Source organism: Brevibacillus choshinensis (genome assembly GCF_016811915.1).
Classification (GTDB): Bacteria; Bacillota; Bacilli; order Brevibacillales; family Brevibacillaceae; genus Brevibacillus; species Brevibacillus choshinensis_A.
In genome coordinates, this window is the sequence record NZ_CP069127.1 from 960,001 (window position 1) to 1,013,241 (window position 53,241).

69 protein-coding genes, 13 tRNA genes, 1 rRNA gene and 1 other RNA gene (2 of these 84 cut by a window edge) are annotated in these 53,241 nt (G+C 48.4%); 72 read left to right on the plus strand and 12 right to left on the minus strand.

Features of this window, described 5'->3' with window-relative positions:
* From JNE38_RS05080 to JNE38_RS05150, 15 genes are all read left to right on the plus strand, one after another.
* Positions 1 to 1,727: ribosomal RNA gene (locus JNE38_RS05080) — 23S ribosomal RNA — on the plus strand (it extends 1,200 nt beyond the left edge of the window).
* 52 nt (positions 1,728 to 1,779) lie between these two features.
* Positions 1,780 to 1,855: transfer RNA gene (locus JNE38_RS05085), tRNA-Asn, on the plus strand.
* 3 nt (positions 1,856 to 1,858) lie between these two features.
* Positions 1,859 to 1,951 (plus strand) — tRNA-Ser (locus JNE38_RS05090).
* 4 nt (positions 1,952 to 1,955) lie between these two features.
* Positions 1,956 to 2,032 (plus strand) — tRNA-Glu (locus JNE38_RS05095).
* A 103-nt stretch (positions 2,033 to 2,135) separates the two neighbouring features.
* Positions 2,136 to 2,211 (plus strand) — tRNA-Val (locus JNE38_RS05100).
* 30 nt (positions 2,212 to 2,241) lie between these two features.
* A tRNA-Met gene (locus JNE38_RS05105) sits at positions 2,242 to 2,318 on the plus strand.
* A gap of 77 nt (positions 2,319 to 2,395) precedes the next feature.
* Positions 2,396 to 2,472, plus strand: a tRNA-Asp gene (locus JNE38_RS05110).
* Positions 2,473 to 2,511: 39 nt separating this feature from the next.
* A tRNA-Phe gene (locus JNE38_RS05115) sits at positions 2,512 to 2,584 on the plus strand.
* Positions 2,585 to 2,591: 7 nt separating this feature from the next.
* Positions 2,592 to 2,665, plus strand: a tRNA-Trp gene (locus JNE38_RS05120).
* Between the two features lie 23 nt (positions 2,666 to 2,688).
* Positions 2,689 to 2,764: transfer RNA gene (locus JNE38_RS05125), tRNA-His, on the plus strand.
* A gap of 24 nt (positions 2,765 to 2,788) precedes the next feature.
* Positions 2,789 to 2,863, plus strand: a tRNA-Gln gene (locus JNE38_RS05130).
* A 7-nt stretch (positions 2,864 to 2,870) separates the two neighbouring features.
* A tRNA-Gly gene (locus JNE38_RS05135) sits at positions 2,871 to 2,946 on the plus strand.
* Positions 2,947 to 2,976: 30 nt separating this feature from the next.
* Positions 2,977 to 3,050: transfer RNA gene (locus tag JNE38_RS05140), tRNA-Cys, on the plus strand.
* 8 nt (positions 3,051 to 3,058) lie between these two features.
* Positions 3,059 to 3,140: transfer RNA gene (locus JNE38_RS05145), tRNA-Leu, on the plus strand.
* A gap of 164 nt (positions 3,141 to 3,304) precedes the next feature.
* Positions 3,305 to 4,636, plus strand: coding sequence for a purine/pyrimidine permease (locus JNE38_RS05150; protein WP_203355545.1), 1,332 nt, complete (start codon positions 3,305 to 3,307; stop codon positions 4,634 to 4,636).
* 15 nt (positions 4,637 to 4,651) lie between these two features.
* Here the strand turns inward: JNE38_RS05150 and JNE38_RS05155 are convergent, their stop codons facing one another.
* Positions 4,652 to 5,323 (minus strand): B3/B4 domain-containing protein, encoded by a 672-nt coding sequence (locus tag JNE38_RS05155; protein WP_203357423.1) that lies wholly within the window; start codon positions 5,321 to 5,323, stop codon positions 4,652 to 4,654.
* 199 nt (positions 5,324 to 5,522) lie between these two features.
* Here JNE38_RS05155 and rnhA point away from each other — a divergent pair, with 199 nt between their 5' ends.
* The 4 genes from rnhA to JNE38_RS05175 all read left to right on the plus strand — a co-directional run bounded on the left by rnhA (position 5,523) and on the right by JNE38_RS05175 (position 8,814).
* Complete coding sequence (gene rnhA, locus JNE38_RS05160) at positions 5,523 to 5,963, plus strand: ribonuclease HI (protein ID WP_203355546.1); 441 nt, start codon at positions 5,523 to 5,525, stop codon at positions 5,961 to 5,963.
* Entirely contained in the window at positions 5,960 to 7,123 is a 1,164-nt protein-coding gene (queG, locus tag JNE38_RS05165) for a tRNA epoxyqueuosine(34) reductase QueG (protein ID WP_203355547.1), read from the plus strand. Before rnhA ends, queG begins: the two co-directional genes overlap by 4 nt.
* Before the next feature lie 57 nt (positions 7,124 to 7,180).
* The gene (locus tag JNE38_RS05170) at positions 7,181 to 7,729 is read left to right on the plus strand and encodes a methylated-DNA--[protein]-cysteine S-methyltransferase (protein WP_203355548.1); all 549 of its coding nucleotides are present in this window, start codon (positions 7,181 to 7,183) and stop codon (positions 7,727 to 7,729) included.
* Between the two features lie 113 nt (positions 7,730 to 7,842).
* Positions 7,843 to 8,814, plus strand: a complete 972-nt coding sequence (locus tag JNE38_RS05175; protein WP_203355549.1) for an amidase domain-containing protein — start codon at positions 7,843 to 7,845, stop codon at positions 8,812 to 8,814.
* A gap of 18 nt (positions 8,815 to 8,832) precedes the next feature.
* On the opposite strand, the gene JNE38_RS05180 is transcribed toward JNE38_RS05175, so the two are convergent.
* Entirely contained in the window at positions 8,833 to 9,534 is a 702-nt protein-coding gene (locus tag JNE38_RS05180) for a ferric reductase-like transmembrane domain-containing protein (RefSeq protein ID WP_238933560.1), read from the minus strand.
* Between the two features lie 164 nt (positions 9,535 to 9,698).
* Between JNE38_RS05180 and trmL the strand changes: the two genes are divergently transcribed.
* The 7 genes from trmL to JNE38_RS05215 all read left to right on the plus strand — a co-directional run bounded on the left by trmL (position 9,699) and on the right by JNE38_RS05215 (position 16,409).
* Positions 9,699 to 10,169 (plus strand): tRNA (uridine(34)/cytosine(34)/5-carboxymethylaminomethyluridine(34)-2'-O)-methyltransferase TrmL, encoded by a 471-nt coding sequence (trmL, locus tag JNE38_RS05185; protein ID WP_203355550.1) that lies wholly within the window; start codon positions 9,699 to 9,701, stop codon positions 10,167 to 10,169.
* A gap of 30 nt (positions 10,170 to 10,199) precedes the next feature.
* On the plus strand, positions 10,200 to 10,925 hold the full coding sequence (locus JNE38_RS05190) for an HAD family hydrolase (protein WP_203355551.1): 726 nt from the start codon (positions 10,200 to 10,202) through the stop codon (positions 10,923 to 10,925).
* A gap of 135 nt (positions 10,926 to 11,060) precedes the next feature.
* Positions 11,061 to 11,555 carry a hypothetical protein gene (locus tag JNE38_RS05195; RefSeq protein ID WP_203355552.1) on the plus strand — a complete coding sequence of 165 codons (495 nt, stop codon included), beginning with the start codon at positions 11,061 to 11,063 and terminating at the stop codon, positions 11,553 to 11,555.
* Between the two features lie 490 nt (positions 11,556 to 12,045).
* Positions 12,046 to 13,944 (plus strand): PrkA family serine protein kinase, encoded by a 1,899-nt coding sequence (locus JNE38_RS05200; RefSeq protein ID WP_203355553.1) that lies wholly within the window; start codon positions 12,046 to 12,048, stop codon positions 13,942 to 13,944.
* Positions 13,945 to 14,025: 81 nt separating this feature from the next.
* Complete coding sequence (yhbH, locus tag JNE38_RS05205) at positions 14,026 to 15,060, plus strand: sporulation protein YhbH (protein WP_238933561.1); 1,035 nt, start codon at positions 14,026 to 14,028, stop codon at positions 15,058 to 15,060.
* Positions 15,061 to 15,260: 200 nt separating this feature from the next.
* Positions 15,261 to 15,686, plus strand: a complete 426-nt coding sequence (locus tag JNE38_RS05210; protein ID WP_203355554.1) for a hypothetical protein — start codon at positions 15,261 to 15,263, stop codon at positions 15,684 to 15,686.
* A complete protein-coding gene (locus JNE38_RS05215) occupies positions 15,687 to 16,409 on the plus strand; it encodes a hypothetical protein (RefSeq protein ID WP_203355555.1) in 723 nt (240 codons plus the stop codon).
* A gap of 36 nt (positions 16,410 to 16,445) precedes the next feature.
* On the opposite strand, the gene JNE38_RS05220 is transcribed toward JNE38_RS05215, so the two are convergent.
* Genes JNE38_RS05220 through JNE38_RS05235 form a run of 4 tightly spaced genes read right to left on the minus strand, consistent with a single transcriptional unit; the run spans position 16,446 to position 19,663 of the window.
* A complete protein-coding gene (locus JNE38_RS05220; RefSeq protein ID WP_203355556.1) occupies positions 16,446 to 18,008 on the minus strand; it encodes a recombinase family protein in 1,563 nt (520 codons plus the stop codon).
* 58 nt (positions 18,009 to 18,066) lie between these two features.
* Positions 18,067 to 18,504 carry a LexA family transcriptional regulator gene (locus JNE38_RS05225; RefSeq protein WP_203355557.1) on the minus strand — a complete coding sequence of 146 codons (438 nt, stop codon included), beginning with the start codon at positions 18,502 to 18,504 and terminating at the stop codon, positions 18,067 to 18,069.
* Positions 18,505 to 18,515: 11 nt separating this feature from the next.
* Positions 18,516 to 19,028, minus strand: coding sequence for an ImmA/IrrE family metallo-endopeptidase (locus JNE38_RS05230; protein WP_238933562.1), 513 nt, complete (start codon positions 19,026 to 19,028; stop codon positions 18,516 to 18,518).
* Between the two features lie 59 nt (positions 19,029 to 19,087).
* Positions 19,088 to 19,663: a hypothetical protein gene (locus JNE38_RS05235; protein ID WP_203355559.1), complete on the minus strand. Its 576-nt coding sequence runs from the start codon at positions 19,661 to 19,663 to the stop codon at positions 19,088 to 19,090.
* A 169-nt stretch (positions 19,664 to 19,832) separates the two neighbouring features.
* Here JNE38_RS05235 and JNE38_RS05240 point away from each other — a divergent pair, with 169 nt between their 5' ends.
* The 22 genes from JNE38_RS05240 (at position 19,833) to JNE38_RS05335 (ending at position 30,974) form a co-directional block, all read left to right on the plus strand.
* Positions 19,833 to 20,123 (plus strand): helix-turn-helix domain-containing protein, encoded by a 291-nt coding sequence (locus JNE38_RS05240; protein WP_203355560.1) that lies wholly within the window; start codon positions 19,833 to 19,835, stop codon positions 20,121 to 20,123.
* Positions 20,124 to 20,139: 16 nt separating this feature from the next.
* A complete protein-coding gene (locus JNE38_RS05245; RefSeq protein WP_203355561.1) occupies positions 20,140 to 20,427 on the plus strand; it encodes a hypothetical protein in 288 nt (95 codons plus the stop codon).
* 48 nt (positions 20,428 to 20,475) lie between these two features.
* Positions 20,476 to 20,616: a hypothetical protein gene (locus JNE38_RS05250; protein ID WP_203355562.1), complete on the plus strand. Its 141-nt coding sequence runs from the start codon at positions 20,476 to 20,478 to the stop codon at positions 20,614 to 20,616.
* 7 nt (positions 20,617 to 20,623) lie between these two features.
* A complete protein-coding gene (locus JNE38_RS30520) occupies positions 20,624 to 20,830 on the plus strand; it encodes a hypothetical protein (protein ID WP_238933563.1) in 207 nt (68 codons plus the stop codon).
* A 57-nt stretch (positions 20,831 to 20,887) separates the two neighbouring features.
* Positions 20,888 to 21,442: an XRE family transcriptional regulator gene (locus JNE38_RS05255; protein ID WP_203355563.1), complete on the plus strand. Its 555-nt coding sequence runs from the start codon at positions 20,888 to 20,890 to the stop codon at positions 21,440 to 21,442.
* A complete protein-coding gene (locus JNE38_RS05260; protein WP_203355564.1) occupies positions 21,439 to 21,816 on the plus strand; it encodes a hypothetical protein in 378 nt (125 codons plus the stop codon). The genes JNE38_RS05255 and JNE38_RS05260 overlap by 4 nt, the downstream gene beginning before the upstream one ends.
* Before the next feature lie 50 nt (positions 21,817 to 21,866).
* Positions 21,867 to 22,115: a hypothetical protein gene (locus JNE38_RS05265; protein ID WP_203355565.1), complete on the plus strand. Its 249-nt coding sequence runs from the start codon at positions 21,867 to 21,869 to the stop codon at positions 22,113 to 22,115.
* Complete coding sequence (locus JNE38_RS05270; RefSeq protein WP_203355566.1) at positions 22,096 to 22,440, plus strand: hypothetical protein; 345 nt, start codon at positions 22,096 to 22,098, stop codon at positions 22,438 to 22,440. Before JNE38_RS05265 ends, JNE38_RS05270 begins: the two co-directional genes overlap by 20 nt.
* Positions 22,440 to 22,508, plus strand: an RNA gene (locus JNE38_RS05275) — hammerhead ribozyme type II. The genes JNE38_RS05270 and JNE38_RS05275 overlap by 1 nt, the downstream gene beginning before the upstream one ends.
* Before the next feature lie 97 nt (positions 22,509 to 22,605).
* Positions 22,606 to 22,737 carry a hypothetical protein gene (locus JNE38_RS30910; RefSeq protein ID WP_275296682.1) on the plus strand — a complete coding sequence of 44 codons (132 nt, stop codon included), beginning with the start codon at positions 22,606 to 22,608 and terminating at the stop codon, positions 22,735 to 22,737.
* 103 nt (positions 22,738 to 22,840) lie between these two features.
* A complete protein-coding gene (locus JNE38_RS05280; RefSeq protein WP_203355567.1) occupies positions 22,841 to 24,361 on the plus strand; it encodes an ATP-binding protein in 1,521 nt (506 codons plus the stop codon).
* Complete coding sequence (locus tag JNE38_RS05285) at positions 24,358 to 25,275, plus strand: RecT family recombinase (RefSeq protein ID WP_203355568.1); 918 nt, start codon at positions 24,358 to 24,360, stop codon at positions 25,273 to 25,275. Before JNE38_RS05280 ends, JNE38_RS05285 begins: the two co-directional genes overlap by 4 nt.
* A gap of 15 nt (positions 25,276 to 25,290) precedes the next feature.
* The gene (locus tag JNE38_RS05290; RefSeq protein ID WP_203355569.1) at positions 25,291 to 25,455 is read left to right on the plus strand and encodes a DUF6906 family protein; all 165 of its coding nucleotides are present in this window, start codon (positions 25,291 to 25,293) and stop codon (positions 25,453 to 25,455) included.
* 12 nt (positions 25,456 to 25,467) lie between these two features.
* A complete protein-coding gene (locus tag JNE38_RS05295) occupies positions 25,468 to 25,638 on the plus strand; it encodes a hypothetical protein (protein WP_203355570.1) in 171 nt (56 codons plus the stop codon).
* 19 nt (positions 25,639 to 25,657) lie between these two features.
* Entirely contained in the window at positions 25,658 to 26,572 is a 915-nt protein-coding gene (locus tag JNE38_RS05300; protein ID WP_203355571.1) for a DnaD domain-containing protein, read from the plus strand.
* 55 nt (positions 26,573 to 26,627) lie between these two features.
* On the plus strand, positions 26,628 to 27,320 hold the full coding sequence (locus tag JNE38_RS05305; protein ID WP_203355572.1) for an ATP-binding protein: 693 nt from the start codon (positions 26,628 to 26,630) through the stop codon (positions 27,318 to 27,320).
* A 157-nt stretch (positions 27,321 to 27,477) separates the two neighbouring features.
* Positions 27,478 to 28,866, plus strand: coding sequence for a replicative DNA helicase (gene dnaB, locus JNE38_RS05310; RefSeq protein WP_203355573.1), 1,389 nt, complete (start codon positions 27,478 to 27,480; stop codon positions 28,864 to 28,866).
* A 13-nt stretch (positions 28,867 to 28,879) separates the two neighbouring features.
* Entirely contained in the window at positions 28,880 to 29,068 is a 189-nt protein-coding gene (locus tag JNE38_RS05315) for a hypothetical protein (RefSeq protein WP_203355574.1), read from the plus strand.
* Complete coding sequence (locus JNE38_RS05320) at positions 29,065 to 29,220, plus strand: hypothetical protein (RefSeq protein ID WP_203355575.1); 156 nt, start codon at positions 29,065 to 29,067, stop codon at positions 29,218 to 29,220. The genes JNE38_RS05315 and JNE38_RS05320 overlap by 4 nt, the downstream gene beginning before the upstream one ends.
* Before the next feature lie 12 nt (positions 29,221 to 29,232).
* Positions 29,233 to 29,721 (plus strand): RusA family crossover junction endodeoxyribonuclease, encoded by a 489-nt coding sequence (locus tag JNE38_RS05325; protein WP_203355576.1) that lies wholly within the window; start codon positions 29,233 to 29,235, stop codon positions 29,719 to 29,721.
* 21 nt (positions 29,722 to 29,742) lie between these two features.
* A complete protein-coding gene (locus JNE38_RS30525; RefSeq protein ID WP_238933564.1) occupies positions 29,743 to 30,792 on the plus strand; it encodes a hypothetical protein in 1,050 nt (349 codons plus the stop codon).
* Positions 30,793 to 30,824: 32 nt separating this feature from the next.
* Positions 30,825 to 30,974 carry a hypothetical protein gene (locus JNE38_RS05335; protein ID WP_203355577.1) on the plus strand — a complete coding sequence of 50 codons (150 nt, stop codon included), beginning with the start codon at positions 30,825 to 30,827 and terminating at the stop codon, positions 30,972 to 30,974.
* Between the two features lie 5 nt (positions 30,975 to 30,979).
* Here JNE38_RS05335 and JNE38_RS05340 read toward each other — a convergent pair whose 3' ends face one another.
* Positions 30,980 to 31,198, minus strand: coding sequence for a hypothetical protein (locus tag JNE38_RS05340; RefSeq protein ID WP_203355578.1), 219 nt, complete (start codon positions 31,196 to 31,198; stop codon positions 30,980 to 30,982).
* Positions 31,199 to 31,400: 202 nt separating this feature from the next.
* Positions 31,401 to 31,556: an aspartyl-phosphate phosphatase Spo0E family protein gene (locus tag JNE38_RS30915; protein ID WP_203355579.1), complete on the minus strand. Its 156-nt coding sequence runs from the start codon at positions 31,554 to 31,556 to the stop codon at positions 31,401 to 31,403.
* Positions 31,557 to 32,372: 816 nt separating this feature from the next.
* Here JNE38_RS30915 and JNE38_RS05350 point away from each other — a divergent pair.
* The 4 genes from JNE38_RS05350 to JNE38_RS05365 all read left to right on the plus strand — a co-directional run bounded on the left by JNE38_RS05350 (position 32,373) and on the right by JNE38_RS05365 (position 35,825).
* Positions 32,373 to 32,765, plus strand: a complete 393-nt coding sequence (locus tag JNE38_RS05350) for an ArpU family phage packaging/lysis transcriptional regulator (protein ID WP_122922040.1) — start codon at positions 32,373 to 32,375, stop codon at positions 32,763 to 32,765.
* Positions 32,766 to 33,389: 624 nt separating this feature from the next.
* Complete coding sequence (locus JNE38_RS05355) at positions 33,390 to 33,773, plus strand: hypothetical protein (RefSeq protein WP_203355580.1); 384 nt, start codon at positions 33,390 to 33,392, stop codon at positions 33,771 to 33,773.
* A 43-nt stretch (positions 33,774 to 33,816) separates the two neighbouring features.
* Positions 33,817 to 34,311, plus strand: a complete 495-nt coding sequence (locus JNE38_RS05360; protein ID WP_203355581.1) for a hypothetical protein — start codon at positions 33,817 to 33,819, stop codon at positions 34,309 to 34,311.
* A gap of 218 nt (positions 34,312 to 34,529) precedes the next feature.
* Positions 34,530 to 35,825, plus strand: coding sequence for a site-specific DNA-methyltransferase (locus JNE38_RS05365; RefSeq protein ID WP_203355582.1), 1,296 nt, complete (start codon positions 34,530 to 34,532; stop codon positions 35,823 to 35,825).
* Between the two features lie 11 nt (positions 35,826 to 35,836).
* Here JNE38_RS05365 and JNE38_RS05370 read toward each other — a convergent pair whose 3' ends face one another.
* Positions 35,837 to 36,001: a hypothetical protein gene (locus tag JNE38_RS05370; protein ID WP_203355583.1), complete on the minus strand. Its 165-nt coding sequence runs from the start codon at positions 35,999 to 36,001 to the stop codon at positions 35,837 to 35,839.
* A 157-nt stretch (positions 36,002 to 36,158) separates the two neighbouring features.
* Here JNE38_RS05370 and JNE38_RS05375 point away from each other — a divergent pair, with 157 nt between their 5' ends.
* Positions 36,159 to 36,392 carry a hypothetical protein gene (locus JNE38_RS05375; RefSeq protein ID WP_203355584.1) on the plus strand — a complete coding sequence of 78 codons (234 nt, stop codon included), beginning with the start codon at positions 36,159 to 36,161 and terminating at the stop codon, positions 36,390 to 36,392.
* A 6-nt stretch (positions 36,393 to 36,398) separates the two neighbouring features.
* On the opposite strand, the gene JNE38_RS05380 is transcribed toward JNE38_RS05375, so the two are convergent.
* Positions 36,399 to 36,797 carry a DUF3888 domain-containing protein gene (locus JNE38_RS05380; RefSeq protein WP_203355585.1) on the minus strand — a complete coding sequence of 133 codons (399 nt, stop codon included), beginning with the start codon at positions 36,795 to 36,797 and terminating at the stop codon, positions 36,399 to 36,401.
* Positions 36,798 to 36,970: 173 nt separating this feature from the next.
* On the minus strand, positions 36,971 to 37,669 hold the full coding sequence (locus JNE38_RS05385) for a cytochrome c biogenesis CcdA family protein (protein ID WP_203355586.1): 699 nt from the start codon (positions 37,667 to 37,669) through the stop codon (positions 36,971 to 36,973).
* Between the two features lie 196 nt (positions 37,670 to 37,865).
* Between JNE38_RS05385 and terS the strand changes: the two genes are divergently transcribed.
* The 16 genes from terS (at position 37,866) to JNE38_RS05465 (ending at position 49,029) form a co-directional block, all read left to right on the plus strand.
* A complete protein-coding gene (gene terS, locus JNE38_RS05390) occupies positions 37,866 to 38,675 on the plus strand; it encodes a phage terminase small subunit (RefSeq protein WP_203355587.1) in 810 nt (269 codons plus the stop codon).
* A complete protein-coding gene (locus JNE38_RS05395) occupies positions 38,672 to 39,994 on the plus strand; it encodes a PBSX family phage terminase large subunit (RefSeq protein ID WP_203355588.1) in 1,323 nt (440 codons plus the stop codon). Before terS ends, JNE38_RS05395 begins: the two co-directional genes overlap by 4 nt.
* Positions 39,985 to 41,427, plus strand: a complete 1,443-nt coding sequence (locus JNE38_RS05400; protein ID WP_238933565.1) for a phage portal protein — start codon at positions 39,985 to 39,987, stop codon at positions 41,425 to 41,427. Before JNE38_RS05395 ends, JNE38_RS05400 begins: the two co-directional genes overlap by 10 nt.
* Positions 41,420 to 42,247, plus strand: coding sequence for a phage minor head protein (locus tag JNE38_RS05405; protein ID WP_203355589.1), 828 nt, complete (start codon positions 41,420 to 41,422; stop codon positions 42,245 to 42,247). Before JNE38_RS05400 ends, JNE38_RS05405 begins: the two co-directional genes overlap by 8 nt.
* Before the next feature lie 20 nt (positions 42,248 to 42,267).
* The gene (locus JNE38_RS05410; RefSeq protein WP_238933566.1) at positions 42,268 to 43,497 is read left to right on the plus strand and encodes an XkdF-like putative serine protease domain-containing protein; all 1,230 of its coding nucleotides are present in this window, start codon (positions 42,268 to 42,270) and stop codon (positions 43,495 to 43,497) included.
* Positions 43,498 to 43,511: 14 nt separating this feature from the next.
* The gene (locus JNE38_RS05415) at positions 43,512 to 44,447 is read left to right on the plus strand and encodes a phage major capsid protein (protein ID WP_203355591.1); all 936 of its coding nucleotides are present in this window, start codon (positions 43,512 to 43,514) and stop codon (positions 44,445 to 44,447) included.
* Positions 44,447 to 44,686 (plus strand): hypothetical protein, encoded by a 240-nt coding sequence (locus tag JNE38_RS05420; RefSeq protein WP_203355592.1) that lies wholly within the window; start codon positions 44,447 to 44,449, stop codon positions 44,684 to 44,686. The genes JNE38_RS05415 and JNE38_RS05420 overlap by 1 nt, the downstream gene beginning before the upstream one ends.
* Positions 44,652 to 45,032: a head-tail connector protein gene (locus JNE38_RS05425; protein ID WP_203355593.1), complete on the plus strand. Its 381-nt coding sequence runs from the start codon at positions 44,652 to 44,654 to the stop codon at positions 45,030 to 45,032. The genes JNE38_RS05420 and JNE38_RS05425 overlap by 35 nt, the downstream gene beginning before the upstream one ends.
* Positions 45,029 to 45,355: a hypothetical protein gene (locus JNE38_RS05430; protein ID WP_203355594.1), complete on the plus strand. Its 327-nt coding sequence runs from the start codon at positions 45,029 to 45,031 to the stop codon at positions 45,353 to 45,355. Before JNE38_RS05425 ends, JNE38_RS05430 begins: the two co-directional genes overlap by 4 nt.
* Positions 45,355 to 45,837 (plus strand): HK97 gp10 family phage protein, encoded by a 483-nt coding sequence (locus tag JNE38_RS05435; protein ID WP_238933567.1) that lies wholly within the window; start codon positions 45,355 to 45,357, stop codon positions 45,835 to 45,837. The genes JNE38_RS05430 and JNE38_RS05435 overlap by 1 nt, the downstream gene beginning before the upstream one ends.
* Positions 45,838 to 46,299: a hypothetical protein gene (locus tag JNE38_RS05440; protein ID WP_203355595.1), complete on the plus strand. Its 462-nt coding sequence runs from the start codon at positions 45,838 to 45,840 to the stop codon at positions 46,297 to 46,299.
* Positions 46,299 to 46,490, plus strand: a complete 192-nt coding sequence (locus tag JNE38_RS05445; RefSeq protein ID WP_203355596.1) for a hypothetical protein — start codon at positions 46,299 to 46,301, stop codon at positions 46,488 to 46,490. Before JNE38_RS05440 ends, JNE38_RS05445 begins: the two co-directional genes overlap by 1 nt.
* Positions 46,491 to 46,493: 3 nt before the next feature.
* Complete coding sequence (locus tag JNE38_RS05450) at positions 46,494 to 47,834, plus strand: phage tail sheath subtilisin-like domain-containing protein (protein ID WP_203355597.1); 1,341 nt, start codon at positions 46,494 to 46,496, stop codon at positions 47,832 to 47,834.
* Between the two features lie 3 nt (positions 47,835 to 47,837).
* Positions 47,838 to 48,287, plus strand: a complete 450-nt coding sequence (locus JNE38_RS05455) for a hypothetical protein (RefSeq protein WP_203355598.1) — start codon at positions 47,838 to 47,840, stop codon at positions 48,285 to 48,287.
* Positions 48,288 to 48,298: 11 nt separating this feature from the next.
* A complete protein-coding gene (locus JNE38_RS05460) occupies positions 48,299 to 48,760 on the plus strand; it encodes a hypothetical protein (protein WP_203355599.1) in 462 nt (153 codons plus the stop codon).
* 122 nt (positions 48,761 to 48,882) lie between these two features.
* Positions 48,883 to 49,029: a hypothetical protein gene (locus JNE38_RS05465; protein ID WP_203355600.1), complete on the plus strand. Its 147-nt coding sequence runs from the start codon at positions 48,883 to 48,885 to the stop codon at positions 49,027 to 49,029.
* Here the strand turns inward: JNE38_RS05465 and JNE38_RS05470 are convergent.
* Positions 49,014 to 49,277, minus strand: a complete 264-nt coding sequence (locus JNE38_RS05470; protein WP_203355601.1) for a hypothetical protein — start codon at positions 49,275 to 49,277, stop codon at positions 49,014 to 49,016. The two genes, JNE38_RS05465 and JNE38_RS05470, sit on opposite strands and share 16 nt — an antisense overlap.
* 189 nt (positions 49,278 to 49,466) lie before the next feature.
* Between JNE38_RS05470 and JNE38_RS05475 the strand changes: the two genes are divergently transcribed.
* The 3 genes in view from JNE38_RS05475 to JNE38_RS05485 are tightly spaced (at most 48 nt apart) and all read left to right on the plus strand, a layout consistent with a single transcriptional unit that may run on beyond the window.
* Entirely contained in the window at positions 49,467 to 50,162 is a 696-nt protein-coding gene (locus JNE38_RS05475; protein WP_203355602.1) for a hypothetical protein, read from the plus strand.
* A 48-nt stretch (positions 50,163 to 50,210) separates the two neighbouring features.
* The gene (locus JNE38_RS05480) at positions 50,211 to 52,670 is read left to right on the plus strand and encodes an AAA family ATPase (protein WP_203355603.1); all 2,460 of its coding nucleotides are present in this window, start codon (positions 50,211 to 50,213) and stop codon (positions 52,668 to 52,670) included.
* Positions 52,667 to 53,241 carry the 5' portion of a hypothetical protein gene (locus JNE38_RS05485; RefSeq protein ID WP_203355604.1) on the plus strand. 22 nt of this gene lie beyond the right edge of the window, so the window shows 575 of its 597 coding nt (coding positions 1-575); it begins with the start codon at positions 52,667 to 52,669; its stop codon lies off the right edge, out of view. Before JNE38_RS05480 ends, JNE38_RS05485 begins: the two co-directional genes overlap by 4 nt.

The window sequence follows — 53,241 nt, forward strand, 5'->3', positions numbered from 1 at the left end:
AGCTATGGCAGTCCTTACGGACTGGGTAGGGGAGCGTTCCAAGCAGCAGTGAAGCCGTACTGGAAAGAGCGGTGGAGCGCTTGGAAGTGAGAATGCCGGTGTAAGTAGCGAAAAGACAAGTGAGAATCTTGTCCACCGAAAGCCTAAGGGTTCCTGGGGAAGGCTCGTCCTCCAGGGTTAGTCGGGACCTAAGCTGAGGCCGAAAGGCGTAGGCGATGGACAACAGGTTGATATTCCTGTACCACCTCTGTTCCGCTTGAGCAATGGCGTGACGCAGGAGGATAGGGTGAGCGGCCTACTGGATGGCCGTCCAAGCAGTAAGCCTGGTGTGTAGGCAAATCCGCACACCGTAAGGGCAAGCTGTGATGGCGAGGGAAATTTAAGTACCGAAGTCCCTGATTTCACACTGCCAAGAAAAGCGTCTAGCGAGGAATAAGGTGCCCGTACCGCAAACCGACACAGGTAGGCGAGGAGAGAATCCTAAGGTGCGCGGGATAACTCTTGCTAAGGAACTCGGCAAAATGGCCCCGTAACTTCGGGAGAAGGGGCGCCCCGGTAGGGTTTATAGCCCGAGGGGGCCGCAGTGAAAAGGCCCAAGCGACTGTTTAGCAAAAACACAGGTCTCTGCGAAGCCGCAAGGCGAAGTATAGGGGCTGACGCCTGCCCGGTGCTGGAAGGTTAAGGGGATGGGTTAGCGCAAGCGAAGCTTTGAACCGAAGCCCCAGTAAACGGCGGCCGTAACTATAACGGTCCTAAGGTAGCGAAATTCCTTGTCGGGTAAGTTCCGACCCGCACGAAAGGCGTAACGACTTGGGCGCTGTCTCGGCAAGAGACCCGGTGAAATCATAATACCTGTGAAGATGCAGGTTACCCGCGACAAGACGGAAAGACCCCATGGAGCTTTACTGTAGCCTGGTATTGGAACTTTGTGCATCATGTACAGGATAGGTGGGAAGCTGAGAAGCAGGGGCGCCAGCCTCTGTGGAGCTGTCGGTGGGATACCACCCTTGATGTACGGAGTTTCTAACTCGTCGCCCTTATCGGGCGAGAGGACCATGCCAGGTGGGCAGTTTGACTGGGGCGGTCGCCTCCCAAAAGGTAACGGAGGCGCCCAAAGGTTCCCTCAGAATGGTCGGAAATCATTCGTAGAGTGTAAAGGCAGAAGGGAGCTTGACTGCGAGACCTACAAGTCGAGCAGGGACGAAAGTCGGGCTTAGTGATCCGGTGGTTCCGCATGGAAGGGCCATCGCTCAACGGATAAAAGCTACCCTGGGGATAACAGGCTTATCTCCCCCAAGAGTCCACATCGACGGGGAGGTTTGGCACCTCGATGTCGGCTCATCGCATCCTGGGGCTGAAGTAGGTCCCAAGGGTTGGGCTGTTCGCCCATTAAAGCGGTACGCGAGCTGGGTTCAGAACGTCGTGAGACAGTTCGGTCCCTATCTGTCGCGGGCGTAGGAAGTTTGAGGAGAGCTGTCCTTAGTACGAGAGGACCGGGATGGACGCACCGCTGGTGCACCAGTTGTCACGCCAGTGGCACAGCTGGGTAGCTATGTGCGGACGGGATAAGCGCTGAAAGCATCTAAGCGTGAAGCCCCCTCCAAGATGAGACTTCCCACAGCGCAAGCTGGTAAGACCCCTCATAGACGATGAGGTTGATAGGTTCGGTGTGGAAGCGTGGTAACACGTGGAGCTGACGAATACTAATCGGTCGAGGACTTATCCACACATTCTTTAGCAAACATGCGTATTCAGTTTTGAAGGAATGACCTTCAATGTTCCTCGGTAGCTCAGTTGGTAGAGCAATCGGCTGTTAACCGATCGGTCGGCGGTTCGAGTCCGTCCCGAGGAGCCATATGGATGGATGTCCGAGCGGCCGAAGGAGCACGATTGGAAATCGTGTAGGCGGGGTCGACCCGTCTCGTGGGTTCAAATCCCACTCCATCCGCCATCTTGGCCCGTTGGTGAAGCGGTTTAACACAGCAGCCTTTCACGCTGTCATACAGGGGTTCGAATCCCCTACGGGTCACCATAAAATACCCCACAAAGTGTAGAGGATGCTTTGTAGCAACACCGAGTACTTTGCGGGGACCCCAACAAAAAGTTTGGGGCCCGACATTTTGTCGGGGAACTCTGGAGGCTTAGCTCAGCTGGGAGAGCATCTGCCTTACAAGCAGAGGGTCGGCGGTTCGATCCCGTCAGCCTCCACCACTTATTACTACTGACCGAAAAGGTCCCTGTCGCGGGATGGAGCAGCTCGGTAGCTCGTCGGGCTCATAACCCGAAGGTCGCAGGTTCAAATCCTGCTCCCGCAACCAAATTATTCACTTGAACTACGTCGAATGTACATCTTGCTCAAGTGAGATGGGAGTATCCGTAGGATGCAACCAAATATGGAGCTGTGGTGAAGTTGGAGTTCACGCCGGTCTGTCACACCGGAGGTCGCGGGTTCGAGTCCCGTCAGCTCCGCCATTTTCCAACTAGGAAGATAGCGAAAAGAATTTCTTGTCTGGCTCGGTAGCTCAGTCGGTAGAGCAGAGGACTGAAAATCCTCGTGTCGGCGGTTCGATTCCGTCCCGAGCCACTTTTATAGGGGCATAGTTTAACGGTAGAACGAAGGTCTCCAAAACCTTTGGTGTGGGTTCGATTCCTACTGCCCCTGCCACTTTTCAAATAAGCAATAACATGGCGGTCGTGGCGAAGGGGTTAACGCACCGGATTGTGGCTCCGGCACTCGTGGGTTCAAGTCCCATCGATCGCCCCATTCCTTAAGTTGGGGATTACTTATTGGGGTATAGCCAAGCGGTAAGGCAACGGACTTTGACTCCGTCATTCCTAGGTTCAAATCCTAGTACCCCAGCCATTTATACGCGGACGTAGCTCAATTGGTAGAGCGTCGCCTTGCCAAGGCGAAGGTCGAGGGTTCGAGACCCTTCGTCCGCTCCATAAGCTTCATTAAAGAAAGCTTACCAACATGGAGGCATAGCCAAGGGGTAAGGCACGGGTCTGCAAAACCCTTATCCCCGGTTCAAATCCGGGTGCCTCCTCCATATTACTTGCCGGTGTGGCGGAATGGCAGACGCGCGCGACTCAAAATCGTGAGGGAAACCGTGGGGGTTCAAGTCCCTTCACCGGCACCATACTTAACAAACAACCCTGAATGTCAAGAACCCTTGATGATCGGGGTTTTTTTCTGCTTTGTGTGAATTGATAAAACGGAATTCGACAGTAGAATAGCGCGGGCTTTTCGGGCATAGTGAATAGGTGGGCAGCTATTGTCAGTAACAAAAACGAGGTGGTTTTGATGAAGTACGGTTTGAATGACAAACCGCCAGTGGGCACAACCATTTTGTCTGCCCTCCAATGGATGATCGTCGCAGTATCGAGCAGTGTGGCAGTCCCCTTGATGATCGGCGATGTCTACGGCCTTGCGCCGGATGAAATCGGCAACCTGATGCAGCAGACCATGTTTTTTATCGGGTTGGCGTCTCTCTTGCAGGTATGGATCGGTCACCGATATCCGATGCTGGAAGGGCCAGCAGGGCTCTGGTGGGGGATCTTCATTATTTTGGCGCAGATCGGATCGAGTGTGGGCCTAGCACCTCGTGAGATTGGGCAATCCTTTCAGATCGGACTCGCTATGGCTGGGGTTTTGTTCTTGATCTTTGGCTTGATGGGATGGATCGGGAAGCTGCAGCGATGGTTCACGCCTCTCGTCTCAGGGACGTATATGATCCTGCTGGCTGTCTCGTTGTGCAGCAACATTTTGGCGGGGATGCTGGGGATCGGATTTCAACATTCCAAGGAAGTGATCCCGCAGGTGGCGATTGTCTCTGTGGCAATCGTTGCGTTAGTGATCATAGTGATGCGGACAAAACGCTTTTCCAGCTTCGCGGTTTTGTTTGGAATGGTAGCTGGATGGGTGCTGTACGCCCTCATGGGTTGGACGGAGCCAGTCCGTCCTGCTGAACAGGTGATTGCGTGGCCGTCGCTCTTTTTCTGGGGAAATCCCCGCTGGGATTGGGGAGTGATTCTGACGAGCATGCTGACGGGCTTCGTGCTGTTGACGAATCTGGTAACGAGCATGGTCGTCATGGGAAAAGCCACGGATACGGAACCGACCGATGAGCAGTATAACCGCGGAGGCATCTTTACAGGGGTGTCCCATCTTTTGTCCGGGCTTGGGGGAGTAGTCGGGATGATTCCCCTTTCGCTTGCAGCTGCGGTCATCCAGACGACGCGTATGGCTTCTCGATTGCCCTTTATGCTGGCCATGGTCGGCATCATGGTCATCGGCTTGCTGCCGTATGTGGCACACTTCCTGGCGGCTCTGCCGACTCCGGTTGCTTATGCAGCCATGTTCATCTCCTACACGCAGCTGCTCGGATTCGGTCTGAAGGATTACGTGAATGTGAAAATGAACGATCGGACGATTACGGTTGGAGGAAGCTCTTTGCTGGTGGGGATTGGCGTGATGTTTGTGCCATCGTCTGCGTGGCAGCACTTGCCTGCACTCGTCAGCTTCTTGTTCGGTAACGGCCTCTTGCTAGGGGTTATTGTTTGCCTGGTGCTGGAGCATGTCGTTTTCCGGGAGCGAGGAGACGATCAAAAGAAAGAAGACGGCCACGCTGCTTGACGGGCCGTCTTTCTTTTATACAGAGAGAATATAAGAGCGGGTCAAATCCCCGCCATTGATATCCGTAAACATCCGGCCTACTGAACCCAGGATCTCTTCCTTCTTTTGCTGGCCTACCTGCTCGTGGAAAAAGATCACTTGCATCAGGTTGCGGCTGTTTTCGGTGACACAGGAGCGTTTGGAGTCCACGATCGGGCTGCCAAAAGCCCCCTTTTCATCCGAGAGAAGCAGCTTGTCTTCCATGTTGACCTCGCGACCGTTCAATCCCTCGTATACGTCTTCACTGCGGCCGATTCGCAAGGCCACATCTCCGACCAATTGATCTTGGTCATAAATCCCAAAAGGAAGAGCGTGGAGGACGGAGAAGAAATTATTGATGTCAACAGCGCTATTGATCCAGAAAAAGGCATTTCCTTGCAAAAGTCTGCGAAGCAGCGCCTCGGATGAGGGACGGTAGCGCGAAGGATCGGTGCCGACTTGTTTGAAAGCGGCTCGCCACCCGCGAATGCCTTCAATATCAGTCAAGCGTGCAGGATCATGCTCGAGACGGAGGCTTTCCACAAAGTAATTGATGCGGCCTTGAAGCATTTTGGGAGAGTCGCTGACGGAAGCACCGCTGTAGTGGAGAATGCCCAGAGAAAGTTGAGGGAGGCGTTCGGATACAGAAGCGTCCAGCTGTACTTTCATCATGTGTCACTCCTTTTCAAACCTATTTTTGGTAGTATACCAAAATTTTTTTGTGGAAGCGACAAAGCTTCGATACAATAGAAAAAGCAGCATCGGGCAACTCTCTTCCGAAGAGGATTCTTCAATTGCGAATAAAAAACAAGTGCACGGCATTTTTCCAGGATAGAAATGAAAAGCACAGAGGAGGAATTCTCTCGAGATGACGATACGTGAAGTGGAAATTTATACGGATGGTGCCTGCTCAGGCAACCCGGGTCCGGGTGGTTGGGGAGCTGTCCTGATGTACGGGCAGCACATCAAAGAAATGTCTGGTGCGGAATTAAATACTACGAACAACCGGATGGAGCTTCAGGCGGCCATCGAGGCTCTCTCGGTGTTAAAAGAGCCTTGCCAAGTTACCTTGTACAGCGACAGCGCCTATCTGGTCAATTGCTTCCAGCAGGGCTGGTACAAGGGCTGGCTGAAAAACGGCTGGAAGAATAGCAAGGGACAGCCTGTGGAGAATCAGGATTTGTGGAAAGAACTGCTTCGTTTGATGGACATTCATAAAGTACAGTACGTGAAGGTAAAAGGACACGCCGACAACAAGTGGAACAACCGCTGCGATGAGTTGGCGACTGGAGCGATCAAACAGCTGTGAACGAGGTGCAGTACTGGGAACAAACGAAGCAGTCTATCATTGCCTATGCCAAGCAGATTGGGATCGACAAGATTGGATTTGCCAGCGCCGATCCCTTTCTGGAACTAAAGGAACGACTGGTTGAACATCGGGATAGGGGATACGAGTCCGGCTTTGAGGAGCCAGATTTGGATAAGCGTACGCAGCCAGGCTTGCTCGTCGAGGGGGCACGCTCCCTGATTTCAATCGCGCTTGCCTACCCTTCCAAGCTGGAGCAGCCGCCAAAGTCTGAGCCAGGAGCCTACCGAGGGATTCTTTGTCGAGCTGCATGGGGGACAGATTACCACCACGTCCTACGTGACAAGCTGGACAAGTTGACTGGTTTCATCACTGAGCTGGAGCCAGGGGCGCAGATCGAATCCATGGTGGATACGGGGGCTCTCTCGGATCGGGCTGTCGCTGAGCGTGCTGGATTAGGCTTTGTAGGGAAGAATTGCGCGCTGATTACGGATGAATTCGGCTCCTGGGTGTACCTGGGGGAGCTGGTGACAAACCTGCCCCTGCCGGCTGATCAGCCTGTTGAAGAAGGATGCGGAGATTGCAACATTTGTGTAGATGCCTGTCCGACCGGAGCGTTGGTGCAAGGGGGACAGCTAAATGCACAGAGATGCATCGCGTATTTGACACAAGTAAAGGATTTCATACCGGATGAATTCCGTGCCAAGATTGGCAACCGGCTTTACGGGTGCGATACGTGCCAGACGGTTTGCCCGAAAAATAAGGGAATAAACATGACGCATCACAGCGCGTTTCAGCCGGATCCCGAAATCGCTAAACCACTCCTGTTGCCGCTGCTCGACATGAGCAACAAGGAGTTCAAAGAAAAATTCGGGCTCTCCTCTTCGTCCTGGAGGGGGAAAAAGCCGATTCAGCGCAATGCGATCCTGGCCCTGGCTCATTTCAAGGATAAGTCGGCTGTCCCGCAGCTTATTCGTCTCTTAGAGAGCGATCCGCGCCCTGTGATTCGGGGAACGGCAGCGTGGGCATTGGGCAAGATCGGCGGCGGAGAAGCGCATGAAGCATTGGACAAAGCGAAAGAGCGTGAATCGGTAGCTGAGGTCTTGGCCGAGGTCGAAAAAGGATTAAAATGGATAAGGGAGCAGACTGCCAGCGGCCAATGAGCTGGCGTCATTGAGTCGTGAAACAGAACAAGGAAAACGGGTAGGGAGGAACGTTGGATGGCAAATGTACTGGGGTATACCACCATGGACTCACCAATTGGACCGTTGTTGCTTGCTTCTACCGAAGAAGGATTGTGCTACATCCAGTTTGAAGACGAACAAAATGGGCTGGGGCCCTTGCAGCGCTGGTGCAAACAAACGTTTCTCGGTGTCTCTCCCGAGCGTGATGACGCCAGAAATGAAGCAGTAAAAGCCCAGCTGCTGGAGTACTTCGAAGGGAAACGACAAACATTTGATTTGCCTTACGTGTTGCATGGGACGCCATTTCAGAAGTCAGTATGGAATGCGCTGGCCGATATCCCCTATGGCGAGACTCGCTCCTATAAAGATATTGCCATAGCAATAGGGGCATCCAAGGCGGTCCGGGCGATTGGAGGAGCGAATAACCGCAATCCGATTCCCATCGTCATTCCCTGCCACCGCGTCATCGGTTCCAATGGGGCCCTCGTAGGCTACGGAGGAGGATTGCCGATCAAGGAGCATTTATTGGTACTTGAAGGTGTTCCGCTGCAAATTCAGACTTCCTTTGATACAGCTATCCGTTAGAATCGGATAGCTTTTTCTTTTCTTCTGAACGAATGGCATATGACATATTCTTCAATGAGAAGATGACAGGAGAAGTCGGATGCTAACAGGGGAATTGAGGGGAGGGGCGGAGAATGGACTGGCGTGATTTTGTCCGGAGCTACTTCGATGCTGTCCATAAATCTTGGTTGGATGGAAATGAGCAGCGGTTGTTGCCCTATTATTCTGATCCCGTGCAGGGGACAGAGAGCGAAAGGGAGCGTCTGCAGAGGGGACATCGACTGCTGACAGAGCGAGGGGGAGAGATATACTCCTCACGGGGAAGAGTGGTTCCCCTGTGTTGGATGGAAACGGAGCAGGCGCTGGATATCCTGCTCTCGTGGCACGGGACTCGCCGATACGGAATGGGTGCTCAGGAATGGACGGAAGCTAGCAGGCGCATACATCGGCTTCGCCTGAATAAAGAGATGGACTCGTGGAAGATTGCCGCCCATGAGGAGTGGGAGGGAGATCGCAAACAACCGTTTGATGCCCAGCAGAACGCCGAAGACGCCATGTCGTCGATGGTGGATAACGCCATCTCCCAGCCCATGCTTGTCGTGCACGGGGCGGGAGGCTACAATGCCGAAAATGCAGTGGCCTATGCCGAGCGTTACTGGAATTCTCCCAATCCTGCCTATCCGCACTTTAACGATGATTGCACCAATTTTATTTCGCAATGCTTGTATGCCGGGGGTATCCCCATGCTATTTTCCAAGGAAAAGGGGAAAGGCTGGTGGATTCGGACCGGGAAAGGCAGCGAATGGAGCTACAGCTGGTCGGTGGCACACGCCTTGTACCTGATGCTGAAGTCCGGGGCATCTCCTATGCGGGCCGTGACGAAAACCTCTCCGGACCAGCTGGTTCCAGGTGACATCATATGCTATGACTTCGATGGGGATGGGCGCTTTCAGCACAATACGATCGTGGTGGCCAAGGACGCCAACGACATGCCGCTCGTCAACGCACATACCACCGACAGCAGCATGCGATACTGGGCGTATGAGGACTCCACAGCCTATACGCCGAATATGCGGTATGCGTTCTTTCACATACGCGGGGTGTAGGGACAAAGGCTGCTCCGCTCACCGCTTCCGTCTGAAGACGTTATGCAAAAAACCTACCCCTCGGGCGATCCAGACAATGGCTGCAAACCACAGAAAGTCGGCAAAGGAATGCGGCTCCCCTTTGATGGACTGAATATAAATCAGCGCATGGAAGATAACAAGAAGAAACAGCAGGGGATTCCCTAGATGAAGTCGTTTCCAGCTGGAGCCGCCAAGCCGTTTTTTTACGATCTGAAAGGATGTTAGGAATAGCGTGAGCAAAATGGCTGCAGCGCATAGCCCTAAATAGTTGGCTACGCCTGTACGCGACCAGTTGGGGATGAGCGATTCTTCATGCGGGAAAGAAAGGAAAAAGAGGCCAAGCCAGCCCTCTGCTTTCGGTGCATGGGAATCGTCGATGATCATCAGGCGAGGCTCCCCCTGAAAAAGGACGAGCACGAGAGCGACATGCAGCAGTCCGCACAAGCCGGCTATGATCCCGACATCCCCGCGGGCAGACAGCAAGGGGGCTTTCCACGATGGGGGAAGCCACACGCTCATGGGCCCGAGCAACAGAGTGACTCCAATCAGGAGGAACGACAAATAACCGAGAATCATGCTCCACCCTTCCAAGGGAGCGAATCCGGCGAAATCTTGCCGGAGCCAGTATGCCAAAAGAGTGAGCGGCAGCAGACAAACACCATACGTCGCCAAACGAAACCCATTGCTTTTGATTCTCACGATAGATACTCACGCCTCTCCTGCACCGGAAACGGTGTTTTTCTTTTAGATGCAGGAGGGGGGCATTCTGTTACAGCAGCTGGCATGTGGTCATGGCTATGGTGATTTAGGTATAATAGAGCTTGGCTTTGCATTAAGTCCGGAACATGAGGAGATTTGCCGATATGCCGTTGCACATTGTACTGCATGAGCCGCTCATTCCTGCCAACACGGGGAACATTGCCCGTTCCTGCGCAGCGACAGGGGCTCACCTGCATTTGATTCATCCGTTAGGTTTTTCGACAGACGATCGTTACTTAAAACGCGCGGGGCTGGATTACTGGCACGCGGTGAACATTCATTACCACGACAGCTTTGAAGCTTTTGCGGCGTCGCAGGGTCCCGATGCGGGGACATTCTATTTCGTGGAGACTTGGGGAGAGACGCTCTACTCTGATGTTTCCTTTCGGGATGGAGACTACATCATTCTGGGAAAAGAGACGACCGGCTTGCCGCCGGAGCTGACGGACCGGTATCGCGAGCAGACGATTCGGATTCCGATGAGCGGAGCTACGCGTTCCGTGAATTTGTCCAACTGCGCTGCTATTGTGTTGTTTGAAGGCCTGCGCCAGTTAGGTTTTCCCAGGCTCAAATAGCGCCGACCAATGAAAAGGGAGAGATCGCAAATGACCGTAAGTACCATCTTGTTTGACCTCGACGGCACGCTTCTGGAAATGAAGACAGATCCTTTTGTCAAAGATTATTTGAAGGAAGTGGGCCGTCACGTCGGCGATCAGTTCGATACACAAAAGATGCTTACGATGATCTGGGAAGCGACAAAAGCCATGATCGTCAATCAGGAGCCAGAGAAAACGAACGAGCAGGTTTTCATTGAATACTTCACCACGCACAGCGGATGGAAGCGTGAAGAGGTCTGGCCGCTGTTTGATTCCTTTTACCGTGACGTGTTTCCTACGTTGTCCCATTTGACCTATCCATCTCCATGGGCAAAAAAAATCGTGGAGGCGGCGAAACAGCAAGGATTCCGGATCGCGGTAGCGACAAACCCTGTCTTCCCGCGAGATGCCATTTACCACCGTCTCGCCTGGATCGGGATGACCGCCGATGAGTTTGAACTGGTTACCGTTTACGAGGATATGCACTCCACCAAGCCAAATCCGAGCTATTTTGCGGAAATCTGTGAAAAACTCGGGGTGGAGCCAACCGAATGCGCCATGGTCGGCAATCATATGCAAGAGGATATGGTCGCATCCAAGCTGGGAATGAAGACGTTCCTCGTCACCAACTGGCTGGAGGATCGGGGAGAGCCCCAATATCCGGTGGATCAGCGGGGATCTCTGGAGGAATTGCATCAGGCGATCTCAGCAGGCACTGGCGTGTTTGCGCGCTAAGATGGAAGGCAGGCAAGTCTTTTTGGACGAGCCTGCTTTTTAATAGGTGACGCACATTCCCACACTTTTCCCAAAATCATGCGGTAGGCTAGTCTTGAGCCAATCAGATTGGCATTGTGGAAAGGGGAACGGAGCATGAAAAAAGTAGTTTCTTCCTTATTAATGGCAAGTTTATTGTTTGGTGGAATATCAGTCGTCAGTGCGGAAGGCGAGACGAGCCACGCAACCAAGGTGAATAAAGTAGAAAAGGCTCAGCAGCGCCTGGAAAACCAACAAGCAAAGGCTGAAAAGCTGGGCATCGATGTGACGGGCAAAACGGCGGAGCAGATCAAAGAAGAAATCTCGGCGAAGCATGCGGAAATGAAAGCGCAAAAGGCAGCAAAGCGCAGTGAAAAGGCTGTCAAATGGGGAGTAGATCTGGCTGGCAAAACCAATCAGGAAGGAAAGGCAGCCATCCAAGCGGCAAAGGCTGAAAAAAAAGAAGAAAAACTGGCGAAATGGACGCAGAAGGCAGCCAAGTACCAAATGGACACCGTTGGAAAAACAGCCAAGCAGCTGAAGGAAGAAATCAAGGCGAGCAAAGCGGAGAAGAAAGCGGATAAAAAAGCCGCGAAAAAGAATAACGAATAAACAATCGCAAAAAAGCAGGTTGCCCGATCAAGGCAGCCTGCTTTTTTCCTGGAAGCGCTAAGCAGGCATGCTCGCAAATCGCTTCTGTAAGCACTTACAGATTCCAAGTTTTGTCTTCATTGTATCCAGCGGTAAGAATGAAGAACAGAAAAGCGGCAAAGACCACAGCTACGATAACCGCACCCATGTTGAATTGCTCCTTTCGTAAACAAACTACTCTCATTATAGCGTAGCCTGCCCACTTTGCAAACGAATTAACGGCCACTGCCAATGAATTTGACAACTTTCACCAGTCCTCCATAATTTTTTGTGGCAAGATTGCTGAAACTTGTGCAGACGTCTCGCATACACATATGTAAAGGCTTTACGAGCCTGCTCAGTACCGAAGAAAACGGGTTCCACGCGAATGCGTGACCGCAGGCAGACATATACATGAGAGTACATTGTCGTTGGGGAAGAGAGAGGGGCTTATGAGGGAGGAGTGTCGAGCATGGACATTTTAAAACGTATATCCGAGCACCGGGCCCGAGAAGAGAACCTGATGTGGAGAGGCACGTTCGCTGAATATTTGGAACTGGTTCGCAAAAATCCGCAAATCGCCCAAACGGCTCATTCACGGGTCTATAACATGATCAAGAGTGCTGGTGTGGAAGAGAATGAGGATGGTACTCGCTCTTATCAATTTTTCAGCCGTGAAATTTTTGGCTTGGACCGTTCTGTCGAGCGATTGGTAGAAGAATATTTCCACTCTGCTGCCCGCCGTCTGGATGTTCGCAAACGGATTCTGCTGCTGATGGGCCCAGTCAGCGGCGGTAAATCGACGTTGGTGACCATGCTGAAGCGGGGATTGGAGGAATATTCTCGTACCGAAGCGGGAGCCATCTACGCGTTGGAAGGCTGCCCGATGCAAGAAGAGCCGCTGCATCTCATCCCGCATGAATTGCGGCCTGAGGTGGAGGAAGAGCTCGGAATCAAGATCGAAGGCGAACTGACGCCGTATAACCGGATGAGGCTGGAAAATGAGTACGGAGGCTGCATCGAGGATTTCCCTGTATGCCGGATACTGTTCTCTGAAGCCAACCGCGTAGGGATCGGTACATTCAGCCCCTCTGACCCGAAATCACAGGATATCGCCGATTTGACAGGAAGCATCGACTTCTCGACGATCACCAAATACGGATCTGAGTCTGACCCGCGCGCCTATCGCTTCGATGGGGAACTCAACAAGGCCAACCGTGGTCTGATGGAGTTCCAGGAAATGCTGAAATGCGATGAAAAATTCCTCTGGCATCTGCTGTCACTCACGCAGGAAGGAAACTTCAAGGCAGGACGATTTGCGCTCATTTCTGCCGATGAGCTGATTGTCGCCCATACGAATGAATCGGAGTACAAGGCGTTTATCGCCAATAAGAAAAACGAAGCCTTGCAATCCCGGATCATCGTCATGCCGATGCCGTACAACCTGCGAGTAAGCGACGAGGAAAAAATCTACTCCAAGCTGATCAAGCAATCCGATCTGGGCCATGTGCACATTGCGCCGCATGCGCTGCGGTCGGCGGCCATTTTCTCCATCCTCACCCGCTTGAAGGAATCCAAGAAGCAAGGCGCCGATCTGCTGAAGAAAATGCGTCTCTACGATGGAGAATCTGTCGAGGGCTTCAAGGGTGCCGATCTGGAGGAGCTGCGAAACGAGCATGCGGATGAAGGCATGGCGGGAATCGACCCTCGGTACGTCATCAACCGCATTTCCAGTGCATTGATACGCCGCGACACGGAGTGCATCAATGCCTTGGATATTCTGCGCGCCCTTAAGGAAGGCTTCGACCAGCATCCTTCCATCACCAAAGAACAGCGTGAGCGGTATATGAACTTCATTTCCAGCGCACGCAAGGAATACGACGAGCTCGCGAAAAAAGAAGTGCAAAAAGCGTTTGTCTACAGCTACGAGGAGTCGGCGAAGACACTCATGGACAATTACCTGGATAACGTCGAAGCGTATTGCAACATGAACAAAATACGTGACCCCGTTACCGGTGAGGAAATGGATCCAGATGAGCGCCTGATGCGTTCCATTGAGGAGCAGATCGGAATTTCGGAAAATGCCAAGCGAGCATTCCGGGAAGAGATCCTCATCCGCATCTCGGCATATGCGCGCAAAGGCAAGCGTTTTGACTACAGCACGCACGACCGTCTGCGGGAAGCGATCGAGAAAAAGCTGTTCGCAGATCTCAAAGACGTCGTGAAAATCACCACCTCCAACAAGACTCCGGATGAGCATCAGCTGAAAAAGATCAATGAAGTGACGAAGCGTCTCATCGAAGAGCATCACTACTGCCCAGTGTGCGCCAACGAGCTTTTGCGCTATGTCGGCAGCCTGTTGAACCGTTAACGAAGAGCGATAGGCAAGCCACGACATGATCTTGCACGTCATATTCGGCGCAGAGTGCGCCAGTTGCTAGGAGGAGACGGCATGGAAGATGCACCATCGTTCATTGTCTCCCGGGAAGACTGGTCGCTGCACCGCAAAGGGTACCAGGACCAAAATCGACACCAGGAAAAAGTGAAAGAAGCGATCAAAAAGAACCTGCCCGATCTCGTCAGCGAAGAAAACATCATCATGTCGAACGGTCGGGAAGTTATCAAGATCCCTATTCGCTCCCTGGATGAGTATCGGTTGCGTTTCAACTTCCAAAAAGGGAAGCATGGCGGTCAAGGGAAAGGCAACAGCAAGGTAGGCGATGTCGTCGCCAAGGACGGAGATCCGGCGCAGGGGCCAGGAAAAGGTCAAGGCGCCGGGGATCAGCCCGGCGTGGACTATTACGAGGCGGAGATCAGCGTGGAAGAGCTGCAGGAGATGCTGTTCGCAGAGCTGGAGCTGCCCAACTTGCAACGAAAAGAGGAAGACCAGATCGTGATCGAAGAAACGCGTTTCAACGATGTCCGCAAAAAAGGGTTGATGGGCAACATCGACAAGAAACGGACGCTGATTGCCGCCATCCGCCGCAACGGGCTGGCAGGCTACAGCGATCTGGAGCTGGGCATCACCGATGAAGATCTGCGGTTCAAAACGTGGGAGGAAATCATCAAGCCCCACTCGAACGCTGTCATCATCGCCATGATGGACACCTCGGGATCGATGGGAGTGTTTGAAAAGTACATTGCCCGCAGCTTTTTCTTCTGGATGGTCCGCTTCCTGCGCACGAAGTATGAGAAGGTCGAGATTGTTTTTATCGCCCACCATACCGATGCCAAGGAAGTGACGGAGGATACCTTTTTCTCCAAAGGGGAGAGCGGGGGAACCATATGTTCCTCCGCCTACAAAAAGGCGCTGGAGATCATCGACAGCCGCTACCCGACGTCGCAGTACAACATTTATCCGTTCCACTTTTCCGACGGCGACAACCTCACCTCAGACAACGAGCGCTGCGTCAAGCTGGTGAAGGAGCTCATGGATCGCTGCAACATGTTTGGCTACGGGGAAGTCAATCAGTATACATCTTTATGATACATACAAACAGTTCCTTTAAGGAGCTGTTTTTGTTTCTCTATAGAAATCTCTGGGAACCAATTCCGAGTCATACAGGGAAAAGGCAATAATGATTAAAAATCAATCGTTTTTTAGAAATTGTAATATATTCCTATGATTTACCGTAAGAACTGATATAATATAATTTTGAATATATCCAAAAAAGGAAGAAGTTAGATATGGGAGATATTATTACATCATGCTTGGTAGTTGTTTTAGCATTCATATTAAAGTTAGTTATTGATAGGACTTCTGACCATGAAAATGTAGGAATTGCACTATTGGAGTTTCCAGTTGATTTGTTGTTTGCTAATTTTGCATTTTTGAGTACTTATATAGCACTTGCTAACAAAGCTTCCTTAGCAAAGCTTTCCAGTGGTGAGATTAAGGAACTTCCCTTTTTGGCAACAATGCAGGGCGGCGTCGCCTTATTAGTTGTTTACATTATTCTGATCGTTATTGTAATAATTTGTTGGAGGCGTTCTGAGAGATTGTTATTGCAAAAAAAAATAGTCCGAAGCTTTTTATTAACATTGTTTAGCTATTTTTTAACTATTACAGGAGTTGTCAAACTCATTCAGATGATAAGTGAGGTTAATAATTAAATGAGTGATACGTACCAATTAATAATTAGTGTTGCAATATTGTTGGCTACATTCTCAGCAGTATTCTATGTTTATATTAATATGATTAGGTTAAAAAATACTTATAATGAAGAACGAAAAATGATTGAAATAAATTCTCTAAGAGAACATCTTGAAGCAAAAATCTCAAAATTAAACAACAGAATGACAACTGACGTTGATGGATTTAAGGATATGAATCATTTAGTGATTGCCCCGGAAAATAATAATGTGGATTATACGAAAAGGCAGAAGAAAGCAGAACTGAGCAATTTTTTAAGGAGTTTCGGAATTAATGAAGATGACATGGTAATAAATCCTAATAGCGTCTTTGTTTTAACCCCATTTCATAAAGATATGAGAGCAACATACGATATAATTAAAGGTGTTTGTTATGCTTCAAATCTTACTTGCAGCAGGGGAGACGAAGAATTAGTATCAGGTGAGATTTTACCGCATATTGTAAAGAAGATAGTTAATTCTCGTATTATTATAGCTAATATTAGCGGACGAAATCCAAATGTCTTTTATGAATTAGGGATAGCACATGCATTAGATAAACCAACAATTCTTATCTCTAAATCTCTTTCAGAAGTTCCTTTTGATCTCCAATCAAAATCTATTATTTTATACGACAACGAAGCAGAATTAACGAATATGCTTCAATCAGCGCTTATTAAGGTAATAGTTAATTCCCAAGAGTGATCTAGGGGCAGGTGTTTGAAAAAATGAGGCTCCCGCCTAAATCGGGAACCTCGGGATGACCTCAATTTCAAACTGATCTTTTTTCGTCCATTCTTTCTTTCGGATGAACATCACCTTCTCAATAATCGACTTGAGAAGGTGATTTTTTTGTTCCAAATCATCCATATTATAATAGTTCTCCAAAACAGCACGGACTTTTGGAACGATCGTTTGTTGGTGCTTTCTTCTGTGCAGCTCTTCGTCGATCTCTTTTTGAAGACGAGAGGTGGAGGCTTCAGCTTCCTTGATCTTATCCGAGATACTTTTATGTCGCTGGAGAAACACTTCCTCACTGTATACCTTTTTCTCCAGCATCTCGAATGCTGTTTCCCTCATAGAATTCAGCTCGGAAAGCTCTTTGTTGAGATGAGCAATCTGTTTCTGCCTGATGACGACTATATCTTCTTGCTCAGATGTCAACGACGCGGCTACCTCTTGTTCAGACAGGGGAGATTTCCAAGCAAGTATCTCGAGGGCCTGTAGAATACGATGTTCTACTAGGGGCAATAATACACCTTTCTGAACTCCTTGGCACCTGGGATTAATGCAACGCAGCTGGGGGTTGGGTCTATCTGCACTCCGGGTCATATATAAGGCCCTCTCACATACTCCACACTTGATGATACCTGCTAAGGGGTTGCTCAAACCCACTCCTTCTTTGGTGGGGGCTCTCCATCTGTCACGAAGAGCTGTGTTGGCTTCATCAAATTGTTCTTGGGTAATTAGAGCTTCATGAGCATCTTCATGTCTGATCCACAACTCAGGAGGAACCTTTTTCTTTACCCGTTTACCATTCCGTTTCATGTGTTTCTCTTTGCCCCAAATGATATGGCCTAAATAAACCTCGTTTTTGATAATGTGCGATATGGTAGATTGCTCCCACAAGTCGCCCTCTGGTGGTTTTATGCCTAGGGAGTCCAAGTGTTTTACAACAGCTTGGCGTCCATGACCACCTGCAATCATTTCAAATATCTTTTGAATAATAGGGGCTTCATCCGGATGCAGAATTAGCTTGAGGTTTTCATCGCGGGAATACCCATAGGGAGGCTTTCGAGTAATGGATTTCCCATCCTTGGCAGAACGTCTTCTCCCACCCTGTAGGCGTTTATTGATCTGTTTCAATTCTTCACGAGCGATGATTGATTTGACCCCAAAGAGCAGTTCGGCTCCTTCTGCGTTACAGTCGATAACTTCTGATGGTGTAATAATCAGAGTTTCGGAGAACTTGAATGCTCTGAAAATAGTCCCAGCATCGATCATATCTCCACGACCTAGTCGATCCAGGTCCATTACTACGACGCCTTCGACCATTCCTTCTTCAATCTGCCGTAGCATCTCCTGGGCTTCTGGGCGCTCCGAGAGGTACTCTCCAGATACGACTTCCTCAAAGATACCAATGACATTATGTCCCTCACGTCGGATCAGCTCCAGCAGCTCGCGACGATGCTTCGCTAATGTATCAAATGGAGAGCTGCTCTCCAGTGCTTTGCGTTCCTCTTCAACGTCTTTCCTACTCTTACGTAAGTATATGAATACGTCCAAGTGCGTAGGGCGGCTCATGGAATCACCTCCCCACGATTATATCAATCTGCAAAGACGAAGGGTGTTGGAATTTGGCTTATACATATTCTTCCTCAAAATCGTAACGGCGGATCAGCTTCACATCTTCTGTCGCTTTTATGAAACCAGATACTACCCCAATGATTCGGATGTTCTCTGATGGCAAAGTGATCGGAGGATATACATCATCACATGTTGTGAATGTTGACTCAACAGGATTAACGTCTGCTGCGATGCGAATTAAGAACTGCCCATCTCGACGTACCATTACCGGCTTTCCGAATATTGGTTCTGCTGAAAAATCAGATATCAGGAGATAATCACCTTTCTCGATTCCCCAACCAGCAAGACCATCGTCGTCTATTTGAAGCCCAAAGCGAGCTTGATGATATGGCGCTACTTCGATGTACGGCTTAAGGGAAATTTCTTCGTCCTCCAAAGGGAGATCAAAAAAGAATTCAGTGTAAGCTTCTCCAATGATGTGAACCTGTTTCATATTGTTTCCTCCTAGATGTAATGTGAATATCCTTTTGCATACATTCTGCTGACAAATCGATCGAAGCGTTTTTTTGCAACATTTTCTGGAACCATAAACACTTGGGAGATGTACTTAGGCGCTTCGTAGAAACTCACTTTGTACGCTAAGCGCTCAAACATATAAAAGGGCATTAAAAGATGTTCAACAAAATGGTTTATTTGTGACTCTTGCCATTCAATCATCAATTCACAGGAGTTCGGCTGTACCCCTACATGAAGCACCAGATGACCAAATTCATGAGCAATTCGTAAGCGTCTTGAAACTGGGTCTAAGCTGCTATCGATACAGATTAAATACCAACCCTGCTTGAAAGGATGTGTATGAGTACGACTGCGTCCGACGATCAGTTGTACCTCAATTCGATAAGACTTGCAGAGATTGAGTAAATCTATTTCTTCCGGGTTTTCGATCCCGTGATATCTCAGCAGCATATAAACCTGTTCCTCTAACCATGTTTGTGGTTTCCAAAGCTCTTTTAACATGTGCATCCTCCCAACGAAAACGAAAACATATGTTCGGTATTATGGTCTAAGAAAAAGCCCTAATCTTTCTGGGCTTTTTTGATTTGGTTTGTAATTTCAAGCAACGATGGTGTCTGAGTTGTTTTAACGTTATTCTCTCGCATTTTCTTTTTTATTTCAAAGAAATATCTGCGCAGTTCTTTTTTTTCATCTTCAGGAGCATCGAGATATCCATCCAAGAAAAAGTAATCATCAGGATCGTCAAGTTTTTCATTAAACAGGGTTACGAAATTATTTTCCTCAACTTTCGATTGATATTGAGTTATCAACTCGTTAGGATCAGCAGATTCCTTGAGCTCTGCAATATCATGCAGCTTTTTCAATAACTCTTCATCAATTGGAACTAAAACTTCCTTTATCTCTGGAGGAGCTTTTTCAACGTATGCGGCCCAAAGTAATTGGTTTATATCTCCACCAGTAATCTCAGCCAATGCACGATTTAGTTCATCGGATGCAGGTTGTGATTTTCCATTCTGCAACCGACTGAGATGCTCCCGAGTAGCTGATAATCCCTTTTTTACTAATAGTTCTGAGATTTCTTCAAGAGTATATCTCGATTTTTTTATGTAGCTTTTCAGAAGATCAGCGTAATTCAAGGGACACACCTCCTTAGGTGAAATTATTTCACAATGACATTTAAATATCAATAAGGCTAAATTGCAAAATTTACATCAATAATAGTTGACTACCTAAAGTCTATGTGATAATTTTAGATCACAAAACAATAACATAAATTGATCAACTAGAAAGGCGGTGAGTCCTTGTATGGGTAAGCGTTACTCTGAATTGCTTTCACTTGCGGTTTCTGAGAGTGGTCTGAAACTTAATAAGATCGCTGAAATGATAGGTGAAATTACAGGAAAAAGTCCAACTAATGAATATCTAAGCAGGCTTCAAAACGGAAAAACTGCGCCTGCTGGAGACAAATTGAATGAAGCAATATCAAAAGTTCTTGGAATTGATCCTATTGAGTTAAAAGCGGCTGCTTATCGTGAAAAAATTCCTGCCGAGGTACTTGCGAAGCTACAATCACACCCAAAAGCCAGTAGCGCGTGAAAGGAGCTGATCCAAAATGAACAAGGTTGTCCCACTTCACCAACCGCATACCCATAGAACAAGGGGTGATGTGGGTATGGAACACGATCGAGATCCTTTGAAACGCCCAACATTTGAAACGCAAGTTGGAAACACAACTATCAAGATTCGCTCGGCACTTCCGTTTATGACACCTGACGAGCAGGAGCGCTGGTGGATTGAAAACGACTCCTTGCCGGAGGTTCAGAGATTTAAGAAAGCTCGGATCGCCGCACTGATCAACGTGGCAAAAGCTGAAGCATCGCGAGAAAACGATTCTGCGTAGCACCGGGGAACCGGTGTCACACTGGACAAGCACTTGAGGAGGATACCAATGAACTACTCGGACATCAAAGGGTTACTTGAAACAAACGATGCCAAAGAAGCTAATCAGCTACTTCAAGATGGGTGGTCGCTTTTCGACATCGAGAAGAGCGCCAACGGTCGCTATAAGTTCCTGCTTGTAAAGCAGTAAGAAGGAGATGACTACCCTGGATAAACTCGATCAATTAGTAAAACGAATTGGTTGGTATGCCAAGAAAGTCAACCAATCAGCAAAATGGTCTCGTGATAAACGAGCTCGGCGTCAACCCATCCTGTTGGCATATAAAGTTCGGCTGCACGAACTGATTAATAAAGAAAAAATGCCCTCGGCTCATACCGTGGCCGAGGGAGAGTCTGGAAGATGAGCACATTTATATTGTAATACGGCAACCAAATACTCCCAGTAAAGGAGAGACGAACGCATGAGCCCTAATCAGTACGGTCAACAATTGGGCCAGGCGCTTATGGAAGCAGGCATAACACAACTGAGTTTCAGCTTCGATGCACATGTAAGTCCTGAGTCTGTTAGTGCATATAAAAACGGAAGGGCAGTAGCTCCACCCGATGTTAAATCCAAATCAATTTTAATTACTGACAACCCATTCTTGGCGATGGCAGCTGCAGATGAATCAACAGCAGGAACTAGCCCAGGGATTATGGATGGGGACAGGATCGAAGTAAACCGCCATACGGTGTTAGATCGAACAGAACACGAAATGCTTGAACTCCTGAAGGTAATCCAAAGAGCTGAGGAAAGAATAATCTCCGCGCCACCACGATCATTAACGCCACAAGAAAGACAAGAGATTGAGACGTTGATTCAGGAAACATTGGATGTCGTTACAGCCAGCACTAATCTTGCAGCCATACTTTGCCGCGAGTACAAGGTGTCTTGGATTAAGCAGTGGGCCATACACAAGTCCAAGTGGATGAGAAACGGCCTAATGAAAATGATGAAAGAGGTGTCTGGGAAATGACTGCATACCAGGGGCCAGAAACTTTGGAAATACTCTCGGATGCTGATAGGGACACGATCCATACTGCCCTGGTTGAGGCAGCCAGGAGGGATGCTCTTACACCAATCGATTTATTGAAGGATAAACGGTGGATACTCGCTGCGAAGGTTAAACGCCAACAGCCAGTAGATGAAGAGGAATTAGGATGGGTGATCAAGTCATTGCGTGAGAGAGCTGACAGGTCAGAGCGCAGAGGAATGGCACTGAATCCTATATATGACAGGGCAATTGCTGACAAGGTAGCAGAAATCAAACAAGCCCGCGAGTACGTAATGATCAACAGTATTTCATCTCGTTACAAAGAAAAAACCGCCTGCAGCGAACAGACGGCTTAGAAAATATCTCAACGGAAGAATACCACAACTAAATACGGGAGGGCAAGAGAATGGCAAAACCTGATGTAATCAGCGATGAATTCATTGGCGGTCGGTTCGATCGTTTTGCAACATTTCTTTCTGATGGAACATTGAGAATCACGGAGGTAAAGGATCCAAAACCTGAACAGCAATGGGAGCTTACCCAAATCACCTTGCAAAACTGGGATGAAATCATGAGGCTTCGCGATTTTCTAAACAAATTGTCACCAGTCCAGCCGGGGAAGGAGAGCATTCAACATGAACGTGCAAGCGCATGAATGGTCGGATGCCTTTCTAAACGATCGGGCGCGAGAGCTTGCCGAGCGGATTGTAAGGGAGTACGAGGAAGACCCATATGGTTATGTGGAGGATGGCTTCATTGATCTTCGTGAAGAAATAACTTTTGAACGTTTGACCGAAGAACTCGCAGAAAAGTTTGAAATAGAAGATGATCAGGCACTCAAAGAAGAGCTATGGAAACGAATTGATCACGAGATTTTTGAAGAAGCAAAGGAAACGATTCAGGAGACCATTCAAGATCACGCGGCTTTTCAACGGAACGTACTTGGATACCACGGATTCTCACAACGGGATTTTTATTGAGTCGAAACTGGGGCACAATGCCTCAGTCTGCCGGATCTGACCGCCCGGCACTGATGAGACAGGTCAAATATGCGGGGTCACAACGGGCGTAGGCAAGGAACTGCAACGGCTGCCGTAGAGGTTGGGACGGCGGCGACCTCGCGACTAAGAAAGGGGGGAACGGATATGGCAGAGGTAAAACACGGCGGCTGCGGCGCCTGCCAAAGCAAAGAGCAAGAGATACTTACCAGCGTTGTCAATCGACCAGGGCAAATGTCTGGAATTGCTCTTTGCGACAAATGCTTACCAAAAAAGTAAAAGACCCAGCGCGGCAACGCTGAGCCTTCGGTCTTGATGCACGATTGGGAATCAAATTAATCGTAGCGGATAGACCCCCAAAAAACAAGTGGGAGGTATTTGCTTGAAAGTAACGATCGAAAGACTGGTCATTAACGAATTCAAAGGCCACCGTCGTTTAGAAATCACTGGCAGCAACCTGGTCAAAATCGACGGTGACAACGGGAAAGGAAAGTCAACGATCGCGGATTCGATTTCCTGGCTGTTTTACGGAACGGACGCGATGGGCAAGACGCTTGACCCTCTGCCCACCACATACTTGGGAGCTGAAACGTACATAGAGGCTCTTATCCACCTCGATCAAAAGCCAGTTTTGTTCCGGAGAACTTTGTCTGGGGGCAAAACATCCTATCACCTGAACGAAGATCCTATCAAGGCGAAACAGTTCGATGAACACGTAAAAAACATCGTACCAAGAGAACTATTCCTGTCTCAATTCAACCCAATGTTCTTTACAGCGCAACATTGGCAAGAACAGCGAAAGCAACTTACTCAATATGTTCAAGAGCCAACAAACGGCGAAGTACTGGACAAGCTGTCTTCTGTAGAAAAAGAGATGCTTGAGGCGGAACTGAAGCAACGAGAACTGGACAAGATTGAGGAGAAAGCCCGCGAGACGGTTAAGAAATCCGAGGCAGAAGGTACGGCCTTACGCTCACGCATCCGTACCCTGCAGGAGCAAGGGGAAGCCGATAAGGCGACGATTGAATCCTGCCCCATCGCTTTCAATCAGATCGACGATCGGATAGCTGAGATCCGGGAGGAACTCACCCAGATGACATCATCGGGCATCAAAGAGCGGAGGGCAGCCCTTAAACGGGAGATTGAAAGAAGGATGAACGACGGTCGCCGCCTCAAAAGCGAGGCTGACCATTTGGCTGTGCAGCCTGCTCCCGATACATGCCCAACCTGCAAACAAGGTCTCCCACACTCTCATATTGAGAACGTGATGACAGCTCAACAGATAAAGATTAATGAGAAGAAATCTGCGATGCAGAACTTGAAAATGGAAATTCAAAAGTTGAATGCCGAGCTGGATTTGTTACTCGAAGGCGAAGCAGTTTTTGATCCCAAGCCACTACTGGATGAAATGGCGATGCTCGAGAGAGTAAAGGCTGCTGCCTCTAGGATTGCTGAAATGAATGAGAAGGTGAGTGCAGCAGAGGCTGACCTTACACAGCAAACAAAAGCATTTGGACGAGCTAATTACATGATCAGCTGCGTAAAGAACTTCCGTGCGAAGCGTGCGGAGCTCATGGTGGAGAAAATCAGCGCCTTGTTCACAACCGTAACTGTACGCCTGTTTGATTATGTGGCCTCAAAGGATAATTACAACCCTGCTTTTGAAATTGAGCGAAACGGTGTCCCATTCAGACTGCTTTCTCTTTCTGAAAAGATGAAAGCCGGTCTGGAGGTTGCAACAGCACTTATGAAGTTGTCTGGCAGCCACTATCCGGTGTTCATCGATAACGCAGAGAGCATCGTAGAGCTCCCGCAGGTTCCGTCACAGGTATTCATTTCTCGCGTTGTCCCTGGTCCTTTAAAAATTGAATCTGATGGTAAACAGGAGGCGAAGGCTTCATGACCCAAAACGCAATCGCGCAGGTGGCCACAAATAATGTGGTCCCTGCCTTCACCAAAGAAGAGCGCGATACACTAGTCAATACCATTGCGCGTGGTGCGACACCGCACGAGTTGTCCCTATTCATCAACATGTGCCAGTCGGCGCAGCTGAATCCGTTTTTGAATCAGATTTACTTCATCAAGTATGGAGACAAGGCAAACATCCAGATCAGTGTGGAGGGCATCCAAGCGATCGCAAGGCGCCGTGAGGATTTTGCTGGCTTCACAGCCGAGGTCGTGAAAGAGAATGACCATTTCCAAGCTGATGTGATTAAGGCCGAGGTTGAACATAAGGTCAATGGATTTACCCGCGGGAAGACAGTTGGTGCATACTGCATTGCCCACCGCAAAAATTTCCCTTCTGTGCTAGTTCTGGTAGGCAAAGAAGAAACGAAGGCGATGGAGACCGGTAACAACAAGCACATGTGGGCCAACTACTACGATGACATGATCCGCAAGCACGCGATTAAACGGGCGCTAAAACTTCAGTTTGGCATAGAGATCGGTGAGGACGAACAACCAAGCGAGCCTACTACAAGCATCCCTACCTATAAGCCCGATCAATCCAAGCCAGTGATTGATGTCGAGATGGCAACACCGAGAACTATCGAGGTTGATGAAGGCAAACATATCGACCCAGAGGTTGAGATGAAAAACGCGTGGGAAGAAGTTCGACGATTGAGTGAAGCAAATGGTTTCTCCGAAGATGACCTGAAAGCCTACATCAAAGAAAAGACCGGGAAAACAGCTCGTCAGTTGAAGCTTCCCGAGGTCATTGGCCTTCGCAAAGTCATGGAGCTAGAGTCTCAAGATCGACAAGAGCCAATTGTGGGACAAGTATCAGTAGGTGAATTCGATTTGTTCGACCAGCCGTAGGGAGAGTGAAAGCGGATGAAGACAAGGGGATTGCAGCTGAAAGAAAAGCTCTTCCTGAAGAAGCTACTGCCCAAGATCCAGCCCGACAATTGGTTGATCCGAAAGAAGCTGCCTACAGAATGGCATCTCGAACATAAAGTCACTGGAACGAAAAAGGTCGTGCCTCTCCGGTCGGGATAGGTGGTGGCCCATATGAAAGATGAAATATACGAGCTGCGTTTCATGCGCTGGAAGGTCTCTAAAACCTTCTTGCGCGACGGCCAGTATTGGGCACTGCTTAAGTGTGTGAGCAAGCGAAAGCAACCGCCCTGGGAGGTTCCATTGAGTTTTTTGGAAATGGTTCAGAATCGCAAAATTTCATAAAGAAAGGGGGAAATACGGCATGAGAAGACCAGAAGTATTGGAACGGATACGACCCATTGGTGGAATCCCAAAAGTCGGGCAGCTTGGATTCATTATGATGCAAGTGCTGGAATTGCGCTTTCTCGAAATGAATCAGCAGTGGACTTTCGATATGACCAATGACGAGTTGATGTTTCTGACCGGGATCAAGCACAGAGATACGTTGAACGAAACTCGTAATAGATTAGTTCAATTCGGGATACTAAAAAGCTATAAAACTCAGAAAGGAAAAGCCGGAGGAATCTACTGCCTAAACGAGTTTTACTTTCCAAAGTTGTCGGAAGACCACGCATACGAAACCGACAAGTTAGCCGACAACTCGGAAAAGAACGCATACGAAACCGACGAGTTAACCGACAGGTTTCCCGACAGGTTTCCCGACAAGTTCACCGACAGGTTAGCCGACAACCGAGTTTCTTCTATGACGGAAAGAAAGATAGATAGACAGATAGATAGACAGATAGAAAATGACGCGCCTGATACTTGGAATCAAATTTGTGATTTATGGCAATCCATGTTCCGAGTGATGTCGGCGATGGATCGTGAACGCCTCTCTAGCTATCAAGACGATGACGGTATGGCTCCAGAAGTTATTCTCGCTGCCGTGGAGCATGCAAAACAAGATGCGACGGACAGCCCCAAAAACTATCTCTGGAAGACCTTGAATAGTTGGGCTGATGCGAATATCAAAACGGTTCGAGATTTGATCGTCCATGAGAGAGAGCGGACACAGAAGAAGGTCATTCCCCTTCACGGAGTAGAGAACGGAGGTGTGATGAGTGGAGGCAATCAACAGCGCCCTTCAAGAATGGCAGCAGGTACTCGACAAGTTCAAGCACCACCAAGTGCAGCAGACTTCCTCCGCAAGCGTGACCAAGCCAAAGCAAACGTATGAGTGCGCTAAGTGCAAGGATCAAGAGGGATACCTGGTAACGATCGAAGGCCAACCCATGTACGAGCAGTGCGAGTGTCGGGATAAGAAAAGGATCCAAAAGATTCTCCAGTCGTCCAACATAACTGCAGATTTCCAACGAAAGACCTTCGGGAACTTCCTGGATTGGTCCGGAGATCAGCGCCACCAGGAGCTGCATCAGAAGGCGTACACATACGCAAAAGATTTTGAAGAGATCCGGCACAGGGAGGAAGGACACTCACTTGGATTAGTCGGGGCGTCGGGTTCTGGTAAATCGCATGTAGCCTTTGCGGTCGCCAATAACCTCATGGTGAAGAAGGGCATACGGGTCTTGTACTTCAATTTCGTCAACGGCTTCAAGGAAATGTTCAGTCGATACGATGCCGGTTCAGCCGACGTCCAACGCATTCGGGAGGGGCTTCAGTCGGTAGAGGTTTTGCTGATCGATGACATCTTGAAGGGGAAGCCTGACGAGAAGAAAGGGTATCCCGAAATTTCGAAGGCGGTCTACGACGAGATGTATGGTCTCATAGAGTACCGGCATTTCAACCACAAACCGACCATCTGGACTTCGGAATACTATTACGAGCTGATCCCCGCGCTGGGGGAAGCCACGGCAAGTCGACTTTTTGAAATGAGTAAGGGGAATCTCGGAAAAGCCCTATATACCCCCGAAGAAATGACCGCAGGGGAGATCGGGAAGCTGAACTACCGTTTGCGTGGGCTGTGACATACACGAACATCCCCGGCGTAAATCGGACCGCCTCAGACCGACAGAACGGGCCATTTGAGAAGCCTTTAGGGGTTGGGGGGATAAGGAATAGGGTCGAAGTAATAAAACGCTATACGGGCCATTCAGAAGGACGTATGAGATCGAGGGTGAGACTTTGTTCGAGGAGAGACTACCACCACAAAACATAGATGCTGAGCAGTCTGTGCTCGGTGCCATCTTTCTCGCCAAGGATGCACTTGAAACGGCAAGCGAGATATTGCAACCAGATGATTTTTATAAGACCGCGCACCAACGTATCTTTGCTGCCATGGTTGATCTCTACGACAAAGGAGAGCCAGTCGACCTCGTAACCGTGACGGCAGAGTTACAGGACAGAAAGCTATTGGACGAAGTGGGCGGCGTTACATACCTGACAGAGCTATCAAGTGCCGTGCCAACAGCTGCAAACATCGAATACTACTCAAAGATTGTCCTGGAGAAAAGTGGGCTGCGAAGAATCATTCAGGCAGCTACAAAGATAGCAACGGACGGGTATGATGCGGAGTCATCACAGGAGCTCATTGCAACAGCCGAACAGCGCTTTTCAGAACTAAACGAGCGTGGGAATGGCGGCAATGACTTTACCCCGATTAGAGATGTCCTGGTCGAAACCTACGACAAGATTTATCAGCTTAGTACCCAACAGACTGACATCACAGGCGTTCCATCCGGATACCGGGATCTGGACCGATTAACAGGGGGCTTCCAAAAATCCGACCTTATCATTCTGGCTGCTCGTCCCTCCGTAGGGAAGACAGCATTCTCACTGAATGTGGCACAGAACGTTGCACATGCTGGGGAGACAGTGGCTGTTTTCTCACTTGAGATGGCTGCAAGCCAATTGGTCCAACGGATGCTATGTGCGGAAGGGATGATCGATGCACAAAAGCTGCGAGTTGGAGGTTTGGAGGAAGAGGATTGGGAGAAGCTCACGAAAGCGATTGGGCTATTGGGGAATGCACCGATTTACATCGACGATACTCCCGGCATCACGATTCATGAAATTCGAGCAAAATGCAGGAAATTGAAAAAGCAGAAGGGTCTTGGCCTGATCTTGATTGACTACCTGCAGCTGATCCAATCCAAGTCCAAAGCCAATCGTCAGGAACAGGTGTCTGAGATATCCAAAGCGTTAAAGAATTTGGCTCGAGAACTTCAGGTTCCCGTGATCGCACTGTCACAGCTGAGCCGTGGTGTAGAGCAGCGCCAGGATAAACGTCCGATGTTATCGGACATTCGCGAGTCGGGTTCCATCGAGCAGGACGCGGACATTGTTGCTTTCTTGTATCGCGATGATTACTACAACAAGGAATCCGAACAGAAAAACATCGTGGAAGTCAATATTGCGAAGCAACGGAACGGCCCCACCGGTACAGTCGAGCTGGCTTTTTTGAAGGAGTACAACAAGTTCGTGAACCTTGCAATGCAGCCTGAAATGAGATTTGAAACGAACCAAGCTGTGCCGCCGCAAGAGGACGATGATGAATTGCCTTGGAGCTCATAAGGGGTGGACCCAAGTGACAGGTGAAATACCCGTTAAAGTACCAATCCCGGCGCGATTGTTAGAGATAGCTGATCAAGCCGAACGAGCAGCTGCTATGAAAGCGTGGTGGGCCGCCTACGCAGCCAGATACCCGGATTACAAGGCAGACCGTAAAGATAGCCAGTTTGTATACATGGTGAAACGAGAGGGAGAGAAGAAATGAAATTACTCAGACAAGCAGTAATGGACAAGCTGCAGAAACAATTTGGAGTCCAGCAGGTCGGCGGGAAGCCCTTGAATGACGTCTCCACCACCGAAATGCACGACCTGTTAGGTCGACTTGAGATGGAACAGCGGTCAGGGCGATCAGCATAGGAAGTGAGCAGCATGGTTAAGCCTCGAATGGTCATCCCTCTGCTGATGGAAAAGAGACGCCGAAACAAAACGACAAAGCAGATGGAGAATATCTGGGTCGTCCCTACTTGGAATCACCTCTACACGATCGTTCAGAATCGCCCAACTCTCGGGAAATGGGGACAACAGTACAAAGATAGGGTTGCAGAAGTTGCTGTTGATTGGGCAATGGATAACGATTGGATGCTGATTGACGATAGGAAAGTCATTCTGCGTACCTGGATATTTTGGAATGACGGTAAAGACAAGGATTGCCATAACACCGACAAAGCCTGGGCGGATGCACTGGAAGGCATTCTCTATGAAAACGATAGCCAGGCATTGATTCAATATCAGGATTTTCAGATTGACCGGGTAAACCCGCGAATCGAAATAGAGCCGATTGTTGGCGGTCTGATTAAGAAGGACAAGCCAACACGAACAAACAAACCATCTAAAAATCAGATGGTACTCGACATTTAAAACTAAGGGAGAGTGTGGAAGATGAGCTACATGGAATTTAAACCGCTGGTGAAGAAAGTAAACCTGAAACCAAAGGGTATCGTGGAGATTGTTTTGGAAACGAGTATTAGCGACCTGCAGGGCAAGATTGATCCGCTGAGCAGCATGATCGATCGCAGAGCGGAAGCGACCCTGGATTCGCTGGTTGTTAACTATAACGTTGCGATTAACACCCAAACCAATAAGCCAGTGATTGGATACAAGGTGGATGACACTGGAATTGTTCATGAAGTGAAACCAGAGGGTGAACAGCTTGAAGCGGAATTGGGTCTGCCGAAAGAGAAGATCCCGACAAAAGAGGAACAAGAAGAGGCAGAACGTACCGTCATCGATGATTTCATCCGCGAGGGATTGGCTCCGCGATTCGATGATTTGCCCTATGACTTCCAAAGCATCATTTCTCGGAAGCTGGCGGGTGAGACCTACATGAAAATTGCTTCTGAACTTGAAATGTCGAGCGGTAAGATCGTGGATCTTGTTGACCAGTACCGGAGCCGCGTCGCTCCGATGGCTCTGAAATGGGACGAGTGGAGAAAGGGCAAGGATAAGCCAAAGGCAGCCAAGGACAACGAAGAGAAACCGGTCGCACAAGAAGACGTACCAGCTACGGACAATGATCAGGAACCGGCAGCATCTGCTGAAAAGGGTGAGTCTGATAGCGACGAATTTGCCATCTTTGATGACGCGAGCGAGGAGGAAGACGATTCCCTGCCTGTATTTGGAGAAACGTCGGATGAATCTGGAGATATGGACAGTGGTGAGAACGGGTTGGTGACCCCAGAGGCAGAAGGCACCATCGATAAGGATGCAGTAGAAAACTTCATTCTGAGCGGACTAGCTCCAGTGTTCGAGGATATCACATATGACTTCCCCGCATTGCTCTCCCGCCGTCGTAGCGGAGAGACTTGGATCAAAATTGCTGCATCCATCAATATCTCTTCCACCAAGCTGCAAGCAGCGTGGTCGAAATACAAGAAGCTCGTAGCGGAACATATGGCGAAGCAAAACGGGGAGGAGCCGGGGGCAGCGTAATGCTGTTCCTCTCCCCAAGAGAGGTGGATCATATGACTGCCGTAAAACCGAAACCAGGCCATCCCTGGAAACGTGGATTTATCACCAGAAAGGTCAATGAACACATCAAACAGTCGATCATTAATCCGAAAGTAAACAATTGGAAGGTTGGCGGTGCAGTGCCGCCGTGGAATGCGAGGTAGGAAGCTTAATCGGGATAACGTTGACCGTGGTCGCCTAGTAGCTCGCGTACATGGTTGTAGACCCTGACAGGTAGATCAGGGAAGACCAAGGCAACTTCACCTTCAGCCAGCTGCAGTCGTTCGGTTGGCTGTTCGATTGCATACGGAATCTCCATCGCAGTAAGAGCTTCCTTCAGGTAGCTAATCTCTGACCAAGCGACAGAGTAGTAGAACGATTTATCCAATGTACCCAACTCCTTTGTGGTCATTATGCCACGAGGAGTTGGGACAAAAAAAGACTAGGATGACGATGAATTATGTACTCTGCAGGTGTGAACGGAGCAGTCATTCTTATTTGGGCCATTGTCATAATTGGGGTTGCAGCTACAGTGGGGCTAGGAGTTCTTGTCTATCATTGGGTTGCTTAAGAAAACGGTAATTGAGGATCTAAGTCAATCTATAGTAACGATTAAGCAAGGTATCTAGCTGTTGGCTTAATGAGATCACAATAGAATCCGTCAAATTATAATCTTTTGCCATAGTGTTAAGTTCAGCTCGTATGATCTCAATTTGTTCGATTAATAGTTCTTTTTCGGTATTCATCACTTGACCTCATCTACTCCAAATTAACCCAAATTATAACATTTATAGGTAATTTGGCATAGGTCGTTAGGGGGTGATACGTTAATTTGAATTCCAAAAGCTCATTAATTTTAAATCGTAAGTATTTCCAAATCAGAAAAGACCACAGATGATCAACATCTATGGTCAGGAAGACTGCCAATTGTATATTCACGTACTACCCTTGACATTTTTATATCTGTTTATGTGACAGTCATCGGTAGTAAGGGTACCACAAAATTACTGGGATTGATTGAGGAAAGTTATGTATCAACTATTCTAAACACAAAGGTCATTTGGTTCAGTTGTTCAACCACTAAAAGGGAACTGCTTAAAGGCAAGATATAGAACAAAGAAGCCAAGCAAAAACAAAACTACAAGAAATAACAATATGTAAACGATTATCTTTTCCATGGTAATCACCATTTTCGCAGCAGGTATCAATACTAGCTTACATTAGAACACAGGATGAAAAAACATCAGAGTACCAAATAATATTGGTACCCAATCACTAGCTTTTCTAAACTTATTAATTCGTGTAGCCAATGATTAGCATAACCGCTGACAAAATTGCACAAACAACCCAAGTGTAAAAAGCAATCCTTGATTTTGTTACAGCCCACCTCAGGAGGGCGATAAACCCGATAATGATTACAGTTATGAGAAGGAAAATCGGAACCAACAAGATCCACATAATTTTTCCACCTTTCTCAAAAAAGAAAGCCCCCAGCCGGGAGCCCAAACGTTTTCTTCGCCAAGAAAATTATACCACGGGCTTTCCGCGAGGGGGAATGAAAGATGAGCGCACAGGTACAAGAGCAAATGTCATTTCTGCAACCAGTTAATGAGACAGAAGTCAGAAAGGCAGTTGTGAAGGAACTGAAAGAATACAAAGCCCTCCGTGTTGCTGTACAAAACAAACAGGAACTAAAAGAGAAGGGCATTGGTCAACTGTTTCCACGGCTCCAGCAAACAGAGACGATAAACGAGCTGAAGGCTAAACAGATTGAACGGGCATTACAATACTCTTTGGATGAGATAGAGCGTCGGATCATCGAAGAGAAATATTTAAGCACATCCAGGGTAAAAGACATCACAGTGTATATAGAGCTCAATCTTACGAAAGACCAGTATTACGAGAGAAAAAAAGACGCGATCGCACAAATCGCCAGGGCACTCGGTATGATCTGAGTGCCTTTTTTATGCAAAAAACCGTCGACAAAATCCCGACAAAATACGGGATAAAACCCGGACAAAATCAAGGATATTTTGCTGGACGTTTTTACCAACGCGAATCGGTAATCTTGAGTCAAGAGCAAGCCACACAAGCTCTTGGGAGATACCGTCTATCCCTTATCAATGGCGTACCTGAGCGACTCTATGGATGATGACGAATGTTGCCTTACGAGAGGGGGGCATTCTGAGTCTGAACGCGCTAGTCTTGCGACGATCGTAGCAGGGAACAAAGCAAATTTCTTTTCATTGCTATGTACTGCATGCGGTTTTCAAGCTTGGGAACCCCTCTCGGAGTTTAAGAAAATCGCGAATTTCTCTGTTGAGATATACCGGACAGGGGATTAAATGCGAGACCTACGGCTCCGACCCCTCGCCCCTTGTCCCTTGTCCAGTACCTCTCATGATTGAATACGCCGATCCTGACAAATGAGTGCAGAATTGACCGGCTGCGCTACCTCCTATAACCTGTGACCGCAGTAGGTATAAGGATTGGCTCGCGGCGGAGGCCCCTGCCGAAGGAAGTGGGGATAGACAATCTCCCTCTAAGTGATACAAAATAAAGCAATAGGGGGGATATTTTTGCAATTCGATAAAGAAACGATTACGTTATTAGGTGTCATCACTGCTGCAATTATCGCTCTGATTGGACAAATTGTAGTTGCAATCATCACGAAAACCAACGAACGCAAAAAAGCACTCTATAGTATCGTATTTGAATGTGCGTATAAGGAATGGGAATACCAAAATAATCGGATGATTGAAACTGCAAAACAAAAAGGCGGCGGAACAATAACAGAGTATCCGTACATGGACTATTTGTTATTCTATAAGCTGTTCATCAAATTAGTGGATAAGAAAAAAGTAAGTGAAAAGGATATTCGTGCTTTCTTTCTAGAGCAAAAGAATATCTCCAAAATTCTAGAAGAAGAACGAATAAGACATGGAATGATTAACCATAGATAAGCACCCAAGCGGTGCTTTTTTTCATGGAGGTGGGTGATATGTAGTGCGGCAGTTCGTTGACACCGGGACGGGTGAGGTGTTCTACGAGGAACAAATTCTCCGACGCCCCGATGAAATCGTGAAGGTATTTCGGCCAGCAGGCCGCAGCGTCAAATTCGTGAAAATCAAAGCCAGCCAAAAGGCAAAGCGACGGCTCAGGAAGCTGTCACTCGCTGAGGCTGGTTTTTTGTTGAAAATAGCGCCGTATGCCAGTGAGGGAACAAACCTACTGGAAGGTGATAACGAACGAGGACAGAAGGGCATACCGCTTACGGTTAAAGAACTTGCCCGGATCGCAAATTGCTCCTATCTAACAGCACGCAAGATCGTGAATACATTCATTGAGCTGCATGTCTTACGCCGTACCGATATGGAAGGGCGGTCAGCATTGGCGATCAATCCCCTGTACTCGCTCAACGGCAAGTCAGCAGAAGCAGCCCTCCTGCAGCTTTTCAGGAGGGAGATATCGGAGGCAGGGGAGGATCCGAATTCGGATTAGGGGGTCGCCAGAAGGTAACAACCTCCAAAACCTTGAGCCTCTAAGCGTTATAGCCATTATTGGTAGTGATACAAAACGTATACTTTTCCACCTAAATAGTAGTCGTTTTGTAACACTAAAAAAAGTGCCGACAGCCCCACAGTAGCAAGCACTACACCGATTTTGGGGATGGCAATATTCTTTATTCTTACTTTATTGCCACGAAGGAGCTGAACAGCATGGATATACGGAAAATACCCGTCTCAATGATCAAGGCTGCTGAGTATAATCCACGGATTGATTTGCAACCTGGTGATCCCGAATACGAAAAGCTGAAAAGGTCCCTGGAAGAGTTTGGTTACGTTGAGCCTCTTGTTTGGAATGAGCGTACCGGAAACCTCGTTGGTGGACATCAGCGGTTCAAAATCCTCACCTACGAACAGCATGCTGCAGAGGTTGAGGTCTCAGTCGTTAATCTGGATGACACCCGAGAAAAAGCGCTCAATCTGGCGCTGAACAAAATCAGTGGGGCTTGGGATGAAGAGAAGCTGGCCCAGGTACTGGCTGATCTGCAGGAAAGTGACCTGGACATCTCACTTTCTGGTTTTGACGATGAGGAAGTCACGGAACTGCTCAGTGAATACATGGACATTCAAGTGGAGGATCCAGTCGTTGATGATGATTTCGACGTGCAGCGGGCGTTGGATGAGATCCGCGAGCCTGAGACCAAACAGGGAGATATCTGGCGTCTTGGGAAGCATCTGCTGATGTGTGGTGATTCAACCAGTCAGCAGGACGTGAAATTGCTCATGGACGGGGATAAGGCTTCACTGGTTGTCACTGACCCTCCGTATAACGTGGCATTCAAAAGCGAATCTGCGGAACTGGCTGCTGACGGCAGGGAGAGCATCATGAATGATGACATGCCCATGGAGCAATTCGAGGAGTTTCTTGGGCATGTATTCCGGAACTATTCGACCCACATGGATAATAAAGCAGCTATTTATGTTTTCCATCCATCCAGCTATCAACGTGAGTTTGAAACCAAAATGAACGAAGCAGGCATTGTGGTCCGTACCCAATGTGTCTGGGTAAAGAATGCAGCCACTTTCGGGTTTGCTCAGTACAAATACAAGCACGAGCCTGTCTTTTATGCGCATTTGAAAGGACAAGCCCCTGCATGGTATGGCGATCGCAAACAAACGACTGTCTGGCGATCAGGGCTTCCTGACGAGGAGCAAGTACCCGAAACAGTCTGGGAGGTCTCGCGTGGTGACGTCAGCAAGTATGTTCACCCAACCCAGAAACCTCTTGAGCTACTGGCGATCCCGATCGGTAACAGTAGCCAAAAGGACGATATCGTTGTGGATCTTTTCGGCGGCAGTGGCTCCACACTCATGACCTGCGAGCAGATGAGACGCAGTTGCAGAACCATGGAGCTGGATCCAAAATTCTGTGATGTGATCAAAAGGCGCTTTAAACACATGACAGGCATCGAGCCGCTTCTGGTCAACACTCAACCAGAAGCAGTCTAATACATTTAATTCTATGTATTTTGCTTTTTCAACTCTTCAAGAATTTCTTTTTGGAGTTTTTGAATTTCGTAGGCTCTATTTGATTCATCAATACCGTGTTTTACAGCAGTTTTAATGACTAAATATGCAATAAACGCAGCAAAAGCATAAATACCTATTCCGATTAATATGCCCATGGATATCTTTCCTCTCCTTATAAGATATAGGAGGACGCGCTAACGTCCCCCCAAGCATCCGGGTCACCCCGGCTGAGATAGCGAAACCTGCGGCCGCAGTTGTCATCATCACTCGCTATCTCGTTTTCCATTTTACAGGAAAGCCGAGGGTGTCACAATGAAAAACACAAACGGTTGTTCCCTATCCGGTACAGATGATCTGCTCCTTCAGCACGAAGTTGGTATCATGGAGGGCATCCTTGAGTCCAAGGAGCAGTACCGTAAAGTCGTAAAAGCAGCCATAGGTAAATGGGTGAAGGACTTCCAGTCTGGCCACATTGAAATCAAAACGGTTGATGACCTGAAGAAGCTGATCGAGCTGGACATAGAGCTGCAGAAGGACGAAATTTGATAGTACCTATACAGGGTGCCTACAATTCACATGATCATCAGGAGACAACTCTCTTACCGTTACATCTTTCAAATACCATCCTCCAGCATCGTTTTTTATCTTTACCGTAAATAGGTGTTTAGGCGGATTGTGTGGTCCTTCAAAGGTTTCAAACTGTAACGACACTTCGAATAGATAACTTCCTGGCTGTTGTTTTTCTATCTGCAGAATTTTGACGCACCAGTATTGCTTGAGGGTACCAAAATGTTTTGTAATCGCTTCTTGAATTTGTGGGGAAAGAGATGCAATTAAAGCGTCTTCGAGCAGCATGTGTTGGTGTACGAGCTGAGGTGAGGTTGCGTCGATCTCCACGGGGATGGCAAGAACGCCACCTAACAGGCATATGCACAAGATAATCCATTTCACAAGAATCACCCTCCATTTGGTCATTCTCTCCATTGAATTTACAAAACACCCCTAATGCGTGGTACGAAAACAATCCTTTAATTCCTTGCCGATTTGGGGTGGTATGGGGACCAGCCTATTAAATAAGCAGGAGGAATTTAGAGCGTCTTAAATAGGCGCTACTTCAAAAATGCCTACAGCCAGCTAGTTTGAGGAAGAAATTGGAGCAGTAAGGTTAATTTATCGAAGTAAAGCAAAATGGCAAACAGACAAATAATGATTCCGCCAATTTTCATGAAAGTGCTGGCGTATTTAGTGATCCAGCTTATTTTGCCTACAAAAAATGTCATGATAAAAAACGGTATGGAAAAACCAAAGGTGTAAGTAACGGTATAAAGAAAAGCGTCGGATGGATTGGATATTCCTAATACGATGATGCTTGATAACAGTGGACCTACACAAGGAGTCCAAGCAGCAGCATAAGTAACTCCAACCACCATGGATCCAAGATAGCCGATTGGCCGATTTTTCAAGTTTACACTCCATGTTTTCTGTAACCAGTCAAATTTGAAGAAATTTAACATAGTAAGACCGATGACGAACAGAAGTATTCCGCCTAGCTGACGAATTAACTCTTTGTTGCTAGAAAAGAGCTCACCTATAAAAGACGTTGATAAACCTAATGCTACAAAAATAGAGGAGAAACCAAGCATAAAAAAAAGAGTATGTAGGAGGGGCTTGCTTTGAAATATAACTTTTCCCTTCTTAACCTCGTCTACAGTTATTCCTGTTATGTAAGACAAAAACGATGGATATAAAGGGAGTGAACATGGGGAAAAAAACGAAAGTAACCCTGCGAGAAATGAGATGCTGACAGATGGATCTGAGCTCATATGTCCCTCCGTAATCCATAATTTAACACCTATTATAAAGTAATGCCCCGAAAAGAGAACTTTCGGGGCATTTTTCTTACACATTTTAGTTTTGACTCACTGTTCCTTAATACATCCAGGTAATAGTGTTTCCGTCTGATTCATAAACCGAGTCTTTGGGAAACGAACACAAATAACCGGGGGTGGGTGATATGTAATGGCACGAGCAAGAAGTCCAAATCGCGAACTTGCTGAAAAGATGTACCTGGAGACCGGCGGGACCATTCTGCTCAAGCAGATTGCCGAGCAGCTCGGGGTTAGTGATTCACAAGTCCGAAAGTGGAAAAACCAGGACAAATGGGATACCAAGCTCAATAGTAACGTTACCAATGGCAAAAGTAACGTTACCAAAAAGACAGGAGCACCAAAAGGCAACAAAAACGCTGCTGGGCACGGTGCTCCGAAGGGGAACAAGAACGCTGTGGGGAATGCTGGTGGCGGGGCACCCAGACGGAATACCAACGCTGTCAGGACAGGAGAGTATCAAACCATCTGGATGGACGCGCTGTCTCCTGAGCAGCAGGACGTGGTTGCGCGGGTCAATCTTGAGCCTTTGGAGCAAGTGAATCAGTCGATCACGCTCTACGCTTGGCGTGAAAGGGAGATCATGCTTAAAATTGCCGCGCTCGAAAGCGGATTGACCGAGAAGCAACGACGGGTGCTGCAAAAGAGACAGGCCATTAAGGAAGCGGTACCTGTTCACGACGACAAGACCGGCCAGACAAAGACGATCTCTGTTTCCCGCGAGGAGCTGGTCATTGCAGAGCTGGAGGAAACAGAGTACAGGGCAATTGATGACATTCTTCACCTGCAGGATGCCCTCACACGAGTGACAGACAAGAAACTCCGGGCAGTCGAGATGAAGCATAAGCTGATGAGTGGTATCAACCCTGAGACGGTCAACATTCAGCATTACCTGGAGGCGTTGGGCACAGTTGCTGAGGAAGCTTGGGGCGATGAAGAATGAAAAAGGGCGGAGCAAAATTTCAGTTCAAGCCTTTTTCCCTCAAGCAAAAGAAGCTGTTGACCTGGTGGACGAATAAGAGTCCTTTTCAGGATTACGATATGGTGATTGCGGATGGTTCTATCCGGTCTGGAAAGACCATCTCTATGATCGATAGCTTCCTCATGTGGTCCCTTTCGGCGTTCCAGAACCAAACCTTCATCATCGCTGGGAAATCAATGGGGGCGCTTAAGCGGAACGTTCTTCAACCGATGTTCCAGATCCTGAATGCAAAGGGCATTCCGTATTTCTATCACAGGTCGGAGCATTACATTTCCATCGGCTCCAACGTGTATTACTGTTTCGGGGCCAGTAACGAAGTGAGTCAGGACGTCTTGCAGGGTTTGACGGCAGCCGGAGCATATGCGGACGAGGTCGCGCTGTTCCCGCAGTCTTTTGTTGACCAAATGGTTGGTCGCTGCTCCGTAGATGGGTCAAAAATCTTCATGAACTGTAACCCGGCTGGTCCCTACCACTGGTTCAAGTTGGAGTACATCGACAAGGCGGAGGAGAAGAAGATTCTGCGCCTTCACTTTACGATGGACGACAACTTGACGCTGTCGCAAAAAATCAAAGAGCGCTTCAAGCGCATGTTTAGTGGCGTTTTCTATAAACGCTTCATTCTCGGCCTTTGGGTAATGGCCGCTGGCATCGTATATGACATGTTTGACGAAGAGGTCCATGTCATTGATGAGCTACCGGAATCGTTCGACCGTCTGATTGTCGGCGGCGACTACGGTATGAATAATCCGACAGCATTCCTGCTGATCGGGCAAAAAGGGAATGACTTTTACGTCATCCGGGAGTATTACTATGGAGCTGGTCAGAAGAAGGGTCAGAGTGAAGAAGAGGTCCAGGCAAGACAAAAGACAGTGGCCCAGTACGTGGATGAATTTATTCGGTTCCTTGGAAGCGATAAGCCGCAGTACATATTTCTTGATCCATCTGCAGCTGCGCTTATCATTGAATTGAAAAAACGTGGGCTCACGAATATCAAAGGGGCAAGCAACGACCGGATTGACGGCATTCAATTAGTCCAGCAACTACTTGGCGGGCATGAAGGCCGTCTTTTTGTGCATCGGTCCTGTGTCAATCTGATTCGTGAGTTCTTCTCCTATCTCTGGGATCCAAAAGCACAGGCAAGGGGAGAGGATGACGTGATCAAAGAAAACGACCACGCACTGGATGCACTGCGATATGCCTTGTTTACAATCTGGCACCTGATACGCAAAGCAGCTGCACGCGAAGAAAGACGACGTGATGGGAGAGGCGGATGGATCTGATGTCGAACGCAACAGGTTGGTATCCCATTGGAAAGTCACAAGGGACAGGTGGGAGCAAACAGCTAGTTACTGATCAATTCGAGCAAGACTATGACGAACACAAGCTGATACGACCAACGTTAGACCCTTTGGCTTGTGTTCAGGTGGTTAAACAAAGCAATATTATCCCTCAGTGTGTGGAGGCATATAAAACAAACGTAACTGGCTTTGGTTATACGTTGGAATACATGCCGGGCGAGAGCGATAAAACTGCAAAGGTAGAGTGGGACATTGCGGATCGTTTTATGCAGACGGCCAATCTGGAGGAGTCTATCGAGCAATTGCTGGGGCAACTGATTGAAGACCTTGAACACTGCGGAAACGCCTATGTTGAAGTGGCTTGGGGCGGTGGTCTGCCAGCTGTTTATCGAATTCCCCCTGAATACATGCGTTGTACAGCGCCACTCGAACTAGTCGATATGAAGTATAAGAGACTGGTACAGGGCAGGATAGAAGAGTTTACACAGAGCAAGTGGGTCAGAAGGTACGCCCAAAAGCGAGGAACGAATATTACGTGGTTCCGTGAATTCGGGGCGCCTGGCGAAGGGAATGAAGTCATACACCTACAGCTTGGAAATGGGACATACGGAGAGCCTCGATGGTCCGGTAACTCGCCTGGGATTGTGGGATCAAGGAAGGCCGAGGAGCTCAACTTCGATTACTTTGACAACGGTCGAATGCTGGCAATGATTTTGACAGTGATGAATGGTGAATTAGCGCCACAGTCGATCGAAGCTCTAAAGGGAGCGAAGGGAAAGAAGTCACAGGGAGGCATCCTCTATCTCGAAGTGCAGGGATACGACAAAGGGATGCTTGGTGATGAAAAGGAAAAGACGAGCATCAAGTTGGACAAGCTGAATGACTTGCTCCAGCAGGATGCTCTTTTTATTGAGTACAACCGGGAAAAACGAAAAGAAACCCGTTCAGCATTCCGGGTCCCGCCAATCCTCACTGGCGAGTCAGACGACTACAATCGAGCTACCAGTGATAATGCCCGCAGGATTGTAGAGGAACAGGTATTCCAGCCGTATCGAAAGTGGATCATGGATGAGATCTTCAACAAACGACTGCTGCCTGCTATCTCTGTGTACCGAGTAAAGGCAATCCTCCGTAGTCCCAAAATCAGTGACCCAGACGAGCGGAAGGCCATGCTTGATTATCTGGCTGACCGAGGCATTCTAATTGTCCGCGACTTGATTCCGATTGCCGAGGAAGTGCTTGGGACAGTCATTGACGAGAGCCGTTATCCTGATGGCTATCTGGATACACCAATTATACAGCTGATGCCATCCCAGGCTTCACTCGGTCAGTCGACGGATACGGAGCCGGAAGAGAAACTCGCAGCCATCGCCAAGCGGCTACTTCGTGAAACGAGGGAACGCCAGCATGTGTGATCGATGCCTGCATCTGATTGCCAAAGCGGACGACGATGACTTTCTCGATAGCTTGGATTTGACGCATGCGGAGCGTCAGCTGCTAGAGAAGCTGTATAAGGAAGGCGAGGAGTCGATTGCAGACCTTCTGGAACTACAGGGCAAGGCGCTTGATGAAGCCATTCAGGAAATGAGCGATGAGTTGGCCGCTGATCCTGATGAGCTCTGGAAAGTCATCGTCCAGATTCAAGGTGGCGATTATTTTCAAGAGAAGTTCGAGCAGGCTGTCTACGACGCGTTCATGCCCTTGTTCCATGTCGCAGGAGAGTCCGAAGCCATCGGAATTAATGCAGACGTAACGTGGGAGCAGGAAAACAAAGCAGCGGCCGATTTTGCTAAGAGGCTAAAGCAGCTGGTGCCTGCTATGAATGAAACGTCTGCTGACCACATGCTTCGATCTTTCCACCGTGCCATTGAAGTAGGGAAGACACCTGCCGAACGAGCAACACTTGTGAAAGAAGTAAGCAAGCAGGCAGCGTCTGGGGAAGAGGGGCCATTCACTATGACCAGAGCCGTTACCATCTCCCGGACCTTATCCACGGCGGCTGCCAATGGCGGGAAGCTGGAGGGTTGGAAGCAGTCTGGCCTCGTGAAGAAGAAACGCTGGCGAGCAGCCAACAACAAGCGCACGAGGAAGGACCACAAAGATGCAAACGGCCAAGAAGTTGACATTGATAAGCCGTTTAAGGTAGGAGGTGAAAAGTTGATGCATCCAGGCGATCCCGCAGGAAGCGCAAAACAAATCGTGCAATGTCGTTGTTCTATGCAGGCTGTTTTCTAAAGCGAAAGGAGGTGAAGAAATTGGGTAAGAAGTACGCACTGAAAGACGCAAGGATCACACATATTTCCCTCGTCGATAAGGGCGCCAACGGAAAACCATTTGCCATCATCAAAGAAGAAGGCAAGGAGGCACTGCAAAAGGATATCCGAATTGCTAAAGCAGACAAAGCCAAGCAAATCGTTTACGGCCTTGTGTACGAGCCAGATGAAACGGACGCCCACGGCGATACCATGACTGCAGACGAAATCGAGAAGGCTGCCCACGGTTTCATGGAGCGCCAAAACACATACAACATCGATAAGCAGCATGATCTGGATGCCGACAAGGGGTATGTGGTGGAATCGTACATCGCTCCAGTCGACATGGATCTGGGCGATCAGGAGATTAAAAAGGGCTCCTGGGTAGCTGGCGTTAAGGTCACCGATGACGATACTTGGGAACAAATAGAAAAAGGCGAGATTACCGGCTTCTCCATGTGGGGAGTGGGGAAACGCGAGAAGATTGAGGAAGCCTCTTCAGAAGCCGACGATGAAACGGTGGAGAAGGGGCTTTTGCATACGATCGCCAAGGCACTGACTCGTATCGTCAAAGGTGACGTAAAAGACAAGTACGAGCGCAACAAGAAGAACAGCGACTTCTGGAACGCTTGGAGTGCCTTTGAATCCACGATCAAACGATATAACTGGCAAACGGATCGTTACGAATTCGAAAGCGATCCCGAAAAAGCGAAAGAAGCTATTCAGGAGTTTGCAGACATCTTGCAGGACGTTCTTGGTGCCAAGGACATCGCTAAGGCGCTCGGAAAACCCCCTGAGCAGATAGCCAAGGCAGGCAAAAAGATTTCAGCTGCTCGCCTCGACAAATTGAAACAAGCCCATACCACCATTGCAGACCTTCTGGCTGAGGTGGAAGACAAGGAGGAAGATGACGTGAAAGCAGAGGACATCCAAAAAGCAGTAGAAGCGGCCATGTCGCCTATTACTAAACAATTGACCACCCTTCAATCTGAAGTAGCAGACCTGAAAAAGGCAGACGGAGGAGAGGCTCACGATGACCAACAAACGGATCCAGCAAGCGCCACGTTGACAGACGCTCTTGCAAAAGCACTAGAACCCATTACCAAGCAGATGGAGACGCTGGGACAAGAAGTGCAGCTGATCAAAAATGCGCGTGGCTCTAGCCAGCAGCCGCCAGCTGGTGACCCGATTCAAAAAAATGAGGACGACAGTTCTTTTGATGGACTGTTGTAAGGAGGAATAAGGACATGAGAACAAACGGACAAATCATTAGCAAAGCAGCGACGACAACTGCGAGCGACTCTTCGGCTCTTAACTTCAAACAAGTCGAAAAGTTCATGGACATGGCGTATGATTCTACAGGTTTCCTTAAAGGAATCCGTCACGAAACCCGTACGTCCGCGCAAGGCACAATCGATAAGATAGGTGTAACGGGACGAAACTTGCGTTCGAAAATGGAGGATACAGAAGCAACCAACACAAAGAAACCAACATTTCCACAAGTTCCTTACTCGGTTACTCCTGTTGTGCTGCCATTTGAAATTACAGAGGAATTCATTCGCCAAACCCAGCGTGTTCGCGGGCAAAATGCTGAGGAGGTTATCCTTCGCCATATGACATTGAACTATGGCGATAACATGCAGGATCTGGGCTTTAACGGTGACATTGCTACGTTGAATACTGATCCGGATTATGACTTCTTGAAGATCAATGACGGATGGTTGAAGCTGGCTCAGACAACAGGCAACTACATCGATTGGGCAACCATTACTGCTGCTGAGAAAACAGGTATCCTTTTTGAGCTGGAACGTGCTATCCCGACTCGTCAACGCACAGGTGGAACGTTCAAATACTTCATGCATCCGAACACGTATTCCAAACGACTCCAGAAGCTGGCCGAAATGGATAACTCGGCTTCTGTACAGCTGCAGATTACTGGCGGAGTGAAGAAGATTAACTCCTATGATGTGGAAGAGGTCGCACACATGCCTGAAGGAGCAATCTTGTTCACGTACCAGCCGAACTTTGTCATGGTACACACTTATGCCATGCAGATCCGGAAGACTACGGAAGGTAAAGAAGCGATTTACGCTGACAAACGCTTCTACGCAATCCACTCCGACTTTGACCCGATCTTCGAGGAACCGGCAGCGGTAGCCTACGTTGAAGGGGTTGAGTTTTAATGATCGTTAGATTCACGGGGGAAAATGCTTCTCTGCAAGCCTTTGGGTATCGTTTTGAGAAGGAGAAACCTGTTGAAGTGAAAGACGACAAAGTGCTGAAGAAGCTGAAAGAGCGCGGCGACTTCGAGGTAGTCGAGGAGAAAGCCGCCTCCCGTAAAAAAGGCGAGGGCACGATCACCACTAAACCAGAAGAGGGTGCAACCGATGCTGACGCCGGAGAAAGTAAAGCAGCAGAGTAGTACGCGGGCCGTTCAGGATATGACTCCTGAGCGGCTTTCCTATCTCATAAGCGAGGCCAAGATTCGGATTGAACTATTCACTTCTCGCCAGTTTGTGGAGGACGATAGTCGTCTTGAAGTGGCACACTTCCGTCTGGTTGAGGCAATGGCTTTGACAGACAATGACGAGACGCTCGGAGCGGAGGCGCGCGGCATAACTACCGAATCCGATCAGGGATACTCATGGTCCGTTGAAAGGGCGAGCGTCACCACAGGCAGTGCACTGGTGGATTCCCTGCTGCGGCAGTGGATGGCTTTCACAGCAGAGGCGAGTGACGGCGGTAACGTCAAGGCGATACTCCTATGAACCACCGCATGAATGATCTGATCGTTCTGAAACGGACGGAAACGGGGCAAGATGGGCGAAATAGAATCAACCCTGTGGAATTACCCCCCCGAACCGTAAGGGGCTGTATACGCGGCGTGGAATCGGCGTGGCAACGCCCGGCGAATGCTGACCCGGTGACGTGGGAGTACAAAGCCACACTCGGTTTTCTACTAAGGGAGGATGTCCGAAAGGATGACGTTTTGGAAATGCCGGGGCATGGTGAGTTTGTGGTCGTTAACGTTACGCCTGGCCGCCGCCTCTTATCCGTGATCGCCCTTCAGGAGAAACGAGGTGCCGAGTAGTGGACTTCCGTGAATTCCAAAAGCGGATGGAAAAACTCAACCGGAACATGCCCCAGGCACTCGAGCGCATCTTGTATCTGCTTGGGGAAGAGTTGATGAATCATGTCATCGAGGAACTCGGCAGCCAAGACCTGATTGATACCGGTACGCTCTGGAACTCGTTCTCTCAAGGAGATCCCAACAACGTCTGGGAGTTCGATGCCGACCGCAATTCCCTTACGCTTGAGGTCGGTTCTAATCTGACCTATGCCGAGTATCTGAATGAGGGATACACGATCGACAAGCCCTATTTTGTTCCCGGCTATTGGAACGGAGTAGGGAAGTTCATATACGACCGAGAGGCAAAAGGCGGCTTCATGGTTCGCCCGCGTAGCTTCATTGGCCGCAAGTATTTCGATATCGCCTTGAAAGATTTCCAAGGCGGCATGCAGGCCCTGCTGGAGAAATTGCTGCAGGCTGAGCTTGAAAGGATGGTGAGGTAAATGAATCGGGAATTATCCTGCTTGATTGATCTGATAAACGAGGCGTACCCGGATCTCGCCATCCTGGACAGCTTGGACGTATGGTTATCCGGGAATTTTAAGCCGCCTCTTGCTTTCATCCAAACCCAAGATGTAACCGAAAGAGGCAACACTCTGTCGTCGTACAAAATCATCTCCGACGCTGGAATCGTGTTGCATCATTGCAAAAAGAAGATCGGCGGCCAAGAAGTATATGAGCCGATAACCACTGAGCCATTGCGGCAGCTACTCCGGAGAGAAAAGTACAGCTTCCGCGGAAAAACAGATGGGCTGTTTATCAACATCGACAACACGACGCTGCGGGTCCGGTCGGATAAGAAAGATCGTACGGAAATCACCTTCCGGTTTGAATATCTGGTTGCCATACCAAAGGCTCCGGTAGAGAAGATCAACACATTTGAGTTTGAAGAGGAGTGGTCCTAGTGGCACGCAAAGACCCACAAGTAGATCCCGCTGATCTGAAACGGACCAGAAGGGATTGGATCGAGAGCGCAGCTTACTTGAAAGCCGAGAGGTTTGAAGTGGCAGGCGCTCTTTTTGATTGCAAAGAAAACGAATTGGTAGCCGAGAGCGAGGTTAAAAAGCGGCTGGCCAACTATAAAGGCGGTGTATAACGTATGTCCATTAATCGCGAACGTCCTGGCGTGACCGTTGAGCTGATCGCGAAAGCGCAGGAACGTGTTGAACCAAAGAGCGGTGTGGTACTCGTCCCGTATCAGTCTGAATGGGGAAGTCCGAACACAGCTATAAAAATGGCTGGATACGAAGAGCGTTATAAAGAGACGCTCGCACTCGTTGACACCGTCGAGCTGGCTGCTGCAGGCGGAGCTACTGTCCTCGGCTACCGTGTCACCAATGGGAACGAGGTTAGCGCCAAGTATGTGCAGGCAAATGCGATCGAGATTGCAGCCCTTTATCCGGGTACATACGGGAATAATCTCCGTGTGACGATCGCAGCATCCTCGGCAGAGCCCGGTAAAAAGGAGCTGCAGGTTAAAGACGAAACGGGAGTCCTTGAAAAGTTCTCGTTTGCAGATGCTGACGAGCTGGTGAAGAAGACGGTGCTGTCCAACTATGTGCGTGCCAAGAAGTTGGGAACTGATGCAGTGACCGACGCTACTGATGCTCAGTTTACTGGCGGCATGACCGGAACTGCGCCCCTGACGTCAGCCGATTTTACGAAAATCTTCAATGCTGTTTCGGGATCGGACTTTGACACGCTGTACCTGCCTTCTGATGACGCAGCAGTCCAAGCAGCCGCGAAGCAATTCATCGCGGATCGCCGCACGCTGTCGAAGAAATTGAGCACGCTGGTCATTGGCGGGAAAGAAGCCGACGACCTGGATATGACGAAGCATACGGAGCGTTCTGTCTCCATGAACGCACGCTATGTCGTGAATAGCGCGATCGCAGGCGAACACAACAACGGCAAGACCTACAACAGTGTGCAGTGGGCCGCTTGGGTGGCGGGCATGATTGCAGCAACGCCAGCTGATCAATCCCTGACGGCGATCGTGGTCCCACTAAAAAGGGCAGCAAAGGACTGGGGGCATACCGAGATCCTGAACGCGCTCAGTACCGGTACGCTGATTGCTACTCGCGACGGTGATGTGTACATCATCGAGAGTGCCGTCAACACCCTGTCTACGATCGGGCCGAATGAGCGGGAGGACTACGGAAAAATCCGCGTCAGCATGACCATTGACCAAATCATGAACGACTTGATGGCAGCAGGGAAGAAATACAAAGGCAAGCTAGACAACAACGATCTTGGGGGAGCTGTCTTTGTCGGTGCGGTAAAAGCATACCTGATTGTCCGGGAGCAACAAGGAGCCATTGATACCGGATGGACCTTTACCGACAAGAAAAACGGGGTAGGCGACCGCCGGGGCTTCCTTCTTTCGGCCAAGCCATTGGATGCCATTGAGAACTTTGATGTGGATTGGGAGGTGCTATAGACCATGGCGCAACGTGACTTACTCCTAAAGAATGCCCAAGCCTATAACGAAGACGGGGACCCGTTTCAAGGGTTGATGGAAGGCAAGGCCGTACAAAAATTTACGTACCTCGAGGTTCCCCGGCTGCAAAAGGGGACACGAAAGGTGATCGATGAGACGTACATCGAAGTCACCCTGACCATGTCATCTATTGATGCGGATCTGAAATACTTTGCGCTCGAGCAACTGGTAAGAGGAAAGACTCCGATCATCCCCTTCATCATTTGCGAGGCCGTTGATAAAGAAACGGGGAATGTAGAGCGGCTGCGTATCTCGGAAATTTCCTTGGATCCGGAAGAGCTGACCCTGTGGGAAGCCAAAGCGGAAGGGAACGACCGGGCAACGTATGTCATTACCGGCCGCAGTAATTTGGAACCAGACTTCTTGGAAAAACTGCCTGAATACGACGAATAGGGGGAACGAACATGAGTAAACTGGAGAAATACCTTACGAAAGCACAGGAGCCGGTGCAACGTCAGACTGGCTCTGTAACCATCGATGGGGACGCGTGGAAAGTACGAGAATTGACTTTCTCCGAAAGTCGTCAGGCATTCAAGCTGGCTGAGGATGGGAATGGGAGATTTGACACATTCCGCTACAACGACATCCGGATTGTGAAGTCGACGGAACACGACTTTCCTTGGAATAACATTGAGCTGCTGAAGGCGTACAAGGCGAAAGACAAGTACGATTTGCCTGTGAAGTTATTTGAGCATAACCAAGCAGGCTACCAGGCACTGCTGGACAAGGTGAATGAAGTGAATGCCAAGGTGAAAACAGAGCAGGAGGTCGTAGAGGACCTAAAAAACTCATCCGAACCGACGGAGAATCCAGTCACCTCTGTCGGGCATTCCTCAACGGACGAGGACGCCCAGCAGACCTCGTAGAGTACGAGGTGGACTTATATATGCAGAAGTTGTTTATCATGGCGTGCCAAGCTGTGGAAGCAGAGGAGATGGAGAAGGCAAAAGGGTAGCCTTCTCCTAACTTTATAAGGAGGATTAATACTGTGGAACCGAAGTTCGTCTTTAACTACAGCCTTATCGAGTTTCCAGACTGGCTACTTCCCTTCAAGGATGAAATGGGAGAAAAAATGGCCGAAGCTTGCGGCAAAATTCATGCTGAGTACCTACAAAAAGCTCAGAAATCATCATAAAATACTGATTTTGGTAGACCGCATTTGCTGCACGCTTCGGTATTTATTTGATGAAACCCACCTGGGAAACCGACTGATGCTGCCTCAGGGCATGAAAGAACTAGAGAAGCAATCGTATCTGTGCGGTTGTTTGGGTCTTGGATACCTGAAGAAGTTCCGGCTATTTTCCAACCAGCATTGAGTAATTCTGATTGAAGTTGGGCTTTTTGCTCATCACTTAATTTTCTGATATGAAGTGTATGGTCCATTTGGCTCACCTACTTCCAATTGTTACCATTCAACACAGAGGAAGGAGAATCCTATCGGAGAAGGATGCCTTCTCCCTTTTCCCGAGCGAGTGAAGGTTGGGGAAGAGTCGAATCTTGTCGTTTGTTCCCGATTTGTTTGCACTGACTCAAAAAGTGAGGTGAGGTAGAATGTAGGCGGGAGGGGAAACAATGCCGAAATTTTTATATTGGACGTTAAATGTAGGACTAATATTGTTAATAATTACAGCGATTATAGGGGTTTTTAAACCAAGTTTGATGAATAGGCCAGGACAAAAACCCAAGTCTCGAACATCAATGATCATAAGCACAATTGTTTTAATCGCCATTTACACCGGGCTATCTGGAGCATATTCAGGTAGAGAGGAGTCTGTAAATACAGTACCAGCACCTGTTATTTCGGAGGCTGAAAAAGCGAGATTTAACGAATATGCCCATGATATAAAAGGAGGGCCATTCGTAAAGAGCGCCGAGATAATCGGAAATGAAGCCAAAGTTATATACTTTTCTGATACAGAATTTGAAGATTACAAGAATGCCAACCCCAAGAGTGTTGTAACGAAAGAAGAAATGCTTGGGTATTGGACATCAGGAGATGCCATAAATAAAAATCTAATGAGTGAACCAGTAAGGCTTTTGAGGGAATTCCCGGATTTGTCAAAAGTAAGTATGGGATTAGCCCTTCAAGGAAAAACGTACTCGGTGGAAATGACTCGCAAAACAGTAACAGACTATTTTGGAATCGATCTGAACGAGTTGAATGCTGATAGAAGCTTTGAACTTTGGAGCAAAAAGTTTGTTGATCCGTTTGTATATACGAAGGAAGAACGTCAAAAGTTTGCTAGCAAGTTTATAAAAGTTCAATGAATCTCGGCGCCCTTTATGGGTGCCATTTATTTTTTAAGGGGGGAAATTATGGGTGCAGTTGTTGGTATCACTGCTTATTTACAGGCAAAGAATCAATTAACGCCCGAGATTCAAAAGGTCGTCAATTTCTCTAAAAAAGCAAGAAAAGAGATGCTCCAACTTGATGATGCGACACAAGAAATGATCAAGGAAATGCGCAAGATTAAACAAACTGCTGAGCAGGCTGAACAAGGATTCAAACGTGAGATGGATCAAATGCAACGAGAAGTTAAAGAGTTAAAGCGTCAGTTAGGTGTTCTAGGTTCGACAAGAGCCAAACCAAAGGTGGATATTGATGAACGGGCCCGTCGTGAAATCGAAGCTATCAGACAAGAAGTAAAAGCACTGGATGGTACGAAAGCAAAAGTTCAGATTGAGGCTGCTGAAGCTGGCGGTGGCTCTTTCATGACAGGTGGAGTAGTTGGTGGAATTGTAGCTTATGGTGGGGCAGGTTATATAGATCAGTTATCAAATGAGACACAAGCAAATGCAAGGAGGTCTCTTCTGGGTAATACTCCTGAAGAAATGCTCCAATTCCAGAAGGAATCCCAGAATCTTTCCTTAATGAATCCGAATGTCGATCGCACTCACATTAAGGATTTAATGACGCAAGCAATTCGATTCGATGAGCAAAATGGTGTTGAATTCACTAAACAATCACTTCAACTCAATGCCATTAGACCAGATCTTGGCGGCGTTGAAGAATACCAGAAAACAATGTTTGCGATGCGCCAGGCTTGGAAGGAAGTTACTGATGTCGGGCGCTTTGGCGATACTCTAGCCGAAATTACAAGTACCACTACAGATATACGAGGTGAGGCCCTAGACTCAATCGTGGAATATTCAAGCCAAATGACAAAGTTTTTAGATACTCCTGAAAAACTAGGCGCTCTCGTAAAGGAAATGAACGGATTATGGTCGATAGATAAAGGTTTTGATGCTTTAAAGGAATCAACTCTAAAGCTTTATAATCAAGGAGATTTGACAAATGTACTCAAGACTGCCTATGAGACGCAAGGGTTAAATTCTGAAGATGCACAAAAACAAGCTACTGAAGAAGCCATGAAAATCACTAATCTCATCAACACTGGAACAACAGGTGAAAAGCAGTTTGCAGTAGGGGCACTAATGCAACAGTTGGGGAACGTAAAAGATGATAAAGTTCTTCAAAATTTACTTAATGAGCTAGGTGGTGGTCCAGGAGAAGACTTAGGAAGAGATATGTATGAAAAAATGATTAAAGCGGCAGGACGTATAGGAATGACGGACAGCAGTGAATTCAACTACCAAGGTAAATTGGATCAATCATATAAGACATATAATGATAACGATCCATTACGAGGATTCTTTGAAGCAAAAACAATGCTTTCGAATGAGTTAATAGGGTTGGGTACTGTCATAGCTCAAGAATTAGGACCCGGGATTAGAGGGCTGGGTAATGCAGTCAAGGTAACGAAAGAAGCATTTGATGTATTACCTGCATGGCTCGCAGTTCCTGCGTTAGTTACATCAATCGGTCTAGCAACGATTGGACTGTGGAAGTTCAAGGTTGCATTAGCAGCCGCTGAAGCTGCAGCGGTAAGAAGAAAACTTGGCGGTGACGTCTCTGATATCGACCTCCCAGACGGGCCAGACAAGAAGCGTAAAGGAGGCAAGGGTGGAAAGCGCAAGTGGTGGAACCCGTTGAGTTGGGGCGGCGACAAAGAGGCGCCACCAAAAAAGAACTGGTTAACATCTAAAGAAGCTGCTGATATGGCTTTTGGGAAGAACTCAGCAGTGGATGTGCCTGCTAAAGCCGGATGGCTGGACAAGCTTAAGAGCCTCGGTGGAGTATTGCCAAAAGGTGACGCTATTTTCCCTGGAGTGAAAAGCGCATGGGAAGGAGCAAAGTCGTTAGGGGGTAGTCTTTTCCGTAAACTCCCTATCATAGGTGCAGCAATTGGAGCAGGACAAATCCTAACAGCTGATGACAAGCTCGACATGGCTGGAAGAGTAGGATCTGAAGCCCTTGGGGGATGGGGAGGCGCGGCGGCGGGTGCTGCTATTGGATCAATAGTTCCAGGTGTTGGCACTGCTATTGGCGGCATTGTTGGTGGAATTGCCGGAGCATTCGGTGGTGGAGCGATGTTTGATAAGGTGAAGTCTTGGTGGAACGATGCGCCCGCCACGCCGCCGGACATTCATAGACCCATTCCTCCAGAGATAAGGGATCAAATAAGACCGACGGCTCCCGTGCTTGGTCCACCCATTCCTGTGGTGCCACCTGTCAAAGCACAAGAGGAGAAACCGAGGTCAGTATCTCTCACAATCCCACAATTATCGATCCCATTATACGCAGACGGTGTGCTGCAAGATGTCCCGACGATGTTACGTCTGCTCGATAATCCCTCTGTGAGCCAAAAGGTAAAGGACATCATCGAAAAGGCACTAATTGACGCTATGGAGACACGCGGGGGTGTCGCAACATGATTCGATTGCAAGGACAATACCGCCTTACCTTTCCAGTAACGCCCGGTGAAATTGAAATCAAAGGGTATGGGAATGACATTGAAAGCACGACGTCCATTACACTGATCACGGGAAACCGGATTTCCGGACGGCGTCCCAAGTCTATTTCCTTCGAATTTTTCCTGCCGGGAGATTTGGATTCTCCACTTATTGAGGTACAAGGATATCAAGGTCCACGTCCGTGGCTGGCCGGGCTGGATCGACTGACAGGATCGGAGGCACTGCTTACAATTGATGAATTGGACCTCGCTTGGAATGTGATTATCGGATCTTGTGATGGTCGTTTCAGGGGGACGAACGTGGACTGGCATGGGAGTATCGAACTCCCTTTGTTTGTCAAAGAGGAATACGTGTCTTGGAGCAATCAAACTCAGGTACTGAGTCCTGCCAGTGTGATTGCCAAGCCGAAGGCGGCTAGGCCCAATACGAGCGGAAAGAAGGCCAAAAAAAGTAGCTCGAACTCTCTGGTAAGTCCTGCGTTCCAAACCATCCAACAGCAGCGGGAACGGATTGATCGGAAACTAGCGAGTGT

Excerpts from the sequence above, each read along its gene's own strand:
- rnhA (WP_203355546.1), top strand. The coding sequence starts at position 5,523 with ATGACGATACGTGAAGTGGAAATTTATACGGATGGTGCCTGCTCAGGC.
- JNE38_RS05305 (WP_203355572.1), top strand. The coding sequence starts at position 26,628 with ATGTACGAGCAGTGCGAGTGTCGGGATAAGAAAAGGATCCAAAAGATT.
- JNE38_RS05300 (WP_203355571.1), top strand. The coding sequence starts at position 25,658 with ATGAGAAGACCAGAAGTATTGGAACGGATACGACCCATTGGTGGAATC.
- JNE38_RS05350 (WP_122922040.1), top strand. The coding sequence starts at position 32,373 with ATGAGCGCACAGGTACAAGAGCAAATGTCATTTCTGCAACCAGTTAAT.
- JNE38_RS05250 (WP_203355562.1), top strand. The coding sequence starts at position 20,476 with ATGAACTACTCGGACATCAAAGGGTTACTTGAAACAAACGATGCCAAA.
- JNE38_RS05255 (WP_203355563.1), top strand. The coding sequence starts at position 20,888 with ATGAGCCCTAATCAGTACGGTCAACAATTGGGCCAGGCGCTTATGGAA.
- JNE38_RS05295 (WP_203355570.1), top strand. The coding sequence starts at position 25,468 with ATGAAAGATGAAATATACGAGCTGCGTTTCATGCGCTGGAAGGTCTCT.
- JNE38_RS30910 (WP_275296682.1), top strand. The coding sequence starts at position 22,606 with ATGGCAGAGGTAAAACACGGCGGCTGCGGCGCCTGCCAAAGCAAAGAG.
- JNE38_RS05460 (WP_203355599.1), top strand. The coding sequence starts at position 48,299 with ATGAGTAAACTGGAGAAATACCTTACGAAAGCACAGGAGCCGGTGCAA.
- JNE38_RS05365 (WP_203355582.1), top strand. The coding sequence starts at position 34,530 with ATGGATATACGGAAAATACCCGTCTCAATGATCAAGGCTGCTGAGTAT.
- terS (WP_203355587.1), top strand. The coding sequence starts at position 37,866 with ATGGCACGAGCAAGAAGTCCAAATCGCGAACTTGCTGAAAAGATGTAC.
- JNE38_RS05195 (WP_203355552.1), top strand. The coding sequence starts at position 11,061 with ATGAAAAAAGTAGTTTCTTCCTTATTAATGGCAAGTTTATTGTTTGGT.
- JNE38_RS05480 (WP_203355603.1), top strand. The coding sequence starts at position 50,211 with ATGGGTGCAGTTGTTGGTATCACTGCTTATTTACAGGCAAAGAATCAA.
- JNE38_RS05200 (WP_203355553.1), top strand. The coding sequence starts at position 12,046 with ATGGACATTTTAAAACGTATATCCGAGCACCGGGCCCGAGAAGAGAAC.
- JNE38_RS05475 (WP_203355602.1), top strand. The coding sequence starts at position 49,467 with ATGCCGAAATTTTTATATTGGACGTTAAATGTAGGACTAATATTGTTA.
- JNE38_RS30520 (WP_238933563.1), top strand. The coding sequence starts at position 20,624 with ATGACTACCCTGGATAAACTCGATCAATTAGTAAAACGAATTGGTTGG.
- JNE38_RS05175 (WP_203355549.1), top strand. The coding sequence starts at position 7,843 with ATGGACTGGCGTGATTTTGTCCGGAGCTACTTCGATGCTGTCCATAAA.
- JNE38_RS05335 (WP_203355577.1), top strand. The coding sequence starts at position 30,825 with ATGACTGCCGTAAAACCGAAACCAGGCCATCCCTGGAAACGTGGATTT.
- JNE38_RS05220 (WP_203355556.1), bottom strand. The coding sequence starts at position 18,008 with ATGAGCCGCCCTACGCACTTGGACGTATTCATATACTTACGTAAGAGT.
- JNE38_RS05405 (WP_203355589.1), top strand. The coding sequence starts at position 41,420 with ATGTGTGATCGATGCCTGCATCTGATTGCCAAAGCGGACGACGATGAC.
- JNE38_RS30915 (WP_203355579.1), bottom strand. The coding sequence starts at position 31,556 with ATGAATACCGAAAAAGAACTATTAATCGAACAAATTGAGATCATACGA.
- JNE38_RS05230 (WP_238933562.1), bottom strand. The coding sequence starts at position 19,028 with ATGTTAAAAGAGCTTTGGAAACCACAAACATGGTTAGAGGAACAGGTT.
- JNE38_RS05450 (WP_203355597.1), top strand. The coding sequence starts at position 46,494 with ATGTCCATTAATCGCGAACGTCCTGGCGTGACCGTTGAGCTGATCGCG.
- JNE38_RS05375 (WP_203355584.1), top strand. The coding sequence starts at position 36,159 with ATGAAAAACACAAACGGTTGTTCCCTATCCGGTACAGATGATCTGCTC.
- JNE38_RS05170 (WP_203355548.1), top strand. The coding sequence starts at position 7,181 with ATGGCAAATGTACTGGGGTATACCACCATGGACTCACCAATTGGACCG.
- JNE38_RS05370 (WP_203355583.1), bottom strand. The coding sequence starts at position 36,001 with ATGGGCATATTAATCGGAATAGGTATTTATGCTTTTGCTGCGTTTATT.
- JNE38_RS05325 (WP_203355576.1), top strand. The coding sequence starts at position 29,233 with ATGGTTAAGCCTCGAATGGTCATCCCTCTGCTGATGGAAAAGAGACGC.
- yhbH (WP_238933561.1), top strand. The coding sequence starts at position 14,026 with ATGGAAGATGCACCATCGTTCATTGTCTCCCGGGAAGACTGGTCGCTG.
- JNE38_RS05215 (WP_203355555.1), top strand. The coding sequence starts at position 15,687 with ATGAGTGATACGTACCAATTAATAATTAGTGTTGCAATATTGTTGGCT.
- JNE38_RS05385 (WP_203355586.1), bottom strand. The coding sequence starts at position 37,669 with ATGAGCTCAGATCCATCTGTCAGCATCTCATTTCTCGCAGGGTTACTT.
- JNE38_RS05155 (WP_203357423.1), bottom strand. The coding sequence starts at position 5,323 with ATGAAAGTACAGCTGGACGCTTCTGTATCCGAACGCCTCCCTCAACTT.
- JNE38_RS30525 (WP_238933564.1), top strand. The coding sequence starts at position 29,743 with ATGAGCTACATGGAATTTAAACCGCTGGTGAAGAAAGTAAACCTGAAA.
- JNE38_RS05270 (WP_203355566.1), top strand. The coding sequence starts at position 22,096 with ATGAACGTGCAAGCGCATGAATGGTCGGATGCCTTTCTAAACGATCGG.
- JNE38_RS05290 (WP_203355569.1), top strand. The coding sequence starts at position 25,291 with ATGAAGACAAGGGGATTGCAGCTGAAAGAAAAGCTCTTCCTGAAGAAG.
- JNE38_RS05395 (WP_203355588.1), top strand. The coding sequence starts at position 38,672 with ATGAAAAAGGGCGGAGCAAAATTTCAGTTCAAGCCTTTTTCCCTCAAG.
- JNE38_RS05440 (WP_203355595.1), top strand. The coding sequence starts at position 45,838 with ATGAATCGGGAATTATCCTGCTTGATTGATCTGATAAACGAGGCGTAC.
- JNE38_RS05415 (WP_203355591.1), top strand. The coding sequence starts at position 43,512 with ATGAGAACAAACGGACAAATCATTAGCAAAGCAGCGACGACAACTGCG.
- JNE38_RS05400 (WP_238933565.1), top strand. The coding sequence starts at position 39,985 with ATGGATCTGATGTCGAACGCAACAGGTTGGTATCCCATTGGAAAGTCA.
- JNE38_RS05150 (WP_203355545.1), top strand. The coding sequence starts at position 3,305 with ATGAAGTACGGTTTGAATGACAAACCGCCAGTGGGCACAACCATTTTG.
- JNE38_RS05190 (WP_203355551.1), top strand. The coding sequence starts at position 10,200 with ATGACCGTAAGTACCATCTTGTTTGACCTCGACGGCACGCTTCTGGAA.
- JNE38_RS05285 (WP_203355568.1), top strand. The coding sequence starts at position 24,358 with ATGACCCAAAACGCAATCGCGCAGGTGGCCACAAATAATGTGGTCCCT.
- JNE38_RS05225 (WP_203355557.1), bottom strand. The coding sequence starts at position 18,504 with ATGAAACAGGTTCACATCATTGGAGAAGCTTACACTGAATTCTTTTTT.
- JNE38_RS05245 (WP_203355561.1), top strand. The coding sequence starts at position 20,140 with ATGAACAAGGTTGTCCCACTTCACCAACCGCATACCCATAGAACAAGG.
- JNE38_RS05425 (WP_203355593.1), top strand. The coding sequence starts at position 44,652 with ATGCTGACGCCGGAGAAAGTAAAGCAGCAGAGTAGTACGCGGGCCGTT.
- JNE38_RS05420 (WP_203355592.1), top strand. The coding sequence starts at position 44,447 with ATGATCGTTAGATTCACGGGGGAAAATGCTTCTCTGCAAGCCTTTGGG.
- JNE38_RS05260 (WP_203355564.1), top strand. The coding sequence starts at position 21,439 with ATGACTGCATACCAGGGGCCAGAAACTTTGGAAATACTCTCGGATGCT.
- JNE38_RS05455 (WP_203355598.1), top strand. The coding sequence starts at position 47,838 with ATGGCGCAACGTGACTTACTCCTAAAGAATGCCCAAGCCTATAACGAA.
- JNE38_RS05430 (WP_203355594.1), top strand. The coding sequence starts at position 45,029 with ATGAACCACCGCATGAATGATCTGATCGTTCTGAAACGGACGGAAACG.
- JNE38_RS05210 (WP_203355554.1), top strand. The coding sequence starts at position 15,261 with ATGGGAGATATTATTACATCATGCTTGGTAGTTGTTTTAGCATTCATA.
- JNE38_RS05470 (WP_203355601.1), bottom strand. The coding sequence starts at position 49,277 with ATGGACCATACACTTCATATCAGAAAATTAAGTGATGAGCAAAAAGCC.
- JNE38_RS05320 (WP_203355575.1), top strand. The coding sequence starts at position 29,065 with ATGAAATTACTCAGACAAGCAGTAATGGACAAGCTGCAGAAACAATTT.
- JNE38_RS05265 (WP_203355565.1), top strand. The coding sequence starts at position 21,867 with ATGGCAAAACCTGATGTAATCAGCGATGAATTCATTGGCGGTCGGTTC.
- trmL (WP_203355550.1), top strand. The coding sequence starts at position 9,699 with ATGCCGTTGCACATTGTACTGCATGAGCCGCTCATTCCTGCCAACACG.
- JNE38_RS05240 (WP_203355560.1), top strand. The coding sequence starts at position 19,833 with ATGGGTAAGCGTTACTCTGAATTGCTTTCACTTGCGGTTTCTGAGAGT.